Raw genomic sequence first — 57671 nt, forward strand, 5'->3', positions numbered from 1 at the left:
CGCAGGACCGTCCGGCCGCCGGCGCCGAGGATGCGCGCCGAGTCCTCCAGCTGGGAGTCGATGCGGCGCAGCGCGTTGCCGAACAGCAGCAGCACGAAGGGGTAGTAGTGCAGGCCGAGCGTCACGATGATCGGCACCGGCCCGTAGGCGAGCCAGTCGGGGGTGTGGATCCCGGCGCCCTGCAGGTAGCCGACCTGCCCGCCGGACCGCTCGTTCTTGAACAGCGACAGCCACGCCAGCGCGAACGTCCAGGACGGCAGCATGTACGGCACGACCAGGGCGCCGGCCAGGAACTTGCGGCCCGGGACGTTCGTGCGGGTCACGAGCCACGCCATCGACCCGCCGACGGCGAGCGCGAACACGATGACGCCGACCGCGACCGTGAGGGTGTGCAGGAGCGGTTCCCAGAACAGCAGCCTGCTGACCGGGGAGCGGAACACCCGCCACAGGTAGTAGCTCGTCCACGAGCCGGCCCCCTGGCCGGAGCGCGCCTCGTCGCCGTACTGGACGCGGCCGGCGTCCGAGACGACGGAGACGAGCGGGGCGATGACGAGGTAGAGCAGCGCGGCGCTCAGGACGAGGCCGAGCAGCACGGTGGGGTTGCGCAGCAGGACGCGGGACCGGTAGAGCACGCGCCGGCCGCGTGACACGGGCCGTGCGGAGGCGGCGACCGCCATGGGTTCTTCCTCCGGGGTGGAGCCCGGCGGGCCGCTCGTGCGGCCCGCCGGGGGTCGGGCAGTGCTCAGGAGTGGTTGACGCGCCAGAAGTCCTTGATGTCCTGGCGGTTGCGGAAGTCGGCGAGCAGCTTGTCGGAGGAGAACCAGTACAGCTGGGTGTTCCAGTCGGTGAGGCCGGGCGGGTTGTGCGGGCTCACCCCGACCGCGTCGTTGCCGGACACGCCGCCGGAGTGGGCCTCGATGTCGAAGCCCTCCTTCGACATCGCGAAGTGGACGAACAGCTTGGCGGCGTTGGGGTGCTTGGACTTCGCCGCGATCGTCGCGAACTTGGGGTAGGCGAAGCCCGTCCAGGGGTTCAGGCCCTCGCAGACCTTCATGTTGAAGCCCTTGCCCTCCAGATCGCGGAACTTGGCGATCGAGAACAGCCCGATGGTCGTCCGGGTCTGGTTGGGGGCGCCGACGGCGGTCGCGACGTCCTCGTCCTCGGTGGTCAGCACCGGGTCGTTCTTCGCCAGCCGCTTCACCCACTCGTGGGCGGCGTCGTCCTCCCCGGTCTTGAGCTTGCCCTTGCCGAGCTGCTCGTAGGCGGCCGCGAGCTTGTCGGAGCTCCGCTCGGAAAGCTGGGTGAACCACTGGGTGAAGACCTCCTTGCCCAGCGGGTCCTGCATCATGACCTTCCCCTTCCACTGGGGGTCGGTCAGGTCCCAGACGTTCTTCACCGGGCAGCCGCCGGGGTTGAGCTTGGGGTTGTAGGCGAACACGTACGCCTTCGAGATCATCATCAGCGGGTTCCGGTTCTTCTCGCCGATGGTCGCGGCGAGGTCCGGCGGGATCCAGGTGGTGACGATCTTCTGGGGGAGGAGCTGGCCGACGAGCATCGGGCCGTCCTCGAACAGGCTGACGTCGATGGTGACGTTGCCGGCCTGCGCCTCGCGCGTCATCTTCTCCGCGGTCGCGGCGGCCTTGGACTTCTCGCCCTCGGCCTTGATGCCGTACTTCTTCTCGAACGCGGCGGCCATGTCCTTGACGTCGCCGCTGCCGTCGTAGGCGAGGAGGCTGCCCTCCTTCTTCGCGGCGGCGATCAGTGCGTTCAGGTCGAAGGACGCCGCGTCCTCCACGGTCACGGAGGGGAGGGGCCGGTCGGCCCCGGCCTGCCCCTCGCTGGACGGCGCGCACGCGCCCAGCGCCGCCGTGGCGAGGGCGGCGGCGACGGCGGCTCCGGCCCGTGCCCGGCGCCCTCTCATCATGGTGCGGATCATGGTGGGTTCTCTCCTCGCGCTGTGCCCGCAGCCCCGACCTGCGGCTTCATGGTTCGATCAGTGACTGCGTTTGAGCATCGCGTCCGACAACGCGTCGGCCGCCTCGCCGAGCCGCCGCCCCACCGCGTCCAGGCGGTCGAGCAGCTCGCGCCTGCGCAGGACGTCGATGTCCAGCGGTCCGGCGAACAGCCGGGTCAGCGCCGCCTGCCGGGTCTCCCGGACGCGGTTGCCGGCCTTGCGCGCGCCGAGCGCCGCGACGGTGACCGCGGCGGGCTCGGCGAGGACCTTCCGGACGGCGGTGTCGAGGGAGGTCAGCCCCTCCAGCACCGCGTCCAGCGGCGGTACGGCGAAGCCGAGTCCGGGCGGCCCGAACAGGTCGGCTTCGCGGACGAAGTCGCGGAGGTTGTCCAGGACGTCGTCGACGGAGCGGGAGAGCCGGTACAGGTCCTCCCGGTCTATGGGGGTGGCGAGGACGCCGCGCAGCATCGCGGCGAGCGCCGCGCGCTCGGCGTCCCCCGCGTGCTCCAGCTCGGCCATCCGGGCGCGGGCCTCCCCGGAGGGGACCCGCCCGGCGGCCATCTCCCGGGCCAGCTCGGCGCCGTCGCGGACGGCGCGGATCTGCCGGGCGACCTGCCCGACGACCCGGTCTCCGGAGCGTCCTCGCAGGTCGTCCCAGATGAGCCGGACGCGGCGGACGGGCCGGACGGCGGCGCTCACAGGGTCCTCACCGCGACGCCGCCGAGCGTCCCCGCGGCGAACGCGAGCGGCAGCGTGAACAGCCACGCGGCGCCGATGCCGACGACGTTCTGCCAGCGCACCCGGGAGGCGCCCTCGCTGGCGGCGACGCCGACGACCCCGGCGGTGACGGACTGCGTCATGCTGACCGGCGCGCCCGCCAGCGAGCTGGCCGCGACCGACGCGGCCGCCGCCTCCGTGGACACCACGTGCAGCGGCCGGGCCAGCACGAGCCCGCGCCCCAGCCGCTCGCCCACCCGGTGGACGGCGCTCAGCGCGCCGGCGCAGAAGACGACGGCGATCGCGATGAGCACCACCGGGGTCGGCTGGACGGGGCCGACCCCGCCGAGCCGCCGCGTGGACACCACGTGCCGCGCCACGCTGACGACGGCGAGCATCTTCTGCCCGTCGTTGGCGGCGTAGGCGGCGCACTGGGCGGTGTAGGCCAGGACGTGGGCGGTCCGGACGGCTCCGGGCATCCCGGCGAAGGACGGCACGCGCCGCGACGCGAGCCCGAGCCCGAACCCGACGGACGTGCCGACCAACGGGGCGGCGGCGCCGACGGCCAGGACGAGGCCGAGCCCGCCCCAGGCCACGTCGAGGCCCATGCCGAGTCCGGCGCCGCCGATGCCGCCGACGATCGCCAGCGTCAGGCTGGTCGGCAGGCCGCGCCTGGTGAGCCCGGCGACGACGGCGAGCGCGACGGTCACGCCGAGCAGGAAGGCGAGCGCGCCGCGCCGGTCGCCGAGGTCGGTGAGGCCCTCGGTGAACGTCCGCGCGACCGTGACGGTCACCTGCGGGACCAGGACGAGGGGCACGAGCACCAGCGCGGTCAGCAGCAGCCCGGACGAGCGGGGGTAGCGCCCGCTGAGGCCGAGCAGGGCCGCGCCGTCGTTGACGCCGGTCACCCAGACGAAGGCGAGCGCGACCGCGCCGAACGCCGCCGCCCAGATCATCGGAGCTCCGCGAGCGGGACGCGGCGGCCCTCGCGCAGCGAGAGCGTGGCGGCCTCGGCGACGAGGAACGCCTCCAGCGCGTCGTCGACCGTGCAGGGGCTGTCCGCGCGGCCCCTGGCCATTTCCAGGAACGTTCCAATTTCGTTCGCGTAGGCGGGTTCGAAGCGCTCCTGGAAGTCCGTCCACGGATCGCCGGGCGGCCAGTCCACCCCGGGCTCGGCCGACCGGAGCGGGGCGCGCTCGTCGAGCCCGACCACCCAGGTGCCGGCGGTGCCCGACAGTTCCATGCGCACGTCGTATCCGGCGCCGTTGTACCGCGAGCCCTGCATCGTGGCGAGCGTCCCGTCGTCCATGACCAGGACGGCGGCGCTGGTGTCCACGTCCCCGGCGGCCGAGAAGTAGGCGTCGCCGCGGTTGGCGCCGACGGCGGTGACCGAGGCGACCTCCCGGCCGGTGACCCAGCGCAGGACGTCGAAGTCGTGGATGTGGCAGTCGCGGAAGATCCCGCCGGACGAGCGGACGTACTCGGCCGGCGGCGGCGCCGGGTCGGCCGTGATCAGGTGGACGCGGTGGAGCGTTCCCAGCCGCCCGTCGAGGACAGCCTGCCGCGCCGCCGCGTACCCGGCGTCGAACCGGCGCTGGAAGCCCACGTGCACGGGCACCCCCGTCTTGGCGGCGCGGTCGCGGACCTCCAGCGTCGTGCGCAGGTCGGGCGCGACCGGCTTCTCGCAGAAGGCGGGGACGCCCGCGTCGCAGGCACGGACGAGCAGCTCGGCGTGCGTGGACGTCGGCGTGGCGATGACGACCGCGTCGAGCCCGGCGGTGAGCACCGTCTCCGGGTCCCCGGCCGTGGCGCCGATCGGGCCGGCCAGCGCCGCGGCGCGGCGCACGTCGGCGTCTCCGATCAGCAGGGTGTCGACCTGGGGATGGCCGCCCAGGAACCGGGCGTGCGACGCCCCGATCCGCCCCGCGCCCAACAGTCCGACCCGCATGGTGCCTCCCATGGCTGTCCGATCGGATGGCGAGTTCATCTGATGGACCGGCGGCGGACACCGGTTGTTCATCTGCTCGTCATCTTCGTGTGGCTTGGGCCACATTTGTAGCCCGCACCGGAACGGCAGTCAAGACTTTGTTCTTACATCTTGACGTTCTGACTTGGACTGGAGTCTTCCCCGGGCCGGCCGTGGCCGTGCGGAGCTGCGGGAACGGCGGGACAAGGCTCGGCTCCGCCCGGCCGCGTCCGGCCAAAGGCGTGCGCGAGCCCCCCACGCACGGTGTAATCGCGTGCCTCGGGCGCGGCGGATCCACGTGCCGCGGGCATGGCTGAAGGGCGTGCCGCGGATCCGGCCGGAGCCGAGAGGGCACGCCTTCCGGGCGTCGCTTCCGGCCCGGGCTACCGGGTGGTGCCGCGCTCGTCGAGGACGGGCGGGACGGTGACGCGCCGGGTCTCCGCCTGCGCGCCGTCCCCGATCCGGTCCAGCAGGATCGCGGCGGCCGCGCGGCCCATCTCCGCGGCCGGCGAGGCGATCGTCGTCACCCCCGCGGCCCGCGCCCCCGGCGGATCTCCGTGGACGATCAGTGAGACGTCGTCCGGCACGCGCCTCCCGGCGCGCAGCAGCGCGGCGAGCGCGGCGACGCCCGTCGTGTCGCCGAGCGCGAGGACGGCCGTCGGCGGTTCGGGCAGACGCCACAGCTCGTCCGGCCGGGCAACGACGGCGCCGGCCGGGCACGCGCGGCGCAGGGGCGAAGGGCGGGGACCGAGGTCCAGGCAGGCGACGCGGTGGTGGCCGAGGTCCGCCAGGCGCCCGAGCGCCCGCTCGACGGCCGCGGCGCCGTCACCGGTCACGCAGTCGACGCGGTCGGAGCGGACGGAGCGCCCGACCACGGTCACGGCGCATCCGGCGGCGGCGCGCTCGATGTCGGCGGCGGGCAGCTTCGGCCCCGCCAGGACGACGCCGTCCGGGCGCAGGTCGAGCAGGTCGTCAAGGGCGGCCCGCTCGCGCGCCGGGCCGCCGCGCCCGGTGGCCAGCAGCAGGCGGACGCCGCGCCGGGCGGCCTCGTCGGCGAGCCCGTCGTAGACCGCGCCGTACCAGGGATCGCGGAGGTCGGAGAGGAGCACGCCGATCATGCCCGTCCGGCCGGCCGCGAGGCTCCGCGCCATCATGTTGGGCCGGTAGCCGAGTTCCCGGGCCGCCCGGAGCACCGCCTCGCGGCGCTCCCTGCCGACCTTGGGGGAGCCGCGCATCACCAGCGACACGAGCGCGCGCGACACTCCGGCTCGCGCTGCCACGTCCTCCAGGGTCGGGTGGGTCATGCGGTGTTCTCCCGGGTACGGCGAGTCGCCGCCATGAAGGGCATGGCGGCGACTCGCGTCGGTGCGGTTCGCTGCTAGCCGCGCGGGTCCCAGTCGCCGGGCGTGACGTCCAGGTCGAGCGGGTCCGCCACATCCTCCCAGTCCACCAGCTTGAAGTTGGTGTTCTCCCGGACCTCGCCGTTCCCGTCGGTGACCGTGGGGGTGTTGACGCCGTCGTGGACGACGAGGAGGCCGTTGTCGAAGCCGCCGACGGGGGCGCTGGTCACCATCGCCCCGTCGCAGACCTCCGACCCGTCGACCGTCGATCCGGCGGCGACGCGGAAGTGGCCGAGGTACTGGCGCGGGTCCTGGCGGTCGTAGACCACGAAGGTGTCGTCCCCCTGGCTGGAGGCGAGCAGGTAGCCCTCGCCGTCGTCCTGCCGGTAGATGGACAGGCCCTCGGCGTCGGCGGTGAGGTGCGTGCCTCCGACGCCGGGGTCGGGCCCGCTCGGGGCGCACTCCTCGGTCTCGGGGTCGTAGGCGGCGGGGACGCCGTACTCCCGGACCTTGTCGACGAGCTGCGGCGAGCCGCTGCCGAGCGGGATGCGCCAGATGCCGACGTCCTCCTGGGCGGCGAAGAGCACCCCGTTCTCGGGGTCGGCGACCATGCCCTCGACCTGCGGTCCCTCGCCGGGGTCCTCGCAGGGCGCCCAGGTGCCGCCGCCCGGCAGGGCGAACGAGGTGGGCAGGTCGACGTCGCGGACGTGCCGGTAGGTGACGGTGCCCGCGGCGGTGGCCTCCAGCCGGACGGTGCCGATCCGGGAGGTGTGCCGGCGGCTGAGCGCGACGTAGGAGGCGCCGCGGGAGTCCTTCCAGGACGCCAGCCCGTACGCCGTCGCCTGCTCGTTGATCTCGTCGAGGGAGGAGGAGAAGACGGGCGGGGCCGCGGGGTCGGTGACGTCGGTGAGCGGGGGCCGGTGGGCCTCGGCCTTCGCGGGGTCGATCGTGTAGGTGCGGACGGTGTCGCGGCCGCGGTCGGACACGACGGCCAGGTCGACCTTGCGGCGGCCGAGCTGGAAGCCGTAGATCAGGTCGACGTTGTTGAACCGTCCGGGCTCGTCGCCGGGCCGGGGCGGGGTGGGGGCGGCGAGCCGCTGGATCTGCCGGCCGGCGGCGTCGTACACCGCGAGGCCGCCCTGCTTCAGGGTCGCGACGATCAGGTCGCCGTCGCGGTCGTCCGGGTGGCTCCAGATCGCCGGGTCGTCGGCGTTGGCGTTGCCGCCCGCGTCGTCGTCGAGGTTCGCGGGCGTCTCCAGCGCGGCGCGGACCTGGGCGAGCTCGTCGCCGTCGGCGACCGCGGGGACCGCGGACAGGAAGGCCGCGGCGAGCGCGGCGGTCGTCGCCGCGGCCGCCAGGCGGGCGCCCTGGGGGGTGGGTCGCAACTGCATCGGGTTCCTCCTGATGCGTGGGGGGATGCCTGAACGGTAGGCATTAGAGCGCTCTAATTCAATAGAGCGCTCTAATTGATCAAGAGATTTTCACCGGCCGTTCGCCGGACGGGCCGGCTAGCGCTCGACGAGGGTGAGGGCGAAGGAGTACCGGTCGGCGCGGTAGACGTGGCAGCCGTACTCGATCGCGCCGCCCTTGTCGTCGTAGGCGGTGCGGGTCATGGTCAGCAGCGGGACGCCGCGCCGCTCGTCCAGCAGCCGGGCCTCGGCCGCCGTCGCGCCGCGGGCGCCGATCGTCTGGTTCGCGATGCGCAGGTTGATGCCGGTCGCGCGCAGCAGTTCGTACAGGCCGTGCTCGGCGAGGTCGGCCTCGCCGATCCTGAGCAGGTCGAGCGGCAGGTAGTTGGTGAGCAGGGCGAGCGGCTCGTCGCCGGTGAACCGGATGCGGCGCATCCGGGTGACCTCGGCGCCGGGCGGGACGCCGAGCTCCTTGGCCACCTGGTCCTCGGCGGGGACGGTGCCGAGCTCCAGCACCTCGGTGCGCGGCTCGCGCCCGGCCGCGGCCAGGTCGTCGTGCAGGCTGGTCAGCTCGATCGGGCGGCGGATCTCCGACTGCACCACCTGCGTGCCGACGCCGCGCTTGCGCACCAGCAGCCCGCGGTCCACCAGGTGCTGGATCGCCTGCCGGACGGTCGGGCGCGACAGCCCGCACCGGTCGGCCAGCTCGACCTCGTTCTCCAGGCGGGTGCCCGGGGACAGCTCGCCCTCCCGTATCGCCGCCTCCAGCTGCTGCGCGAGCTGGTAGTACAGCGGGACGGGGCTGCTGCGGTCCACGGTCACGCGCGGTCGGTACACCCGGCGCCTCCTCTCGTCCCCACGATCGTACCCGCCGCCGTCGGCTAGCTTATTACCTCATAATGTCATAACAAACTATTGACATACCTTCCCGGCTTTCAGCAGACTCGGCGAGGCCGATGCCGAGCACGGAACCGGGCCCGTCCCAGGGAGATGGTGAGCCAATGATCAACGACCGCGTCGCGGGAGCCCCGATCTCGTGGGGGGTGTGCGAGGTGCCCGGCTGGGGGCACCAGATGGACCCCGGGCGGGTGCTGGGGGAGATGCGCGATCTCGGGCTGGCCGCCACGGAGTTCGGGCCGGACGGCTTCCTGCCCGCCGGGGCCGGGGAGCGCGCCGCCCTGCTGGCCGAGTACGGGCTCCGCGCGGTGGGCGGCTTCGCGCCCGTCGTGCTGCACGACCCGGACCGCGACCCGCTGCCCGAGATCCGGCGGGTCCTGGCCGGCTTTGACGTGGAACGCTCCAAGTCGGAACTGACGCTGGTGCTGGCCGCCGTCCACGGGCTGGAGGGCTACGACGAGCGTCCTCCCCTCGACGCCGCCGGGTGGACGGCGCTGCTGACCAACCTCGACCGGATCGCCTCGCTGGCCGCTGAGGCGGGCGTGCGGGCCGTGCTCCACCCGCATGTCGGGACCATGGTGGAACGATCCAATGAGGTTCGGCGCGTCCTCGACGGGTCGGGCGTCCCCCTGTGCCTGGACACCGGCCACCTGCTGATCGGCGGCACCGACCCGGTGGAGCTGGCGGCGGGCGCCGCCGAGCGGATCGCGCACGTGCACCTCAAGGACGTCGACGCCGCGCTCGCCGAGAGCGTGCGGCACGGCCGCACGCCCTACACCGAGGCCGTCCGCGCCGGCCTCTACCGCCCGCTCGGCGCGGGGGACGTCGACATCGCCGCGATCGTCGGCTCTCTCGAAGGCGCCGGATACGACGGCTGGTACGTCCTGGAGCAGGACACCGTCCTGGACCGGGAACCCGCCCCCGGCGCCGGGCCGCTGGACGACGTCCGCGCCTGCGCCGAGTTCCTCGCCGGGATCGGCTCATGAGCGGCGCCGCGTCCTTCGACGTCATCACCATGGGCCGCGTCGGCGTGGACCTCTACCCGCTCACCTCCGGGGTCGGGCTGGACGAGGTCGAGACGTTCGCGCGGTTCCTCGGCGGCAGCGCCACCAACGTCGCGGTCGCCGCCGCCCGGCACGGCCGCCGCACCGCCGTGATCACCCGGACCGGCGCCGACCCGTTCGGCCGCTTCGTCCGCCGGGCGCTCGCCGAGTACGGCGTCGACGACCGGTACGTCTCCGACGTCCCCGGCCTGCCGACCCCGGTGACCTTCTGCGAGCTGTTCCCGCCCGACGACTTCCCGCTGTACTTCTACCGCTTCCCGAAGGCTCCCGACCTGGAGATCCGGGCGGACGAGCTGGACCGGTCCGCGATCGAGGGCGCCGGGGTGCTGTGGGTCACGATGACGGGGCTGTGCGCCGAACCGTCCCGGACGGCGACGCTGGCCGCGCTCGGCGCCCGCCGCCGCGACTCCCTCACCGTCCTCGACCTCGACCACCGGCCCATGTTCTGGGAGTCGCGGGACGAGGCGCGGCGCTGGGCGGGCGAGGCCCTCGAACACGCCACCGTCGCGGTCGGCAACATCGCCGAATGCGAGGTGGCCGTGGGGGAGGCCGACCCTCTCCTCGCGGCCCGCGCGCTGCTCGACCGGGGCGTCCGGCTCGCCGTCGTCAAGCGCGGTCCGGACGGCGTCCTCGCCGTCGACGCCGAGGGCCGCACCGCCGAGGCGCCGCCGGTGCCGGTCGAGGTCGTCAACGGCCTCGGCGCGGGCGACGCGTTCGGCGGGGCGCTCTGCCACGGGCTGCTGTCCGGCTGGGACCTGCCGCGCGTCCTGGGCTTCGCCAACGCGGCCGGCGCGATCGTCGCGTCCCGGCTGGCGTGCTCGGCGGCGATGCCCACGACGGACGAGGTGCTGGCACTGACCGAGCAGGTGGCCGCATGACGATCGACCTTCCGGTGCCGCCCGCCGACGCGCGGGCGGAGCGGATCGCGGGTCTGACCGAGACGCGGGTGACGCGTCCGGAGGCGGTCGCCGAGGCGGCGGAGCGCAGGACCAGGCAGGACTCGCTGGTCGGGGAGTCGGGGCGGTTGATGCTGCTGGCCGCCGATCATCCGGCGCGCGGCGCCCTGGCGGCCGGTGGCGATCCACTGGCGATGGGCGATCGGGGAGAGCTGCTGGACCGGTTGTGCGTCGCCTTGGAGCGGCCGGGTGTGGACGGCGTGATGGGCACGGCGGATGTGATCGAGGATCTGCTGCTGCTGGGCGTGCTGGAGGGCAAGGTCGTGATCGGTTCGATGAACCGGGGCGGCCTGGTGGGTTCGGCGTTCGAGATCGATGACCGCTTCACGGCCTACAGCGCGGCTGCGATCGCGGCGTCGGGGCTGGACGGCGGCAAGATGCTGGTGCGGGTGGACGATGACGACCCGGCGACCGTGCGCACGTTGGAGGCGTGTGCTCGGGCGGTGTCGGAGCTTGCCGAGCGTGGGCTGATGGCGATGGTGGAGCCGTTCATCTCCCGGCGGGTGGACGGGCGGGTCCGCAATGACCTGTCGCCGGAGGCGATGACGCGTGCGGTCGCGATCGCGTCGGGGTTGGGGACGACGTCGGCGTACACGTGGCTGAAGGTGCCGGTGGTGGCGGACATGGAGCGGGTGATGGCCGCGTCCACGCTGCCCGCGCTGCTGCTGGGCGGGGAGGTCGCCGCCGATCCCGTCGCCGCGCGGGAGGGCTGGCGCCGTGCCCTGCGTCTTCCCACGGTCCGGGGCCTGGTGGTCGGCCGTTCCCTGCTGTACCCACCGGACGGGGACGTCGCCGGAGCCGTGGACGCCGCGGTGGAACTCCTGTGAACGAGGTATCGAGGGGAGTGCCGGGTGACGGCCGGCACTCCCCGCACGCGCCGGCCGGGACGGCGCGTATCCGGAAGAGCCGGGAGGGGCAGCCGGCGGAGCCGCGGCTGCCGTCGCCCCCGGCACGCGGTGTGGAGGAGCGGTCATGAGATTGACGGTGGCGCAGGCGCTGGTGCGTTTCCTGTCGGTGCAGTTCAGCGAGCGGGATGGTGTGGAGCGGCGGTTCTTCGCGGGGTGTTTCGGGATTTTCGGGCATGGCAACGTGGCCGGGATGGGGCAGGCGCTGCTGGAGTCCGGTGGTGGGCTGCCGTATTTCATGGCGCGTAACGAGCAGGCGATGGTGCATGCGGCGGCGGGGTTCGCGCGGATGAGTGATCGGCTTTCGACGTTGGCGTGTACGACGTCGATCGGGCCGGGTGCGACGAACATGGTGACGGGTGCGGCGCTGGCGACGGTGAACCGGTTGCCGGTGTTGTTGCTGCCGGGGGACATCTTCGCCACGCGGGCGGCGAGTCCGGTGTTGCAGGAGTTGGAGGATGGGCGTTCGCTGGATGTGTCGGTGAACGACTGCTTCAAGCCGGTGTCGAGGTATTGGGATCGGATCAATCGGGCCGAGCAGTTGCCGGGGGCGTTGCTGGCGGCGATGCGGGTGCTGACCGATCCGGCCGAGACGGGTGCGGTGACGTTGGCGTTGCCGCAGGACGTGCAGGCCGAGGCTTTCGATTGGCCGGAGGAGTTGTTCGCGCGGCGGGTGTGGCGGGTCGCGCGTGCGGTGCCCGAGCCGGCGGCGTTGCGGGAGGCGGTGGGGCTGCTGCGGGGGGCGGAGCGTCCGTTGGTCGTGGCGGGCGGCGGGGTGATCTATTCCGGTGCGGTCGAGGAGTTGGGGGTGCTGGCCGAGGCGACCGGGGTCCCGGTGGCCGAGACGCAGGCGGGCAAGGGTTCGCTGGCGTGGGATCACCGGTGTTCGGTGGGGGCGGTGGGCGCGACGGGGACCACCGCGGCCAACGCTTTGGCGCGTGAGGCCGATGTGGTGGTGGGGATCGGGACGCGGTACAGCGATTTCACGACCGCTTCGCACAGCCTGTTCGCCCACCCCTCGGTGAGGTTCGTCAACATCAACGTCGCTCGCGCTGATGCGGTCAAGCTCGGGGGAGTGTCGGTCGTGGCCGACGCCCGCGAAGCGATCCGGGCGCTGGGCGAGGCGCTGGACGGCTGGTCGGTGCCCGAGTCGTATCGCGGCGAGGTGCGCGAGCGGGCGGAGCGGTGGAACGGTGTCGTCGACGCCGCGTTCGGAGGGCGGCAGGGGACGCCGCCGGCGCAGACGGAGATCATCGGGATCGTCAACGCCGAGGCCGGGCCGCGGGACGTGGTGGTGTGCGCGGCCGGGTCGATGCCCGGCGACCTGCACAAGCTGTGGCGGGCGCGCGACCCCAAGGGCTACCACGTCGAGTACGGCTACTCCTGCATGGGCTACGAGATCGCCGGGGGTCTGGGGGTGAAGATGGCCGCGCCCGACCGGGAGGTGTTCGTCCTGGTCGGTGACGGCTCCTACCTGATGATGGCCCAGGAGCTCACCACCGCCGTCGCCGAGGGGATCAAACTGGTCGTGGTCCTGGTCCAGAACCACGGCTACGCCTCCATCGGCAACCTGTCCGAGAGCGTCGGCGCCCAGCGCTTCGGCACCCGCCACCGCCTGCGCACCCCCACCGGCCTGGACGGCGACCCCATCCCCGTCGACCTCGCCGCCAACGCCGCCAGCCTCGGCGCCGACGTCATCCGCGCGGAAGGCGCCGACGGCTTCAGGAAGGCGCTCCGCCAGGCGATCGCGTCGCCCCGCACGACGGTCGTGCACGTCGAGACCGACCCCCTCGCCGCGGGCCCCAGCAGCGAGGCGTGGTGGGACGTCCCCGTCGCCGAGGTCTCCGAACTGGACGACACGCGGCAGGCGCGCGCCCACTACGACGACAGCAAGAAGACCCAGCGACGTTACCTCTGAAAGGAACCCGATGCGTTCTATCCAGCACTGGATCGGTGGTGTCCCGGTCGGCGGGAGCACCACGGCCGCCGTCCACGACCCGGCGACGGGTCTGCGGTCGGGCGAGGTCGTGCTCGGGCGGCGCGCCGAGGTGGACCTAGCGGTGGGGACCGCCGCGCGGGCGTTCGAGTCGTGGTCGGAGGTATCGCTGAGCCGGCGGGCGCGGATCATGTTCGCGCTGCGCGACCTGCTGGAGCGGCACGAGGACGAGCTGGCCCGCCTGGTCACCGCCGAGCACGGCAAGGTCCTGGACGACGCGCGCGGGGAGGTCGTGCGCGGCCGGGAGGTCGTCGAGTTCGCGTGCGGGATCGCGCAGGTGCTCAAGGGCGAGTACTCCGACCAGGTGTCGTCCGGGGTGGACGCGTTCTCGTTCCGGCAGCCGCTCGGCGTGTGCGCGGGGGTCGTCCCGTTCAACTTCCCTGTGATGGTCCCGCTCTGGATGCACCCGATCGCCATCGCCTGCGGCAACACGTTCGTGCTGAAGCCGAGCGAGCGCGTGCCCTCCGCGTCCAACCTGGTCGCCGAGCTGTACGCGCAGGCGGGGCTGCCGGACGGGGTGTTCAACGTGCTGCACGGCGACCGCGAGACCGCCGACGCGCTGATCACCCACCCGGACGTGGCGGCGGTGTCGTTCGTCGGGTCCACGCCCGTCGCGCGGCACGTCCACGAGGCGGCGGGCTCCGCCGGGAAGCGGGTCCAGGCGCTCGGCGGCGCGAAGAACCACGCGGTGGTCCTGCCCGACGCCGACCTCGACCTGGCCGCCGACCAGATCACGGCGGCGGCGTACGGATCGGCGGGCCAGCGCTGCATGGCGGTCTCCGTCGCGGTCGCCGTGGGGGCCGCCGCGGACCCGCTGATCGAGCGGCTCGCGGTCCGGGCCCGCGCGATCCGGGTCGGTCCTGGCGACGACCCGGCGAGCGAGATGGGGCCGCTGATCAGCGAGGCGGCGCGGCAGCGCGTCACCGGCCACGTCGAGGACGCCGAGCGGGCGGGCGCGAAGCTCGTCGTGGACGGCCGCGGCGCGGCCGGCCCCGGGTTCTTCGTCGGTCCCTGCCTGCTCGACGGCGTCGCCACCGGCATGGCGGCCTACCAGGAGGAGATCTTCGGACCGGTCCTGCTGGTGCTGCGCGCCGAGACCCTCGACGAGGCGATCGAGCTGATCAACGCCAACCCCTACGGCAACGGGACGGCGATCTTCACCTCGTCCGGGGAGGCGGCGCGGCGGTTCCAGCGCGCCGTGCACGTCGGGATGATCGGCGTGAACGTCCCCATCCCGGTGCCGATGGCGTTCTACTCCTTCGGCGGCTGGAAGGCGTCCCTGTTCGGTGACACCCACGTCCACGGGGCCGAGGGGGTGCGCTTCTACACCCGCGCCAAGGCCGTCACGTCCCGCTGGCCCGTCCCCGCCGTGGCCGACGGGGCCTCCTCAATGGCCTTCCCCACGGCGCGCTGAGGAGCCGCGCACGGTGGTGAGCGCCTCGCCGAGGGACAGGACGTCGGCGTACTTGGCGCCGAGGTCCAGCAGGTTCGCCTCGTGCAGGCGGGGATCCCGGTCGCCGCAGGCCTCGTCCACCACCAGCGGGCGGAACCCGTGCTGCAGCGCGTCGGTCGCGGTGGCGCGGATGCAGCCGCTGGTGGTGAGCCCGCAGATCAGCACGGTGTCGATGCCGGACGCGGTCAGGGTGGCCGCCAGGGACGTGCCGTGGAACGCGCTGGCGTACTGCTTGGTCACCACGGTCTCCCCGGGGCGGGGGGCCGCCCCCTCGGCGAAGTCGCCGAGGGGGCTGCCCTCCTCGAACACGCGGAGCGCGGGGATCTTGCGGCGGAACAGGCCGCCGTCCGCGCCTCCCGGCTGGTAGCTCACCCGGGTGAACAGCACGGGCAGCCCGGCCGCCCGGCCCGCCTCGATCAGGTTCGCGGCGGCGGCCACCGCGCCCTCGACCGGGGCGCGCAGCGGCGACCCGTCCACCAGGTAGGCGCGGACGAGGTCCACCGCCAGCACCGCCGGCGACCGGCCGCAGCCGAGGCCGCGGCCGAATCCCGACGCGCGGTAGCCGGCGGCGAGGTCGTCGCTCACCGGCGGTCCCGGAGCGCGGCGGCGGACCGCACGTCGACCGGCGGGCGCGGCGCGGGAAGGCCCGTCTCCTCCTCGCAGCGGGCGAGGATCTCCTCCAGCGGCGGGCCCATGTCGAACACCGGGATCTCCGTCCGCTCCGCGGCCATCCTCGCCCGCAGCAGGCCGGTGGCCTCCTCGTCGAGGACGCCTCCGGCGGTACAGACGACGCCGTAGCCGTCGCGCGCGCCGTCCGCGGTGACCAGGCCGCGCAGCACCTCCAGCGCGACCAGCTCGGCGGGACGGGCGAGCGGGTCGCCCCACCCGCCGCCGCCCCAGGTCACGAAGTGCAGGACGTCCCCGGGCCCGACCGCGACATCGTGGATCTTGCTGGGCAGCACCTCCCGGGTGCCGTCCGCCCGCTCGATCCACTTGCGGCCCCGCTCGCCCGGGCGCCCGCCGTTCACGCCCCACGGGTAGGTGAGCCAGCGGTCGTCGTGGATCGCGATCGTGCCGGGCTCCTCGAAGCGGTACGCGACGTCGACCCCGTTGCCGCCCCGGTGCAGGCCCGCGCCGCCGGAGTCGGCGATCGTCTCCCACCGCTCGACGCGCAGCGGGTAGTACGACTCCAGGTACTCGCAGGGGATGTTGACGAACGACGGCCACAGCGAGTGCCCGTCCGGGCCGTCCCCGACGGGGCGCCCCGGCACGCCGCCGAACCCGATCGAGTACAGCTGGAACCACTCGCCCTCGCGCGGCCCCGAGCCGTAGTGGCCCGAGTACATGAAGTGCGGCGAGGACGAGAAGCCGGCCGCGTTGAGGATCTCCGGGTTGGTCTGGCCGAGCAGCCCGCCGAACAGGTCGAACACCCGGCCGATGCCGTGGTTGCGGGCGTTCAGCGCCGCCGGGTGGCGCGGCTTCCAGAACGAGTCCTCGGGGATCGTCACGTCGATCAGCGGGTAGAAGCCGTCGTTCCAGAGGATCTGCGGGTCCGCGACGGTGATCACGTAGATGCCGAAGAACATCCGGACGAGGTTCTCGTTGATGAAGTAGTTCACCGGCCCGACGGCCTGCGGAGCGGCGTGCGAGAAGTCCAGATGGATCTTCTCTCCGGTCCGGGTGAGCGAGATCTTCAGCTCGTACGGGCCGTACCCGCAGCCGTCGTCGCAGATGTAGTCGGCGAACTCCAGCGTCCGGCCGTCCTCGAAGAGGGTGGCCAGCAGCACCTTCATGGCCTGGTAGTTGCGGTCGAGCAGGGCGTCCAGCGCCGACAGGTACGTCTCGACGCCGAACCGGGCGCACAGCTCGGAGACCCGCCGCGCGGCCGTGGTGCACGCGGCGACCAGGCCGTTCAGATCGGCGCGGTTCCAGTCGGGCATGCGCACCTGGTTGAGGATGATGCGCAGCGCCGGCTCGTTCAGCACGCCGCCCTCGTACAGCTTGAACGGCGGGACGACCACGCCCTCCTCGTAGATGGTGCGGGCGTCGGCGGGCATCGAGCTGGGCGTCTTGCCGCCCACGTCCGACATGTGCCCGAACATCGAGGACCAGCCGACCAGCCGGCCCTCGTGGAAGATCGGCACCACCAGCAGCCAGTCGTTGGCGTGGCTGATCGCGGCCCCGCACGCGTACGGGTCGGACGTCATGAGGATGTCGCCCTCGCCGATCGTCCCGTCGAAGTTCTCCAGGAAGTCGGGGACCGAGAGCCCGAACTGGCCGACGACCATCTTCCCCGACGGGTCGGCGATCAGCGGGAACTCGTCGTGCTGCTCGCGGATGCCCGGGGACAGCGCGGTGCGGAAGAGCACCTCGTCCATCTCCTGGCGGGCGTTGCGCAGCGCGTTCTCGATGATGTCCAGGGTCACCGGGTCGACGTCGACGCGGCCGGCCGGCGCGGTCGCGGTCTGCAGGATCTCGGCCATCAGCCCTCCTCGTTCAGCGGACGGATCAGCAGGCTGCCGCTGGGGTGCACGGTCGCGGCGTGCCCGGCCAGCACGAGGGTGGTGGAGTCCATCTCCACCACCACGGCCGGCCCGGCCACGACGTCACCGGAGAGCAGCTTGGAACGGTCGTAGATGCGGGCGGGCGTCGTGGCGCCGTCCATCCACACCTCGGTCTCGCGGACGAGCGCGGCGGACGGGTCGCCCGACCCCTCCGGCAGGACGCGCCAGGCGACCCGCGGGCGCGGACCGCTCACCGTGACCCGCAGGTTGATCACCTCGCGCTCGTTGCCGAGCAGGAAGGAGAACAGCCGCTCGTGCTCGGCGTCGAACGCGGCGCCCAGCCCGGCCAGCAGCTCGCCGTCGACGGTGGCACGGTCCACCTCGACCGGGATCTCGAAGCCCTGCCCGTGGTAGCGCAGGTCGATCTGGTACGTCGCGGTCTGGCTCGCGCGCGGCACGCCCTCCGCCTCCAGCCGCGCGGCGGCGGCGTCGGCCAGTTCGGCGAGCGCGGTGCGCAGCTCGTCGTCGTCGAGGGTGGAGAAGCGGCGCACCATCGTCCGGGCGCTCTCGTCGCGCGGGCAGGTGGTCGCGTCGCCGTAGGCGCACAGGACCCCCGGCGACGGCGGAACGATCACCGGCCAGGAGCCGGTCAGCCGGCCGAGGGCGTTGGCGTGCAGGGGGCCCGCGCCGCCGAACGACATCAGCGCGAAGTCGCGGGGGTCGTAGCCCTGCCGGACGCTGATCAGGCGGAGCGCGCCGAGCATGTTCTCGTTGACGATGTCGATCACGCCGGCCGCCGCGGCCTCGACGCTCGGCAGGCCCATCGCGTCGGCGATGGAGCGCATCGCCTTGCGGGCCGCCTCGGCGTCCAGCGCGATCTCGCCGCCGGCCAGCCGCGTCGGGAGGTAGCCGAGCACGACGTTGGCGTCGGTCACGGTCGGGTCGGTGCCGCCCGCCCCGTAGGCGGCGGGGCCCGGGTCGGCGCCCGCCGACTGCGGGCCGACCCGCAGCGCCCGGGTCAGCTCCGGGACGTGCGCGATCGAGCCGCCGCCCGCGCCGACCGTGCGGACGTCCACGCTGGTGGCGCGGACGGTGAGGTCGCCGACGGTGGTCTCCCGGCCGATCCGGGGGCGCCCGCCGAGCACCAGCGCGACGTCGGTGGACGTGCCGCCCATGTCGAAGGTGAGGAAGTCGGGGAACCCGGCCTGCTCGGCGAACCAGACCGCGCCCGTCACCCCGCCGGCCGGGCCGGACAGCAGCAGCGAGACCGGGTCCTCGGCCGCCTTGGCGGCCTTGGTGAGCCCGCCGTCGCTGCGCAGCACCGACAGCGGCGCGTCGATCCCGCTCGCGCTCAGCGACCGGTCCAGGTTGCCCACGTACCGGGCCACCTCGGGCTGGACGTAGCTGTTCGCCACGGTGGTGACGGTGCGCTCGTACTCCCGCATCTCCGGCAGGACGTGGCTGGACAGCGAGACCGGCACCCCGGGCAGCTCCTCGGCGGCGAGCTCCGCCACCCGCAGCTCGTGCGCGTCGTTCGCGTAGGAGTTGATCAGCGAGACGGTCAGGGCCTCGATGCCGGCGCCGCCGAGCCGCCGCAGCTCCGCCCGCGCGCGGTCCTCGTCCAGCGGGGCGACGACCGAGCCGTCGGCGGCGATCCGTCCCGGGATCTCCACGGTGTGCTCCAGCCGGGCCAGCGGCTCCGGCTTCGGCCAGATGATCCAGCCGGCGAGGCCGCCGGGGACGAACGACCGGCCGATCTGCAGGACCTGCCGGAACCCCTCGGTGGTCACCAGTCCGACCCGGGCGCCCCGGCCCTGGAGGATCGCGTTGGTCGCCACGGTGGTGCCGTGCAGGACGTGCGCCACCTCGCGCATCTCGATCCCGGCGTCCCGGCACACCTTGCGGATGCCGTTCAGCACGCCCTCCGACTGGTCCGCCGGAGTGGACGCCGTCTTGGCGCGGTGGCTGACGCCGGTCCGCTCGTCGACCAGCAGCACGTCGGTGAACGTGCCGCCCACGTCGACGCCCAGTCGATAACCCATCTGCTCTCCCGGTGCTGTGCTCAGATGACGCCGCGCTGCGACAGCGCGGCGATCTCGTCTTCTGGTAGGTCGAGGAGGCCGCCGTAGACCTCCCGGTTGTGCTCGCCGAGCCCGGGTCCGGGCCGGCGGACCGACCCCGGGGTCTCGCTGAGCCTGGGGAACGCGTTGTGCATCGGGAGCTCGCCGAAGTCCGGGTGGACGAGGCGCACGATGGCCTCCCGGGCGGCGAAGTGGGGATCGTCGAACATGTCCTTGGCGGTGTAGATGCGGCCGGCCGGGACGCCGCCGGCGTGCAGCCGCTCCAGCAGCTCCCCGGTCCCGATCCCGGCCGACCAGGCCGAGATGATCTCGTCCAGCTCGGCCATGTTCCGGCCCCGGTCGGCGTGCCCGGCGAACCGGGGATCGGCGCTCAGCTCGGGCCGCCCCATCGTCGCGGCGAGTCGTCCGAACACGGTGTCCTGGTTGGCGGCGATGAGGATCATCTCGCCCGACGCGGTCGGGTAGACGTTGCTGGGCGAGACGTTGGGCAGCACGGACCCGGTCCGCTCGCGCTGGTACCCGGCGACCGCCCACTCGGGCAGCAGCGACTCCATCATCGCCAGCACCGCCTCGTAGATCGCCGAGTCGACGACCTGGCCGCGTCCGGTGGCGTGCCTGCGGTGGACGGCGACGAGCGCGCCGATGGTGGCGAACACCGCCGCCAGCGAGTCGCCCAGCGAGATACCGGCGCGGGCGGGCGCGCCGCCGGGGTCGCCGGTGACGTAGCGGATCCCGCCCATCGCCTCGCCGATCGACCCGTATCCGGCCCGGGGCGCGTAGGGGCCGGTCTGCCCGAACCCGGACACGCGCACCAGGATCAGTCCGGGGTTCGTTTCGCGGAGCCGGTCGAAGTCCATCCCCCAGCGCTCCAGCGTGCCGGGGCGGAAGTTCTCGACCACGATGTCGGCGCGCCCGATGATCCGCCGGGCGAGGTCCTGCCCCTCGGGGGTGCGCAGGTCGCAGGTCACCGACTTCTTGTTGCGGGCGACCACCGGCCACCACAGGGACTTGCCGTGCGGCTTCTCGCGGCCCCACTGGCGCATCGGATCGCCGGCGCCGGGCGACTCCAGCTTGATCACCTCCGCGCCGAAGTCGCCGAGCAGCTGGCCGCAGAACGGTCCGGCGAGCAGCTGCCCCATCTCCACGACGCGCAGGTCGGCGAGCGGGCCCCTGGCGTCCGGCGCGGCGCCGTCGTGCGTTGACATCTACCCGGTCCTCGTTTCCGTGTGGTCGTTCCGGTCGTTCCGGTCGTTCCGGTCGTCCGGGGCAGGGGCGGCGCGCAGCAGCACCGCCTTGGCGGCGAGCACGTGCGCCCGCATCACCGACTCGGCCCACGTCCCGTCCCGGGCGCGCAGCGCGGCGGCCAGCTCGCGGTGGTGGGCGGAACTGCGGGCCAGGTCGGCGGGGGAGTAGCGGTGGAAGGTCCGCATCACGAGCGGGAGCTGCACCACCGCGTTGAGCATGGACACGAGCCGGCCGCTGGCGGCGGCGGCGCGGACGATGTCGTGGAACTCGGCGTTGAGCTCGGCGACCCGGTCCAGGTCCTGGCCGGCGCCCGGCTCGACGGCGGCCTCCATCAGGCGGCACAGCTCGTCCATCCGGTCCACGTCGGCGTCGGTGACGCGGGCGGCGGCGCGCCGCGCGGCGGCGCTCTCCAGCAGCATCCGCAGGTCGTAGATCTCCTCCAGGTCTTCGGCCGTCCAGTCCGGGACCCGCGCGCCGCGGTGCGGCAGCACCTCCACCAGGCCCTCGACCTCCAGCCGCCGCAGCGCCTCCCGGACGGGCGTCCTGCTGGAGCCGGTGGCCTCGGCCAGCTCGGCCTCGCCGAGGCGCGCCCCGGGTGGGTGGACGCCGTCGAGGATGTCGGCGCGCAGCCGTGTGTAGACACGGTCCACGGCACGGACCATCCGAACCTCCTCCGGTCGATTGCATGCAAGATAGACAGAACGTGAGCCTTGACACAAGAGACTTCCCAGGACAATCCTGCAGATGGCTCTGGATTGCATACAAAGGATGCTCATGGTCGAGATCATCGAGGTGGCGCCCCGGGACGGGCTGCAGAACGAGTCGGCGATCCTCGCGACCGCCGACAAGGTGCGGCTCATCGAGCGCAGCGTCGCGGCGGGCCTGCGGCGGATCGAGGCCGTGAGCTTCGTGAACCCGAAGCGGGTCCCGCAGATGGCCGACGCCGAGGCGGTGATGGAGCGGCTCCCCAGGCCGGACGGCGTCAGCTACGCGGGGCTCGTCCTCAACCGGCGCGGGCTCGACCGCGCGCTCGCCGCCGGAGTGGACGAGATCAACGTCGTCGTGGTGGCCACCGACGAGTTCAGCCGGCGCAACCAGGGCTGCACGGTCGAGGAGGGTGTCGCCGCCTGGGCCGCCATCGCCGCGGACGCCGGCGCCGCCGGCGTCCGCCGCACCGTCACGATCGCCGCGGCCTTCGGCTGCCCCTTCGAGGGCGAGGTCCCCGCGGACCGCGTGCTCGACCTGGTCCGGCGGGTCGCCGAGAGCGGGCCCGACGAGATCGCCGTGGCCGACACGATCGGTGTCGGCGTCCCCGCCCAGGTCCGTGCGCTGCTGACGGGCGCCGCGGAGATCGCCCCCGGCGTGCCGCTGCGCTGCCACTTCCACAACACCCGCAACACCGGCTACGCCAACGCCCTCACCGCGCTCGACTGCGGGGCGAGCGCCCTGGACGCCAGCGCCGGCGGCTTCGGAGGCTGCCCGTTCGCGCCCGCCGCCACCGGCAACATCGCCACCGAGGACCTGCTGTACGCCCTGGACCGCTCGGGCGTCGACACCGGCGTCTCGATGTCCGCGGTCGCCGGGACGGCGGCCTGGCTCGGCGACCGCCTCGGCAGGCCGGTCCCGGCCCTGCTCGGCCGCGCGGGTCCGTTCCCCGCCGGAGCGGCGGTGCGGGACGGCTAGGGGGCGAGCAGGCCGTCGTCGCGGATCGTGCGGAGGACGTCGCGGGCCGCTTCGAGCGTGCGGTCGATGTCCTCCGCCGTGTGGGCGGCGGAGATGTGGTTGCGCTTGAGCGACAGGGGGAGCATCAGGAAGCCGCGGTCGGTCATGCGGCGGTGGAACGCCACGTAGGCGGCGTCGTTGTTGCGCATGAGGTCGCGGTAGCCGCGGATCGGGCCCTCGGTGAAGTAGAGGGCGAACACGCCGCCGAAGCCCGCCGCGGTCCCCGCGATGCCCAGTTCCGCGCAGATGTCGGTGAGCCCGGCGCGCACACGGTCGCCGAGGGCGTGGGTGCGCTGGTAGAAGTCCGGGTGGTCGCGCAGGTAGGTGATGGTGGCGATGGCCGCCGCGGAGGAGACCGGGTTGCCGTTGAAGGTCCCGGCCAGCAGCACGTCGCCGCCCGCGGAGCTGAAGCGCTCCATCAGCCGCCGGGGTCCGGCGAGGCCGGCGATCGGGTACCCGTTGCCCATCGCCTTGCCGAAGGTGGTCAGGTCCGGCAGCACGCCGCAGACCTCCTGGTAGCCGCCCGGCGCGTGGCGGAAGCCGGTGATCACCTCGTCGAAGACCAGCAGGGAGCCCCGCTCGGCGGTCAGGGCGCGCAGCCCCTCCACGAACTCCCGGTCGGGCACCAGGGCGCCGACGTTGTGCGGGATCGGCTCCATGATCACTGCCGCGATCCGGTCCGGATGCCGCTCGTAGAGGGCGCGCACGGACTCCAGGTCGTTGAACTCGGCGATGAGCGTGGAGTCCAGCGCCTCCGGCAGGATGCCGCGCGACAGGGGGTCCTCGCCGTAGGCGCGGTCCGGCGCGGAGATCACGTTGCGGGCGACGGCGTCGTGCCAGCCGTGGAAGCCGCCCTGGAACTTGACGATCAGCGGGCGGCCGGTGACGGCCCGGGACAGCCGGACCGCCTGCGCCGTGGCCTCGCTGCCCGACATCGCCGAGATCATCTGCTCGGCGGACGGGATCGTCTCGACGACCAGCCGGGCGAGCTCGATCTCGGTCTCGGTGACGCCCCAGCCGACCAGGTCGAGCCCGCCGACGGCGGCGCGCACCGCGTCGTCCACCTCGGGCGCGGCGTGGCCCAGCAGGATCGCGCCGAACGCCGCGTGGTAGTCGAGGTAGCGGCGGCCGTCGGCGTCGGTGACATGCGCCCCGGACGCCGCGGTGAGCGCGTGCGGCGCGCCGACCAGGCGGGTCGCGGAGTTGACGCCGCCGGGGATCACGGTCCGCGCGGCGGCGAGCAGTTCCACGCCGCGCGATCTCTGCCCGGCCAGCTCGGCGGTGGTCATTCTGGGAGCCCCCAAGTGGTTGACGAAGATAGTCGGAGCCGTTCGGTCGAATAGTTCATGGAAAGGTGTTCCATGTCAACAGTCCAGAAATCAGGCTCGTTCTGACCAGGGTGAGTTCAAGGTTTTTTCCGGCCGACCCTTGACATGGGAATGGTCTGACGATCAGGATCCGTCGGCATGGAATCCCATTCCGTGCCGCTTCCGGTGCTGGTCGTCGGCACCGGTTTCATCGCCGCGCAGCACGCCGCGGCGATCCATGCCGAACCCCGGCTGGAGCTCGTCGGCGTGGTCGACGTCGACCCGGCGCGGGCCGCCGCGGCGTCCCGCGCCAACGGCGGCGTCCCGGCCTTCACCGACCTCGCCGCGGCGCTGGCCGGGACCGGCGCGGGCGGCTGCGTCGTGTGCACTCCGAACGACACGCACGCGGACATCGCCGTCCAGGTCGCCGAGGCGGGCGCCCATCTGCTGATCGAGAAGCCGCTCGCGACCGAGGTGGCCGGGGCCCGGCGCGCCGTGGAGGCGTTCGCCGCGGCCGGGCGGGTGCTGATGCCCGCGCACAGCCACCGCTACTACGACTACGCGCGGACGGTCCGGGACGTCCTGCGCTCCGGCGAGCTCGGCACGGTCGACCTCGTCCGGCTGTCCATCCTCGGCGGCTGGATCTGGCCGGACTGGCGCGGCTGGATGCTCGACCCCGTCCGGTCCGGCGGCCATGCCCTGCACAACGGCGTCCACCTGCTGGACCTCGTCACCTGGTGGACGGGCGACACCCCGGAGACCGTGTACGCGCGCGGCCGCCGCCAGACCGCCGCCGAACTCGGCGTCCACGACTACCTGGAGATGACGGTCGCGTTCAGCGGCGGCGCGACCGCCGTGTGCGAGATGAGCCGCGGGCACCGCCCGACCTCGCTCGCCCGCCGCGACGTGGTGGTCGCCGGCACCGGCGGGATCCTCACGCTCCCCTGGGACGGCGAGGCCGGGACCGTCACCGACGAGACGGGAACCTCCCTGCTCCCGCCCGGCGGCGCCGACGGTTTCGCCGCCCAGATCGGCGCCTGGGCCGACGCCGTCACCGGAGGCCCGCAGGCCGTGACCGGCGCGGACGGGCTGCTGGCCGTGGCCATGGGCGTCGCCGCCGAACGATCGATCGCGACCGGTGCGCCCGTCCGGGTCGCCGACGTCCTGAAGGAGGCGCCCTGATGCGCGCGCTGAGGGTGCTGCCCTGGGGGTCCGGCGGGTTCGGGACCCAGGACCACCAGCACGACATGTACCTTCCCGCGTTCCACGAGCACGCCGGGTTCACGGTCGTGCGGAGCGGGCTCACCGACCTCGCGGCGGCCGTCCGGGAGTCGGGCGCCGAGGTCGTGTCCGTGTGCGCGCCGCCCGCCGAGCGCGCCGCCACCGTCATCGAGGCCCTGCGCGCCGGCTGCCACGTCCTCGCCGACAAGCCGCTCGCCCTGGACGTCGCCGGGGTCGAGGCGATCGCCGCGGTGGCGGCGGAGACGGGCCTGGTCTGCATGCCCGCGCACCACCACCGGTTCGGCGCGGCCGTCCAGGCCGCCGGAAGGGCGCTCGCCTCGGGACGCGTCGGGCTGCCCTGGAACGTGCAGGCCGACTTCCTCGTCGACGGCGGCGACCCCTGCCCGGACGGGGAGCTCGCCAACTTCGGCCTCTACCCCGTGGACGTGGTGCGGGCCCTCACGGGTCAGGCCGTCCGCCGCGTGCACGCCCTGCCGGCCGGCGGGCGCGGCACGATCACCGTCCTCCTGCTCGACCACGAGCACGGCCTGACCAGCACGATCACCGTCGGCCGGCTGCGCGGCACCGCGGACGCCCCGGGCATGGCGCTGCACCGCTACCGCGTCAGCGGGTCCGGCGGGGTCATGGACGTCGACGCCGCCCGCCCGGGCGCGTCCCTGCGGACGGTGACGGGCAACCGCACCGCCTGGCACGGCCCCGGCACCGTCGGCCGGATGCTCACCGCCCTGCACACCGCCGTCGTCACCGGGCGCCCGCCGGAGGCCGGCCCGGCCGACGCCCTCGCCGCGCTGCGCGTCACCCGCGCCGCGGCCCGCTCGCTCGCCCTCGGCACGCCCGTGCCGATCGACTCCCCGGAGGTCTGAACCATGAAGTTCGCGACGTACCGCCTGCCGGACGGCACGGTCCGCCACGGCGAGGTCGTCGACGGCGGCCGCGTCACCGACCTCGGGCCCGGGGACCTCTCACCCGTGGTCGCCGCGCTGGCCGGCGGCGGACCCGGCTCGGTGCCGTCCGGCGAGCGGGCCCGCGCCCTGGAGGAGGTGACCCTCCTCGCGCCGCTGCTGCGTCCCGGCAAGGTCCTCGCGGTCGCCGCCAACTACCAGGAGCACGTGACCGAGACGGGCGGGGAGCCGATCGACAAGGCGCGGATCTCGCCGCGGCTGTTCCTCAAGCCCGCCACCTCCGTCAGCGGCCCCGGCGAGGAGATCGCGCTGCCGTCCGTCAGCCCCAGCGTCGACTGGGAGGCGGAACTGGTCGCGGTCATCGGGAGCGGCGGCAGGGACATCCCCGTCGAGGACGCCCTCGCCCACGTCGCCGGCTACACGGTCGGCAACGACGTGTCGGCGCGGCGGATGGACTACGGCCACGAGCGCGACACCGCCGACCCGGCGGTCGCGTTCTTCGACTGGCTGAACGGCAAGTGGCTCGACGGGTTCGCCGCGCTCGGCCCCTACCTCGTCACCGCCGACGAGGTGCCCGACCCGCAGAAGCTCGAGGTGACCCTGGAGGTCAACGGGCGGGTCCGGCAGCACGGCGACACCGGTCAAATGATCTTCAGCGTCGCGGAGCTGGTGGCGTTCGCGTCCCGGCTGATGACGCTGGAGCCCGGCGACGTGCTCTACACGGGCACGCCGTCCGGGGTGGGACTGGCATCGGGGGAGTTCCTGTCCGCAGGCGACGAGATGACCGTGCGCGTGAGCGGGCTCGGAAGCCTGGTGAACCGCGTCCGCTGAGCGGACCAGTGGCCGGGCGCGCTCCCGGCCACCGCCGAGAAGAGGCAAGTCAATGACCATTCGTTCCGGCAGACCGACGGCCGGCGCGACCCGGCGGGCCGTCGCGGCCGTGCTGGGCGGCGCCCTCGCGGCAGCCGCGCTCGCCGCCTGCAGCTCCGACCCGACGCAGAAGTCCTCCGGCGGCGATGCCGGCGTGCTGAACATGTACCTCTACCAGAAGCCGAAGACGTTCAGCCCCCTCGCGCCGAACAACGGCCCCGACCAGCTCGTCATGTCGTTCGTCTTCGACTCGCTGTACGGCGCGGACGCGTCCTACGGGCTGAAGCCGCACCTGGCCGCCGCGGCGCCGGAGGTGTCCGGCGACGCCAAAACGATCACTTTCAAGCTGAAGCCCGGCCTGAAGTGGAGCGACGGCAAGCCGCTCACCTCCAAGGACGTGGTCTTCACCTACACCGCCCTCGCCGACCCGGCGACGGGCAGCGCCCAGGCGGGCAAGTTCGCCGCGGTGACCGGCGCGAAGGCCCTGGCGGACGGCAAGGCCGACTCGCTGGCGGGGGTGACCGCGCCCGACGCCGCCACCGTGAAGATCACCACGACGCGGCCGGCGGCGGGCCTGCCCGGGCTGATCGGCGGCACCCCGATCCTGCCGGAGCACGTCCTCGGCGGCGTCCCGGCGAAGGGGCTCGGCGACAACGGGTTCTTCACCAAGCCGGCCGTGGGCTCGGGGGCGTTCACCTTCGTCGACTACAAGACCGACCAGTACGTGGAGCTGAAGGCCAACCCCCACTTCCGGGAACCGGTGTCGATCAAGAAGGTGTACCTGAAGCCGGTGACCTCGGACGTGGCCACCGCGCAGCTGCGCACCGGCGAGATGGACCTCACCCAGGTCTCGCCGACCGACCTTCCGACCGTCAGGAAGATGGACGGCGTCAAGGTGGTCTCGGCCAAGAGCCCCGGCTACACCCGGATCGCGCTCAACCAGACCCAGGGCCGGTTCAAGGACGCGCGCGTCCGGCAGGCCCTCCTCACCGCGATCGACCGCGAGGGCCTGGTCGGCAAGGTGCTCGGCGGGGCGGGCACGGTCGTGAACTCCAGCTTCTACGGGGACGCCGGCGCGTCGGCGAAGGAGGCCTACGCCTACGACCCCGGGAAGGCCAAGAGCCTGCTCGCCGCCGCCGGCTGGGACGGCTCCAAGCCCGTCACGCTGTCGTGGATCCCCGGGCAGCGCGACCGCGACACCGCCGTGACGGTGATCCAGAGCCAGCTCAAGGCCGTCGGCGTGAACGTGGAGCTCAAGCAGGTGCAGGCGGACGAGCTGCTCTCCTCCTACGAGAAGAAGTCGTTCGACATGGCGTTGTTCGGCGGCGGCAACTACGCGACCGAGCCGTCCACCGTCGCGACCATCGACGCCTGCGACCAGGGCTACCCCGCGGGCGGCAACATCGGCCGCTTCTGCGACCCGAAGCTGGACGGCCTGCTGTCCCGGGCCGACGCGGTCGCCGACCCGGCGCAGCGCACGAGCCTGTTCCAGCAGGCCGCCGGGGTCGAGAACGCGCAGGTCCCGTACCTGTGGCTCTACAACCCGGACGCGGTCTGGGCCTACCGGACGCGCCTGTCGGGCTTCGAGCCGTGCGGCCTGCCGACCAACGAGGTCGGGACCTGGGACTTCGCGAACTGGAAGCTGAGCTGACCGGCCCGGGGCCGGGGCCGCTCGCCCCGGCCCCGGCCGGCACCGACGAGAGGGGGTGAGGCGTGGCGGCCTATGTCGTCCGGCGCCTGCTGGTGAACGCGCTCGTGTTCCTGCTGATCAGCGTCGGGATCTTCGTACTGGTGCGGGTCGCGCCGGGCGACCCGGTCCGCATGATGGTCGACCCCGAGCAGATGCGCGGGGGCGGCGCCGCCTTCATCGAGGCCAAACGGCACGAGCTGGGCCTGGACCGGTCCGTCGTCGTCCAGTACGGCCACTGGCTCTCGGGCGCGCTGCACGGCGACTTCGGCTACTCCTACGTCGGGCACCGCCCCGTCTCGGCGGTGCTCGGCGAGCGGGTCGGGCCGACACTGCAGCTCATGAGCGCCGCCCTGGTGGTCGCGCTCGCGGTGTCGATCGCGCTCGGCGTCGCCGCCGCGGTGCGCCGCAACACCGCGGTCGACTACGGCGCCACCGTCCTCGGCCTGGCCGCGGTGTCGGTGCCGCCGTTCTTCCTCGGCATCGTCGGGATCTACCTGTTCTCCCTGAAGTGGGGCGTGCTGCCGTCCGCCGGGATGACCACTCCGGGCGGCGGCGGCCCCGCCGACCAGCTCCGGCACCTGATCCTTCCGGGGCTGATCCTGGCGTTCGTCACCGCCGGGCCGTTCACCCGCTACGTGCGGGGCGGCCTGGTGGACGAGCTGGGCGCCGACTACGTCCGCACGGCCGAGGCCAAGGGCGCGTCCCGGGCCCGCGTCGTGCTGCGGCACGCGCTGCGCAACGCGCTGATCCCGCTGATCACCGTGGTGATGTACCAGATCCCGCAGATGCTGGCGGGCGCGGTGGTGATCGAGCAGGTCTTCGCCTGGCCCGGCATGGGGCAGCTCGCGGTCAGCTCGATCGGCCAGCACGACTACCCGGTGATCGTCGGGTTCGCGCTGTACGTGGCGGTGCTGGTGCTGCTCTGCAACCTGATCGCGGACGTGCTGTACGCCGTCGTCGACCCGAGAGTGAGCCTGCGATGACCGCGACGCCCGCCGGCGCGCCGGCCGAGAAGCTGAGAAGGCCCCGTCAGGGGAAGGCCGCGCCGCCCGGGAAGGGGCGGGGCGGCGAGGGCCGCGCCGGCTCCGCCTCGCCCCGGGCGCGCGCCGTGCGCCGGTTCCGCCGCAACCGCCTCGCCGTCGCCGGGAGCGCCGTGCTCGGCGCGGTCGTCCTGGCGTCGCTGCTGGCGCCGCTGATCGCCGCGCATCCGAACGCGGTGGACCTGGACGCGGTCCGCGAGGCCCCGTCCGGCGCGCACTGGTTCGGCACCGACACCTCCGGCCGCGACGTGTTCGCCCGCACCCTGCACGCCGGACGGGTGTCGCTGCTGGTCGGCCTGGCCGCCGCGCTCGGCGCGGTCGTGGTCGGCACGCTGTTCGGCTCGGTGTCCGGGCTGTTCGGCGGCGTGGTCGACAACGTGATCATGCGGATCGCCGACATCGTCATGTCGTTCCCGACCGTCGTGGTGATCCTGGTGCTCGCCGGGATCGTCGGGCCGAGCGTGACCGTGCTGATCGTCGCCATCGGGCTGACGCAGTGGCCGGTCGCGGGCCGAGTGGTGCGGGGCGTGACGCTGTCGCTGCGCGACCGCGAGTACATCCAGGCGGCCGAGGCGAGCGGGGCGGACGCGTGGTGGCTGATCCGCAAGCACATCGTCCCCGCGGCGCTGGCGCCGGTCACCGTGACCGGCACCCTGGCCGTCGCGCAGGCGATCATGCTGGAGACCACCGCGTCCTTCCTCGGGCTCGGCGTGCGGCCGCCGCAGGCGAGCTGGGGGAACATGCTGAACGACGCGCAGAACCTGACGCTGATCCAGACGATGCCGTGGCTGTGGATACCGCCGGGCGTGGCGATCGCCGTGACGGTTCTCGCCGTCAACTTCGTCGGGGACGGGCTCCGCGACGCCGTCACGCCGGGGGGACGGACATGAGCGCGCTCGCTGGGAAGGCGACCCCGCGGGAGACCCCGGGGCGCGCGGACGGACGCCCGCTGCTGGAGATCGAGGACCTGGTCGTCGAGTTCGCCGGCGACGAGGGGACCGTCCGGGCCGTGGACGGCGCCGGGTACACCGTCGCGCCGGGCGAGACGCTCGGCGTGGTCGGCGAGTCGGGATCGGGCAAGAGCGTCACGGCGATGTCCGCGCTCGGGCTGGTCAGGCCGCCGGGCCGGGTCGTCTCGGGACGCGTCGTGTTCGACGGGGCCGACCTGCGCGCGATGCCCCCGCGCGAGCTGCGCCGGCTGCGCGGCGGCCGGATCGCGATGATCTTCCAGGATCCGATGACCGCGCTGAACCCCGTCCTGTCGGTCGGCGCGCAGATCCGCGAGGCGCTGCGGCTGCACCGGCCGGGCATGTCCCGCTCGCAGGCGCGCGAGCGCGCCGCCGAGCTGCTGACCCTGGTCGGGGTGCCGGGCGCGGAGCGGCGGCTGAAGCAGTACCCGCACGAGTTCTCCGGCGGGATGCGGCAGCGCGCGATGATCGCGATGGCCATCGCCAACGACCCCGACCTGCTGATCGCGGACGAGCCGACGACCGCGCTGGACGTGACCGTCCAGGCCCAGGTCCTGGACCTGCTGCGGCTGACCCGGCGGGAGACGGGCGCCGCCACCGTGCTGATCACCCATGATCTCGGCGTGGTCGCCGAGCTCGCCGACCGGGTCGCGGTGATGTACGCGGGGCGGGTCGTCGAGCACGGCCCCGTCGAGGCGATCTTCGACTCGCCCCGGCACCCCTACACGCGGGGGCTGCTGGAGAGCCTGCCCGCGCTGGACGGCGACGCCGGCGAGCTGACACCGATCCCCGGTGCGCCGCCGGCGCCGGGCGAGATCGCGCGGGGGTGCGCGTTCGCGCCGCGCTGTCCGATGGCGCGGGACCGCTGCCGGGTGGAGCGCCCCGAACCGGCCCAGTCCGGTCCCGGGCGCGCGAGCGCCTGCCATTTCCACCACGAGATGGCCCCGCCCGGCGGGGAGAAGGGAGGCGACCGATGACCGGACCGGACGAGGTGCTCGGCGTCACCGGCCTCACCAGGCACTTCCCGGTGCGGTCGGGGCCGCTGCGCAGGCGGACCGGCAGCGTCCACGCCGTCGACGGCGTCGACTTCTCCCTGCGCGCCGGGCGGACGCTCGGCCTCGTCGGCGAGTCGGGCTGCGGCAAGACGACCACGGGGCGGATGGCGGTGCGGCTGCTGGAGCCCACCGCCGGCCGGATCGTCGTGGCCGGGCGGGACGTCACCCGCGCGCGCGGCGCCGAGCTCCGCGCCCTGCGCCGCGACCTGCAACTGGTGTTCCAGGACCCGTACGCGTCGCTGTCGCCGCGGATGACCGTGCACGACATCGTCGCCGAGCCGCTGCGCGTCCAGGGCCGCTACGGGGACGGGGGACCCGAGCGGGTCGCCGAGCTGCTCGACATGGTGCGGCTCGCGCCCTCGCACGCCCGCCGGTACGCCCACGAGTTCTCCGGCGGGCAGCGCCAGCGCATCGGGATCGCCCGCGCGCTCGCCCTCGGCCCGAAGGTCCTCGTGCTGGACGAGCCGGTCAGCGCCCTGGACGTCTCGATCCAGGCGCAGGTCGTCAACACGCTGCGGGAGCTCCAGCGCGAGCTGGGCGTGGCGTACCTGTTCATCTCGCACGACCTGTCGGTGGTGCGGCACGTCTCGCACGAGATCGCCGTGATGTACCTCGGGACGATCGTGGAGCGCGGCACCCGCGAGGAGATCTTCGGCGGTCCCGCGCACCCCTACACGCAGGCGCTCCTGTCGGCCGTGCCGCGCCCGCGTCCCGGCGCCCGCGGCGGACGCGAGCGGATCATGCTGACCGGGGACGTGCCGAGCCCGATCGACCCGCCCTCCGGCTGCCGGTTCCGCACCCGGTGCTGGAAGGCGCGCGACATCTGCGCGACCGAGACGCCGCCGCTCGTCGCCCACGCCGGCGCCGGCCATCCGACCGCCTGCCACTTCGCCGAACCGGCCACCGCCTGACCCCGCCACCGTCCGACCCGCCATCGAAGGAGTCACCATGCACGACGCCGACCAGCGCCTGGCCGCCGCCTCCACGGACCCGGGGCCCGCGGGGGAGCGCCCGGCCGTCGCCGCGGCGCGTCGCTCGGGGGAGATCCTGATCGCCTCCGGCCAGGTCGCCGTCCGCGACGGAAGGCTGCTCGCCGAGGGCCGCGTGGGAGACGAGGTCGCGCTCGACACCGCCCGCGCCTGCGCGCGGCAGTGCGCCCGCAACGTCCTGACCGCCGTCCGGGACGAGCTGTCCGGTGACGGCGGGCTCGGCGCGGTCGCGCATGTCGAGGCGGTCTCGGTGTGGGTCGCGTCCGCGCCCGGGTTCACCGACCAGCATCTGGTGGCCGACGCCGCGACGGCCCTGTTCACCGAGGTGCTCGGTGACGGCGCCGGGCGGCACGCGCGGGTCGCGCTCGGCGTCGCCGCCCTGCCCACGGGCAGCCCGGTCGAGGTGGGGGCCACGTTCCGGCTGCGCCCGGAGCCGGCCGCGCCATGATCGATCTGCTCATCGCCGGCGGGACCCTCGCCGACGGCACCGGGGCCGCGCCGGTCCGCGCGGACGTCGCCGTCACCGGCGGGCGGGTCACGGGGATCGGCGACCTGGCCGGGCGCCCCGCGGCCCGGACGATCGACGCGTCCGGTCACGTCGTCGCGCCGGGTTTCGTGGACGTGCACACCCATTCCGACCTGACCCTCCTGTCGTCCCCCGAGGCGCACAGCGCCGTCCGGCAGGGGATCACGACCGTCGTGGTCGGCAACTGCGGCCTCGGCGTCGCGCCCGTCGCCGCCGGAGACGACCGGGAGGCGCTGCGCGCCGCCGCCGGCTACCTCGACCTGGACCCGTCCGTCCGCTGGGACTGGGCCGACCTGCCCGGCTACCTGGCCGCGCTCGACGCCGCGCGCCCCGCCGTGAACGTGGCCGCGCTCGTCGCGCACACGCCGCTGCGCGCGGCCGCCGTCGGGTTCGGCGACCGCCCGGCGGACGCCGCCGCGCTCGACCGGATGCGGGGGCTGCTCGGCGACGCGCTCGCGGCGGGCGCCGCCGGCGTCTCCACCGGCCTGGTCTACGCGCCCGCCTGCTACGCGCGCGAAGACGAGCTTGAGGCGCTCGGCCGCACGGCCGCCGCGCACGGCCGGCTGTTCGCCTGGCATGTGCGTGACTACGCCGACGGGCTGCTCGACTCCGTGCGGCAGGCGCTGCGGGTCGCGGCGGCCACCGGCTGCCGCACCCAGATCTCGCACCTGGTCGCGGTCGGGCGGCGCAACCACGGCTCCGTCGCGCGGGCGCTGGAGCTCATCGACGCCGCGCGGGCCGCAGGGCTGGACGTCGGCTTCGACATCTACCCCTACCTCGCCGGGAACGCGCCGCTGTCGCAGCTGCTGCCCGCGTGGGCGCAGGAGGGCGGCGAGCGGGCGATGCGGGCCCGGCTCGACGGCCGTGCCGTCCGCGCCCGCGTCCGGGACGGGTGGCGGGACATGCCGAACTCCTGGGACGACATCGCCGTCGGGGGGCGCCCCGTCACCGCCCTGGCCGCCGAGGCCGGGACGGAACCGCCGGACCTCGTGCTCGACCTCGTCGCCGAGCACGGCAACGCCGTCCAGATGGTGGCGGGAGGCCGCAGCGAACGCGACCTCGCCGACGCGCTCACCCATCCCGCCGGGGTCATCGGCTCCGACGGCCAGGCCCTCGACCCCGCCGGGCCGACCGGGCGCGGCACGCCGCATCCCCGCTCCTACGGCTGCTACCCGCGGCTGTTCGCCGCGTACGTCCGGCCGGGCCTGCTCGGGCTCGCCGAGGCCGTCCGCAGGTGCACGTCCGCGCCGGCCGAACGGGCGGGGCTCGCGGGGCGCGGCGTCCTGCGGCCGGGGGCGCACGGGGACATCGTCGTTTTCGACCCCGCGCGCATCGCCGATCGGGCTACGTTCGCAGCACCCCAGCGGTATCCGGACGGGATCCGCGCGGTCGTCGTCGGCGGCCGCGCCGTCGTCGAGGACGGCGCGCACGGCGGCGCGCGGCCCGGCGAGATCCTGCGCGTCCCCTGAACCGCGCATCCCCAGAACAGAGACGAGGCACCATGGACAGAGCCAGAGGGACGAGAGCCGCCGGCACGCGGCCCGCGGCCCGCCGCGCCAACGTGGACGACGACCGCCCGGCGGCGGCGAACTACCACGCCAACGCCCTGGCACGGGGCCTGGCGCTGCTCGAACGCCTCGCCGCGCAGGGCGGCGCCCTCACCCTGAACGACTTCTCGGCCGGCACCGGCCTGCCGAAGAGCACGCTCGTGCGGCTCCTCGGCGTGCTGGAGGAGATGGGCTACGTGGTCCGCGCCGACGAGCGGCCCGCCTACCGGCTCGGCCACAAGACCCTGACGCTGTCCACCGCGTACCTGACCGGGCTGGACCTGTCCCAGGTGGCGGGAGGCCACCTGGCGAAGGTCGCCGAGGCCACCGGCCAGACCGCGAACCTCGGCGTGCTGGACGGCCGGGAGGTGCTGCACGTGTGCGTCCGCGAGCCCGACCGGCCGATCCGGTTCCACACCATGCCGGGCACCCGCGACGCCGCCCACTGCACCGGGCTCGGCAAGATGCTGCTCGCCCGGCTCGACCCGTCCAAGGTCGCCGCGCACCTGCCGCCCGAGCCGTTCCCGGCCCGCACCGAGCACACCCTCACGACGGCGAGCGCCCTGGCCGAGGACCTGCGGGCCACGGCCGAGCGCGGCCACGCCCTCGACGACAACGAGGGCAGCGTCGGGCTCCGCTGCGTCGCCGTGCCCGTCGAGGTGGGCGGCGACTGCGTGGCCGCCCTCAGCGTGTCGGGGCCGTCCGCCGAGTTCGACGGCGACCGCCGCGCCGACTACCTGGAGGGCCTGCGGGCCGCGGCGGCGGACCTCGCGGCCGACGCCGACGTCGTCGCGGCCCTGGAGTACCTGCGCTCGTCCCTGCGCTCCGGCGCGCCCAGCACCCGGGAGGATGCTTGATCGACTTCCATACCCACTGCCAGCGGCCCGAGCACTGGGGCCACGAGTGGGAGCACCACTGGAGACCCGTCTACGGGCGGGGAGCCCACGAGTTCACTGCCGCCGACTACGACCGCGCCATGGCGGACGTGACCGCGGCGTGCGTGTTCGGCATCCGCGCCACGGCCGCCGGGGTCCTCACCCCGAACGAGTACACCGAGCGGTTCTGCGCGGAGACCGCCACGGACACGATCGGGTTCATGGCGCTCGACCCCACCGACCCCGACGTGCTCGACCAGCTCGCCGACGGCGTCGCGCGCGGGCTGCGCGGCATCAAGCTGTATCCGGTGCTGGCCCTGTTCGACCCGCGCGACACCGCCTACGACCCGTTCTACCGGGCCGCGGCCGACGCCGGGCTCGTCGTCCTGTGGCACATGGGCGCCACGCCGAGCCCGGCGGGCGACCTGTCGGTCAGCAACCCCCTGGTCGTGGACGACGTCGCGCGCCGCCACCCCGGCCTCGTCCAGATCATCGCGCACCTCGGGCACCCCTGGCAGCGCGAGACGATCGTGACCCTGCGCAAGAACCGCCGGGTCTTCTCCGACGTGTCGGCGTGCTGGGCCCGTCCCATGGACGGCTATCTGGCGCTGGCCCGCGCCCAGGAGTGGGACGTGGTCGACAGGCTCGTCTTCGGCTCCGACTTCCCGCTGTGGACGCCCGCCGAGGCCGTCGCGGGGCTGCGCGAGATGGCCGGGCAGCGCCCCTCCGGCTTCCCCGAGATCAAGAAGGAGACCGTCGAGTGGCTGCTGGACGGGGACCCGCGGCCCCGGATGGGACTGGCATGAACCCGGACCTCCCGCCCGGCGGGCTGCCCCTGGACGCCCTTCCGACACCCGCGCTGCTCGTCGACCGGGCCCGCATGGAGGCCAACCTGGCCGCCATGGCGAGCTCGATCGGGGCCGCCGGGATCGCGCTGCGGCCCCATTTCAAGACGTCGAAATGCCTCGCGGTCGCGCGCCGCCAGCTCGCCCACGGCGCGACAGGGTTCACCTGCGCCACGCCCGCCGAGGTCGGGCTCCTGCAGGACGCGGGCGTCGAGGACGTCCTGTGGGCGCACCAACCGGTGGGGCCCGCCAAGGTGGCCTTCGCCGTCCAGGCCCTGGCCCGGGGCGGGCTGACCATCGCGCTCGACTCGCAGGAGGCCGCCGGGCCGCTGTCGGACGCGGCCTCCTCCAGCGGGGTCACCGTCCCGTTCGTCCTGGAGGTCGACACGGGCCTGCACCGGGCGGGCGTCGATCCCGGCAAGGCCGTCGAGACCGCGGGCGCGCTCTCCGCGCTGCCCGCTCTGGAGATGCGGGGCGTCCTCACCCATGAGGGGCACCTCGCCGCGCACGGTCCCGACCGCCCGGGGCTGGAGGCGGCGGGCGACCTCGCCGGACGCACGCTGGCGCAGGTCGCCGAGGCGTTGCGCACCGCCGGGCACGAGTGCCCCCTGGTCTCGGTCGGCTCGACCCCCGGCGCCACGTCCGCGCCGTTCGCCGCGGGGGTCACCGAGGCGCGCCCCGGCACCTACGTCTACTACGACGCCAACCAGGTCGGCCTGGGCAGCGCCGGGATCGACCAGTGCGCGCAGACCGTGCTGACCCGCGTCACCAGCGCCCAGCGCCCCGGGACCGTCATCATCGACGCGGGGATCAAGGCGATGAGCTCCGACTCCGTCGCGACCGCCGGAACGCTGGGCGTCGTCTGCGACGCCGCGGGCGCCCCGCTGGACGGAGTGGAGTTCACCGGCGGCAACGAGGAGCACGGCTACCTCACCGGGCCCGGAACAGCCGGCCTGCGCGTGGGCGACCTGCTGCGCGTCGTCCCCAACCACGCCTGCGGCACGACCAACATGTGGAGCGCGCTGTACTTCGTGGACGGCGACCGCGCCGCCGAACGCCAGCCGATCCGGGCGCGCCATTAACGGAATTCGAACATTGACATGGAATGATATTCCGTGTTCTATCCGGGAGCCATGCGAATGCATCGAGGTATCTCCATCGCCATGGGCGCCCTGCTCGCGCTGGGGCTTCCGGGCGCCGTGGCGCACGCGAGCCCGTCCACCCCCTCGGCTCCGGACCGTCCCGACGTGATCGTCGCCCAGGCGGCGCCGGGCAAGAAGCTGCATTTCCCGAACATGGAGCGGCTCGGCGACGGGTCCCTCGTCGCGGTGGCGCGGGAGGGGGCCGGGCACACCGGGCAGGACGGCCGGCTGGTGATGCTCGACAGCCGGGACGGCGGCCGCACCTGGTCGCCGCCCGAGGCCGTCCACGACTCCCCGTACGACGACCGCGACCCGATGATCACCCAGCTCCGCTCGGGCAGGCTCCTGCTGAGCTGGTTCCAGATCGACTACTCGGTCGCGCCCCCCGAGCCGATGGGCGTGTTCGTCCGGCACAGCGACGACGGCGGGGCCAGCTGGTCCGAGCCCGCGGCGGTGCGGACCTCGATGAGCGGCGAGTCCGACATCGTCGACACCTACGAGCTGGGATGGGCGGCGAGCCACGGCCAGATCAAGGAGCTGCCCTCCGGCGAGCTGATCCTCCCCCTCTACGGCACGGTCCCCGACGACCGCTGGCAGCGCGCCACCGTCGTGCGCAGCCTGGACGGCGGCGCGTCCTGGCACGCGGGCACCGAGTCGCTGATCGCGTCCGCGCAGGGTACGCACTACCAGGAGCCCGTGCTCACCGTCCTGCGCGACGGGACCGTCCACGCCCTGCTGCGCATCGGCACGGGAGCCTCCACGATGGGCGCGGTCCATTCCCAGGAGTCCTGGTCGCGCGACGGCGGCCGCACCTGGACGCCCCCGGCCGAGATCGACCTGGTGACCTCCTCGGCCCACACCGAGGTCCTGCGGAACGGCGACGTCTTCCTCGCCTACGGCGACCTGTCGGGGCACTTCACCAACCGCCGAGGAACCGTCGGCGCCGTCCTGCGGCACCCCGACCGGCCGTGGACGGGTGCGCCGCGCGAGCTGGTGTACGACTCCGGGACCGGTGACCAGGCCAACCCCGCCGTCGCGGAGGTCTCTCCCGGCCGGGTCCTCGTGCTCGGCTTCGACTCCGACCGGAGCCAGCTGGTCGGTGACTTCGTCGATGTGGCGGGCATCCGGTCCGAGCCGGCGGACCCGCGCCGCGTGGACCTGGCCGCGCTGCACGCCGCGGGCCGGCTCGGGATCGACACCGACCTCGTGTACACGGCCCCGAGCCAGCCGAAGGTGGGGCGCACCGGGCCGATCGACGGCGTGGTCGGCTACTACGACGCCGCCTGGAAGGCCACGGCGGCCCCGGCCCAGTACACGATCACGTTCGACGAGCCGACCCGGGTCGCCGAGGCCGGCATGGCGCTCAAGCCGGGCCACGCCGAAGCGGCGCAGATCAAGGTCCGGACCGCCTCGGACGGCGCGTGGCACGCGGTCGGCGACCTCGACTACCGCGTGCGCTGGGGAGACGACCTCACCTGGTTCCGCGTCGACGCCGGCGCCCCGGTCGACAGGGTCCAGGTCGAGATCACCCGGTCCAGCGGCGCGGCCGTCCTGGCCGAGCTGGGCGTCCGCGCCCCCGCCGCTCCCTGACCCGCACGTCCCGACGGGACGAAGGCGGGGAGCCAGGTCGGCACGTCACCACCGGTGGCGTGCCGACGTCCGTCACAGCGATTCGATGAGGCGCAGGGACGCCTTGATCTCCTCGTCGGTGGGAGCGACGTCGACGGTCTGTCCGGAGAGGTGGCTCTCGTAGGCGCCGAGGTCCAGCAGTCCATGGCCGCTGAGTCCGACCAGGACGACCCGCTCCTCGCCCTCGTCGCGCGCCCGCACCGCCTCGTCGATCGCGGCGGCGACGGCGTGGGCCGACTCGGGGGCGGGAACGAGCCCTTCGGCCTTCGCGAACGCGGCGCCGCTCTCGAAGACGCGGGTCTGGGAGTAGGAGGTCGCCTCCACCATGCCGTTGTCGTACATGGCGCTGACGATCGGAGCGGCGCCGTGGTATCGCAGGCCCCCGGCGTGGATGTGGTAGGCCGTGAACGTGTGCCCCAGGGTGTACATCTTGACCGCGGGGGTCACACCGGAGTAGTCGGTGTAGTCCAGCATGTAGCTGCCCCTGGTCATCTTGGGGCACGCGTCGGGCTCCACCGCCAGGAACCGCGTCCCGCTGTTCTCCGCCAGCGCCGCCCGGTAGAAGGGGAAGGTCAGCCCGGCGAAATTGCTGCCCGCCCCCATCGCGCCGATCACGACGTCGGGGAACTCGCCGGCCAGCTCCATCTGCAGCAGGGCCTCCTCGCCGATGACCGTCTGGTGCATGAGGACGTGGTTCTCTCCGCTGCCGATCGAGAACCGCGCCTCCTTCCGGCCGTTGGCGTACTCGATCGCCTCGGCGTTGGCGATCCCGAGGGTGCCCGGCGAATCCGGGTCGGCGCGCAGGGCGGCCCTGCCCACCTCCGTCCTCGTGCTGGGGCTCGGGACGACCTCGGCGCCGTTCAACCGCATCAGCGTGCCCCGGTACGGCTTCTGCTCGTAGCTGGACCGCACCATGAACACGGTGCAGGCCATCCCGTACGGGTGGCAGGCCATCGCGAGCGCGGTGCCCCACTGGCCGGCGCCGGTCCCCGTCACCATCTCCCTGACGCCGGACCTGCCGTAGTAATAGGCCTGTGCCAGCGCGGTGTTTATCTTGTGGCTGCCGGACGGACTGGTGCCTTCGTACTTGAAATAGATGTGCGCCGGGGTGTCGAGGGCCTTCTCCAGCCTGGACGCCCGGAAAAGGGGTGTCGGGCGCCAGCGCTGGTACTCCGATCGAACGGGGCCGGGTATCTCGACGTAGCGCTCACGGCCGATGCTCTGGCGGTACATCGACAACGGCAGTTGCGGCTGCAGCGGCGCCGAACCGCCGTTCCTCGGCGGCGCCGGCCGTGCCGGGGGCACCTCGATCGGAAGGTCGGCGAGGATGTTGTACCAGTGCGTGGGAACGCGGTCACGGTCCAGTTCGAAAACATCGCGCATGTTACGCTTTTCCGCCCTCCGCGCCGATGATTCCGCTGATCATGTCGACAAGGCTTCCCACGTTCCTCAGTTCGGCGAGCATCACGTCCTCGTCGTCGATCTCGATGCCGAACTCTTTCTCGATCTCCACGAGGGTGTGCAGCAGGCTCAGGGAGTCCATGCCCACGACCGGCGAGTAGAGCGAGACCGTGTCGTCCAGGCGTTCGGGGGCGACGTCCAGATCGAGAACGCGGATCATGATGCTCTTGATCTGCGCCGACAGATCCGCGTTGCTGGCACGATCCATGGCATGCACCTCGTCTGCGGCGTCGGCCCGGGAATGGCGGGGGTGAGTCGGCAGGAGTGAGTCGGCAGGACGGGAATCGATACCCGCGGAGGGAGGGCGCCCGTTTCGGGGAACGGCGCATCGCTTACCGGCCACCTGGCCGTCCGAGCCCCGGTTCTTGCCGACGAACCGGTGGCAGGCCGTCCACGGCCGGAACGTTTTCCGCTTCGATTGGCTGACGGTCCGTACCGTACGACAGGCGTCCGGGGGGCGCAAGAGGCCGTACGGAGCTCTCCGCCGGCGGCCATTTGGCAGAAGTTGGGCTTCTCAAGATCGCTTCACGGATGCACAATGACAGCGATCGGTGCGGCGCGGCCGGGTTTCCCGTGGCCGCCTGGCGGACCGGAGGGGCGACGCTTGCGATTCCGCGCGGTGGTGGCGACCGTCCCGCCGCCGGCGATTCTCGATATGGCATGACATCCCGCTCGGGGGATTGGAGAGCCATGCGGTTCGAATGGGACGGCGACCAGGACGGGCTGTACCGCGTTTTCCGCGCGTTCGGCGAAGAGGCGCTGAGCAAGGACGTGACCGAGCGGGACAGGATCGGGCTGTTCAGCCGCGACGATTGGTCGCGGTGCGCCGAGCAGGGTGTGCTCGGCCTGATCCTGCCGTCCGAATACGGGGGATCCGGGTGCGGTCCCGTCGACTATGCGCACGCGATGGAGGGTCTCGGGCACGGCTGCCTCGACAACGGCCTCATGATGGCGATCGGCGCCCACGTCCTGGCCGTCGAGGTGCCGGTCTGGAAGTTCGGCGACGAGGAGCAGCGGCGCGCGTACCTGCCCGGGCTCGCCGCCGGCCGGCTCGTCGGGGCCAACGCGATGACCGAGCCGGGAAGCGGGTCGGACGCGCTGTCGCTCGCCACCACGGCCGAGCGCGACGGCGACTCCTACGTCCTGACCGGACGCAAGCGCTATGTGACGAACGCGCCCGTCGCCGACGTGTTCGTCGTCTACGCGACCGTCGACCCGGAGCTCGGATTCACCGGAGTCACCGCCTTCCTGGTCGAGCGCGGCGATCCCGGCGTCTCGGTGCACGAGCAGGCCGAGAAGATGGGTCTTCGCACCGCCCGCTGGGGCGAGGTCGAGCTGGACGGGTGCCGCGTTCCCGCCTCCCGGCGACTCGGTGCCGAAAGGCAGGGATCCGCCGTGTTCGCGCAGACGATGGCGTGGGAACGGGCGCTTCTGCTGGCGCCGTGGCTCGGCGTCATGGGGCGGGAGATCGAGGAGTGCACGCGCTTCTGCCGGCGGCGCCGCCAGTTCGGCAGGCACATCGGGCGCTACCAGTCGGTCTCCAACAGGATCGTCGACATGCGGATCCGCTGGGAGATCTCCCGCATGCTCCTGCACCGCGCCGCGGCGGAACTCGACGGCGCGGAGGCGAGCATCTTCCCCGAGGTCGGCAAGCTGTACGTGAGCGAAGCGGCGGCGGAGATCTTCACCAGCGCGATGCAGGTGTACGGGGCGCTCGGCTATTCCTCCGACGGGCGCGCCGAGCGCAATCTCCGGGACGCCCTCGGCATGACGATCTCCTCGGGCACCTCGGACATGCAGCGAGTGATCATCTCCGGGAAGCTCGGCCTCGCCTGGCCGGAATCCGAGGGAGGCGGGGAGGGAAGGTGAACGGTCTGAGCGACTGCCTGCGCCACTGGGCCGGAACGCGTCCGGAGGCCCCGGCGGTCGAGTTCCGAGGCGAGGCGCTGACCTACGGCGAACTGGACCGGCGCAGTTCGGCCCTCGCCCGCACGCTGGCCGAAGGCGGCGTCGTCCCCGGTGACAGGGTCGTCCTGTGGCTGCACAAGTCGATCGAGGCGGTCATCGCCGTCTACGGGGTGCTGAAGGCCGGCGCGGCCTACGTGCCCGTCGACCCGAGCGCGCCCTTCAAACGGGCCGGCCACATCATCGCCCACTGCGAGGCCGCCTGCGTGATCGCCCAGGAAGACCGGGTCGAATGGCTGCGGAAGAACTCCTCCTGCCGGATCGTGTCCACCGGTCCGGCCGCGGACGCGTCCGTCACCGGCTGGGAGGAGGCGCTCGCCGCCGCTCCGGCGGAGGGCGAAGCCGGACCCGACCTCGACCTCCACAGTCCGGCCTTCATCCTCCATACATCGGGATCGAAGGGCGTCCCCAAGGGCGTCGTGCTCTCCCACGGCAATGCCGGCGCGTTCGTGGAATGGGCGGTCGACGCATTCGGTCTGGGCCCCGCCGACCGGGTCTCCAGCCACGCGCCCTTTCACTTCGACCTGTCCGTGCTCGACCTGTTCGCGACGTGCAGGGCGGGCGGCTGCGTGGTGCTCGTCCCGGAGAGCCAGGTCGGGCTCGGGGGCGCCCTCAACAAGTTCGTCGCCGAGCAGCGCATCACCGTCTGGTACTCGGTTCCCGGAGCGCTGACCCGCATGCTGGCCGCGAAGAACAGCGGACTGCTGGCCGGGTCGCGGCTGCGGGTTGTCCTGTTCGCCGGTGAGACGTTCCCGATCGCCCGGCTCCGGCACCTGCACTCGCTCGTCCCGGAGGTCGGTTTCTACAACCTCTACGGCCCGACGGAGACCAACGTCTGCGTCTTCCACCGCGTCCGCGAGCCGGACGTCGCGGAGCACCGCCGGCAGCCCGTGCCGATCGGCCGCGCCTGCCCGTACGCGGCGACGTTCATCGTCGACGGGGCCGGGCGTCCGGTGGAGCACGAGCCGGGCGCGTCCGGGGAGCTGTGCGTCGCCGGAGACTCGGTGATGCTCGGCTACTGGCGCGACGACGACCTCACGGCGGAGAGGACCCTGTCGATCGCCCAGGCCGGCCTGGAGACGGTGCGCGCGTACCGGACCGGAGACCTGGTCCGGCTCGACGACGAGCTGAACTACGTCTTCTGCGGACGTGAGGACGACATGGTGAAGATACGGGGCCACCGCGTCGAGATCGGCGAGATCGAGGCGGTCCTGTCGGCCGCGGACAACGTCCGGGAGGCCGCGTGCGTGGCGGTCGACGACGGCACCGGGGAACGGGTCGTCGAGGCGTACGTGGTCCCCGAGACGCACCCGCTCGACGTCTCGGCCGTGCGCCGGCACTGCCTGGCCGAGATCCCGCGCTACATGGTCCCGGAGCGGTTCCACGTCAGGACCGCGTTCCCGGTCACCGGCACCGGGAAGATCGACAGGAAGCGGCTGGGAGAGACCCGGGCGGATCCGCGATGAAAGTCCTGACCGAGACGTGGCGGAGCGCGTCGATCGGCCGGGAGAAGTCGGTGAACGTCCTCCTGCCGTCCCGGTACTCGTCGACCGGCCGCGCGTTTCCGGTGCTGTACCTCCTGCACGGCTTCGGCGGCAACCGGAACACATGGCTCCAGTGCGGCGACCTCTCGACCGTCGTGGATTCGGCCGGGCTGGTCGTGGTCCTCCCCGAATCCGGACGCTCGTGGTTCATCAACGACGCCCGGGGGCGGCGCTACGAGGACTACCTCGTGCACGAGGTCGTCGGCCATGTCGATGACGCCTTCAACACCGTGGCGTCCCGGGACGGGCGAGGCGTCGGCGGGTTCTCCATGGGCGGGGCCGCCGCCCTCTACCAGGCGTTGCGGCACGGTGAGGTGTTCTCGGTGGTGTGCAGCAACGCGGGCGCCTTCGAGGCCCCCCTGCGCGAAGGCGACCCCTACGACCACCTGCGGGACGGGCAGAGGCTGGCCATGCCGACCACGAGGGACCACGAGCGCGTCTGGGGGCCGGTCGGCAGCGAGGTCCGGCGCGAGTACGACCCGTACCGCGCGCTCCGGGACCGGGACGCGAAGCACCCGATCGAAGTGCATCTCGACGTCGGCCTGGACGACTATCCCCGCATGATCGGCATGAACCGGAGAATGCGCGCGGCCCTCGCGGCCGGCTCCGTTCCCCACCGCTACCGGGAACGGCCCGGCGGGCACGACTGGGAGTTCGTCAACGCCGGCCTTCCCGACCTCTTCGCGTTCGCGCGGAGCCGCCTCCTTTCCGCCTGACCCGCGCAGCCAAGAGGACAACGGAAGGAGCGCACATGTGCGGCATAACCGGATGGGCCGACTGGACGCGGGACCTCTCCGCGCAGGGCCCCGTCGTGACCGCCATGACGCGGACCCAGGCGCCACGCGGCCCCGACGACGAGGGGACGTGGCTGTCCCGCCACGCCGCACTGGGCCACCGGCGGCTCGCCGTCATCGACATCGAGGGCGGGCGGCAGCCCATGCGGCGGGACGGGCGCGACGGCGAGCCGGTCGTCATCACGTTCAGCGGCGAGATCTACAACTTCCACGAGCTCCGTGCGGAGCTGCGCTCCGCCGGCTGGGCGTTCAGCACCCGGTCGGACACCGAAGTGCTGCTGACGGCCTACCTCCAATGGGGCGCGGATCTCGTCACGCGCCTCAACGGAATGTACGCCTTCGCCATCTGGGACGAACACGCGCGACGGCTGCTTTTGGTGAGGGACCGGCTCGGCATAAAACCGCTCTACTACGCCCGGCTGGGCGACGGGATCATCTTCGGGTCGGAGCCCAAGGCGCTGCTGGCCCATCCCGAGATGAAGGCCGAGGTGGATCTGGAGGGCCTCGCCGAGCTGACGGCCGTCCCGCGCGCGAGGACGCCCGGCCACGCCGTCTACCGCGGGATGCGGGAGCTCAAGCCGGGGTGCCTGGTCGTCGCCGACGCCTCCGGATGCCGCGAGAGCCGGTACTGGCGGCTGGAGGCCCGCCCCCACACCGAGGACTTCCGCGCGACGACGGACGAGGTACGCTCCCTGCTCACCGACATCGTCAGGCGCCAGATCGTGGCGGACGTGCCGGTCGGCACGCTGCTGTCCGGAGGGATCGACTCCAGCGCGATCACGGCCCTGGCGGCGCGGGAGTTCGCGGGGGAGCTGACCAGCTACTCGGTGAGCGTCCCGGCGCCGGCGCGCCCGGGCAGCGACCTGTGGCGGCCCAGCCCGGACGAGCCGTACGCGCGCCTGGTCGCCGAACGGCTCGGCCTCAAGCACTCCGTGGTCCGGGTCGGCACCGGCGCTCTCGTCGAGGGGCTCGACCGCGGGCTGCGGGCGCGCGACCTCCCCGGCTGGGGCGATCTCGACATCTCGATGTACCACCTGTTCAGCGGGGTCCGGGAAGACTGCACGGTCGCGCTGTCGGGGGAGTCGGCCGACGAGATGTTCGGCGGCTACGCCTGGCAGGTCGACGACCGGTACGTCCGGCACACCTCGTTCCCCTGGATGTACGCGCGGCGCCAGCCGCAGTTCCTGCTCCGCGAGGAGGTGAGGCGCGCGATCCGGCCGGAGGAGTACGAGGCCGACCGCTACCGGGAGGCGCTGGCGGAGGTCCCGCACGTGGACGGGGAGGACCGCACCGGACGCAGGCAGCGGGAGGTCTTCCACCTCGGCCTGACCCGCTGGCTGGGCGCGCTGCTGGACCGCAAGGACCGGATGAGCATGGCCGTCGGCCTCGAGGTACGGGTCCCCTTCGCCGACCACCGGCTCGCCGAGTACCTGTTCAACGTGCCCGCGGACATGAAGGCCGACGGGGGGACGGAGAAGGCGCTGCTGCGCCGGGCGTGCGCGGACCTGCTCCCGGAGGAGATCGTGAACAGGCCCAAGAGCGCCTACCCGGCCAGCCGGGACCCCGGCTACGTCGAGACGCTGAAGAACCTGGTCATCGAGATGATCGACGAGCCGGGCGCGCCGCTGTTCGACCTCATGGACCGGGCGAGGGTCCACCGGGCGGTCACCTCCGAACTGGACGCGCTGCCCGGCCCGATCACCGCCCGGACCTCGGCGATCGGCCTGTCCTACCTGCTCGAACTGAACCGGTGGCTCACCCGGGTCCGCGTCGTGGCGTGACCCGGCGCGGCCGTCACCCCCGCGTCCCCTCCGGCCGCGCGTAGCGCCGGCGCAGCTCCTCCTTCCGGATCTTCCCCGTCGCGGTCGTGGGCAGGACCTCCAGGAGTTCGAGCCGCCGCGGCCAGTACGCCTTGGTCATCCCGGCCTCGTCCAGGGAGCTCTGCAACTCCTCCAGGGTGACCGGGGAGGCCGCGGAGACCGGCGTCACCACCGCGCAGATCGTCTCGTCCTCGTGCTCGTCGGGGATGCCGATGACCGCGACGTCGCGCACGCCCGGATGCCGTCCGATGATCGACTCCAGGTCGGTGACCGGCGCGATGTTCGCGTTGCGCAGGATCATGTCCTTGGCCCGGCCGGTGATCCGGATGCCGCCCCGGCCGTCCGGCCGGGCCAGGTCTCCGGTGTTGAACCATCCGTCCTCGTCGAGGTCGGCGGCGTACAGCTCGTCCCGCCGGTAGTAGCCGAGGCACTGCGTCGGCCCCCGCACCCACAGCACGCCCTCGCCCCCGGTCCGGTCCGACACGGGGTCGATCCGCAGCTCCATGTCGGAGATGGGACTCCCGTCGCTGTGGGCGGCCCAGTCCTCCGGATCGTCCGGGCGGGTGATCGTCACCGGGCCGTTCTCGGTCATGCCCCACAGCGAGTGCAACCGCAGCCCGAAGACGCTCGCGGTCTCGGCGATGAAATACGGGGGGATCGGTGCCGAGCCGCTGACCAGCCACGCCAGTGCGGGCAGCGCGCGCGGCGCGGACCGCTGCTCCTTGATCAGGCTCAGCAGGTAGAAGGGGGCGCAGTAGAAGAACGTGACCCCGTGCCGGGCCATGAGGTCGAGGGCGTCGCCGGGGTCCTTGGCGTCCTGGAACGCCATGGTGCCGCCCAGCGTCAGCGGCATCAGCATGCCCTGCACGACACCGGTGTAATGCGTGTAGAGCGCGGTGGTGTACATGACGAGCGTCTCGTCGAGGCCGAAGGTCTCCGCCTCGCCGCGAACGGCGGCGTACAAGGTGTTCTGGCTGTGCAGGACCCCTTTGGGATCGCTCGTCGTGCCCGAGGTGAACAGGACCAGGTACGGGTCGTCGGGCCCGAGCTCCCGCTCGTCGAGCAGGTGGCCGTGCCGCTCCTCCCAGGCGGTCCCGAAGAAGAACGACTCGAAGTCCTCGGTGCCGTCCGGCCCCTGCCCGTCCGCGACGAACACGCGCTCCAGGGACGGCAGCTCCGCGGCCAGCTCGGCGCCGAGCTCGCCCAGCCGGTCGCCGTTGTCCTCCTCCATGGTGACGAGGACCCGCGCCTCGGTGACGCGCAGCATGACGTCGAGCTCGCGGCGCCGGTAGGTCTTCATGAGGGGGCAGTACACGACCCCGGCCCGGATGCAGCCGAGCGTGATCGCGGCGAGTTCCCACCGGTCGGTGAGCTGGGCCGCGAACACGTCCCCGGGCCGCAGGCCGAGCTCGACCAGAGCGCCGGCGCACCGGTCGGCGGCGGCGGCGAGCCGCGCGTAGTCGAGCCGGTGCGTCCGCCCGTCGGACTGGCGCCTGGTGACGGCCGCCGCCTTTTCCGGCCTTTCGCGCACGTGCCGCCGGAGGTCGTCGAGAAAGGTCTCGTCCCGCCACCAGCCGCGGTCACGGTAACTCGCAGAGGTCGGGGTCATGCCTGCACCACCATCACATCTTCGGGAAGGGTGGACGGTCCGCGCGGAATTGGAGATCAACATAACCCGGATTCCCGCCCGGTCACCACCCTTGGAACCGCGCCCGAATTCCGGTCAGGCGCGGTCGCGGACCAGCGAGTACCGGTGCTCGACGGACCCGTCGGGGAAGGTGCGGGAGCCGGTGAGCTGGAGGGGGGCGGCGCCGCTCTTCTCCATGGTGAGCCGGAGGCCGTCGCCGAGGAGGATGGGCATGACGACCACGCCGAGTTCGTCCAGCGCGTCGATGTCGCGGAACGCCTGGATGGTCTGCCGGCCGCCGACCAGGTGGACGTCGCCGGTGAAGTCCGCCTCCCGCATGAGACGGAGCAGTTCGGCCGGGTCCGAGGCGGACACGACGCCGTCGGGGGTCCCCTCCGGGAGGGGACCGCCGGTGAGCACGAAGACCCGGAGGTTCGGCCACGGCCAGTGCGACGACCCCACCGCGGGCGCGAAGGTGTTGCGGCCCATGACCACCGCGCCGCAGTCGGCGATGAACTCCGGATGGCCGTGCGAGACGCCGGACTCGAAGTCCGGTGCGGTGAGGATGGTGGGCAGCCCGTCCGGTGAGGCGATGAAACCGTCGACGCTGACGGCCATGTGTGTGCGGATGCGCATGGGGGATCCCTTTCGGTCTGGTGTCCCTCCAGAATCTCGGGCACGGGGGGCGAGCACATTGGGCTGATGCCCAAGGCGGACCGTCATCGCCTCTTCAGATTTCGGGCGCGGGCTATTCTGTGGCGATGGCGAGCCGTTTGGTGAGCCCGGTGCTGGTGGGCAGAGGGCCGGAGCGTGCGGCACTTCTGGCCGCGTACGGCGAGGCCCGGCACGCGGCGACCGTGGTGCTCGTCGGCGGCGAGGCCGGCATGGGCAAGACCAGGCTGGTGCGGGACTTCACGTCCGGGCTGGGGTCCTCCGCGCGAACGGTGGTGGGCGGCTGCACCGATCTGGGCATGGACGGGCCGCCGTTCGGCCCCTTCGTGACGGCCCTGCGCCGGCTGGTGCGGGCGATGGGCGTCCCCGCGGCGACGAGGCTGCTCCCGGGCGGCGGCAGGCGGGGGCTGGCCCGGCTGCTGCCGGAGCTGGGCGAGGACGACGGTGACCCGGACCGCGCCCTCGGCCGTGCCCGGCTCTTCGAGGAGATCCTCCTGCTGCTGGAGGGCGGCGCGGCCGACCGGCCGCTGGTCGTGGTCCTGGAGGATCTGCACTGGGCCGACCGCTCGACCGGCGAGCTCCTGGCCTTCCTCGCGCAGAACGTCGGCGGACCGGGCCTGCTGCTCGTCGGGACGTACCGGCCCGACGAGATCACCGCCGCGCATCCGCTGCGGCCGCTGGTCTCGCGCGTGGAGGGCGTCCACCGGATCGCGCTGGCGGGGCTGACCCGTGACGCGGTGGCGCAGCAGGTCGGCGCGCTGCTCGACCACGAACCCGACGAGCCGCGGGTGGAGCGGATCTTCCGCCGCAGCGGCGGGAACCCGCTGTTCGTCGAGGCGCTGGTGGACGCCGGCGACGCCCCGGTCCGGTCGTTGCGGGAACTGCTGCGGACGGACGTCGAGCGCCGAGCCGAGCCGAGCCGGCGGGTCGTGCACGCGGCCGCGGTGGCGGCCGGGCCCGTGGAGCACGCCCTGCTGGCCGCGCTCACCGGGATGGGCGACCTGGAGTTCGAGGACGCGCTCCGGCCGCTCGTGCGCCGCAGGCTCCTGGACGTGGTCGAGGGCGGGTACGCCTTCCGCCGCGACCTGATCCGCGAGGCGGTCTACGACGGACTGCTGCCCGGCGAGCGCGTGCGGCTCCACCGGCGCTGCGCCGAGGCGATCAGCGCCGACCCGCGGCTGGTCCCCGCCGATCGCGCGCTGATCGAGATCGCCGTGCACTGGTACGCGGCCGGCGAGGACGCCCGCGCCGCCGAGGCCGCCTGGCGGGCCGCCGAGTCGGCCCGCAGGGCGTACGCGTACGCGGAGCGCCACCGCATGCTCGACCGCGTCCTGCGGCTGTGGGACCGGTTGCCGGACCTGCCGGACCGGATCGGCGCCGACCGGGCCGCGGTCCTGGAGATGGCCGCCGAGGCCTGCCTGAACGCGGGCGAACTGGAGGCCGGGATCGCCGTGGCGACCGCCGCGCTGGACGAGTCGCCCGGCCCCGAGCGCGCCGCCGCGCTGCTGGAGATCCGGGCGGCGCTGCGCGACCGCAACGGCGAGGATCCGCTGCCCGACCTGGTGAGGGCCGTCCGGTCGCTGCCGCCGGCCCCGCTCTCGGCGGTGCGCGGCCGGCTGCTGGCCGAGCTGGCCACCGCCCAGCGCAACCACCGCCGGTTCGCGCCGGCCCGGGCGGCGGCCGAGGAGGCGCTGGAGATCGGGCGGCGGACCCGTGACCGCGCCGTCCAGGCGAGGGCGCTCGTCACGCTCGGCGCGCTGGCCGCGGCCGGGGCGGACCCGGCGACCGCGAGCGACCTGTTCGGCCAGGCCGGCGCGGCCGCCGCCGACGCCGGGGCGCACGACACCCGGCTCCTGGTGGCGGCCACCGAGTCGGACGCCCTGGAGGCCGCCGGCGAGCATGCCCGGGCGGCGCGGGTCGCGCGCGAGGGGATGGCCCTCGCGGACGGCCTCGGGCTGGCCCGTACCCGCGGCACGCTCCTGGCGCCGAACCTGTCGGAGTCGCTGCTCTCGCTCGGTCGCTGGGCCGAGGCGAGCGAGGTCAACCGGAACGCCCTGAGCCTGGCGCCGCCGCCGCTCTACCAGGCGTACCTGCGGGTGATCCAGGCGACCGTCGACCTCAGGCGGGGAGACCTGGACCGGGCCGGGGCGGCGGCCGGGCAGGCCAGGGCCGCCATGCGCGGCAACAGCCGCGGAGAGGAGTCGTGCCTGGAACCCGATCTGCTGGACTGCCGGCTGGCCCGCGTCAGGCAGGACGCCGGGGCGCTGACCGCGGTCGTCGGCCACGTCCTCGACGACCACGACCTGCTGGCCAGCCCCCGGTACGGCTGGCCCCTGCTGCTCGCCGCCGCGCAGGGCCTGAACGACCACCGGCGGGCCGGGGGCTCGATGGAGCGGCTGATCACCTGGGCCGGGAAGCTCACGGTCGGCGGCCGGCTCCAGCGGGCGTACCAGGTGACGTTCGAGGCCGAGGCGGGAGAGCCCGGCCTCGGCGCATGGCACCGGGCGATTGCGGCGTGGCGCGACCTGGAGCAGCCGTACGCCCTGGCCGAGACCCTGGTGCGCGCCGCACGCGCGGCCCTGTCGGCCCAGGACAGGAAGCAGGCCGCCGTCCTACTGGCCGAAGCGACGTCGATCGCGACCGGCCTGGGGGCGGCTCCTCTGCGCGCCGAGGCCGAGAAGCTGGCCAGGCGGTCCCGGCTGACCTCCGGCGCGGCCGCCCCGCCCGCCCGGCGGGAGGCCCCGGCCGGGCTCACCGGCCGCGAGCTCGAAGTACTGGAGCTCGTGGCCGCCGGGCTGAGCAACCGCCAGATCGGCGAGCGGCTGTTCATCTCCGCCAAGACCGCCGGCGTCCATGTGTCGAACATCCTGGCCAAGCTGGGTGTCACGACCCGTCTCGAAGCCGCCGCATGGGCCCACCGAACCCGCCTTTTCGACGCGAGGTGACCGCCGGCGGGAGTGATGTTCGGGGTTTTCCTGGACCGCGCGGCACCATCCGGCCACTGGAAAGAGTGGTTTCCACGATGTAGTGCGGCGACTACTCAGCGCACTCTGCGGTGAGCCGAGTCTCACAGCCGTCCACCAGAGCGGCGGCCGGGAAGACCGTGGAGGAACCTCGATGGCGAGTGAAGGCATATTCCGGTTCATGACCGTGCGCCCGGCGCGCAGGCAGGCGACCCTGGCCGGGATGCCGGTCATGGTCGAGACGTCCGACCTCTACCGGCGGCTGGCCGAGGCCGCGGCGGAGGGCGCCGACCGGGAGAGGCTCCGCGAGATGGCGAGCGGTCCCGCCCGGCCGGACGCGGCCGCGCGCACCGCCGGCCTGGACCTCGCCCCCCTGCGGGCCTGGTTCTACGCGAACGAGAAGAGCACGCTGGGCGAGGCCGACCTGGACGGCTGCGTCTCGCGGGCCTACGGGCGGTCCCTGGCCGAGCTGGTCGACGCGCCGGAGTTCGCCGCGGCCCGGGCCGAGCTGAGCGACCGGCTGCTGGCGGCGGCGCTCCGCGGCGACGTCGAGGGGACCGCCGAGCGGGATCTGCTCGACGCCAAGCTTCTCTCGCTGGCCGCCTCGGCCGGGGCGGCCGGGCAGGAGCGATCACTCGGCGACGTCATGAGCACGCCGGCGACGCTGCCCTCGTTCCTGGGGCGACTCGCGCCGGCTCCGCCGTCCGCGCCGGCGCCGCCCGTCCCGGCAGAGCGCGACGACGGGGAGAGGGCCTGGCTGGACGACCTGGGCCGCGCGCACCGCGAGCTGCTCAGGCTGGTCCACGACGGCAGGCACCTGGTGTTCTCGTCGGTGACCGCCGCGGCGGCCCCGGGCGCCGCCGCCGAGGCCCCGGAGGCGGCGAGCGCCGAGCCGATGCTCTCCGCCGACGCCGTGGCGGGGCTCAGCGAGGAGACGCGGGGAGTGCTGGACCGGCTGGGGCTGCTCGCCGGCGACCTGCGGCCGTTCCGGGCGATCCCCGCGGTCGAGGCCGAGCTGCACCACGCCGCCGGGCAGGCCGCGGCGGACGTCCGGCCGACCGGGACCCTGGCCTTCGACGGGGGCGAGATCGACCTGGACCGGTTCCACCGGGCCATGAGCGCCCGGGGCGAGGGGCTCGCCGCCGGGCCGCCGCCGCCCGCGCCGCAGCACTCCGCCGCCGGGGTGGCCGACCTGCTGGTGGTGCGGCAGAAGATCAAGGCTTACGAGCTGGGGGAGTTCGCCCACGTCGAGAACATCATGGCGGGGGAGACGCGGGAGCGTTCGACCCGCCGGCTCACCCAGGTGGAGGTGACCACGGAGGACGAGACGGAGACCGAGACCGAGAAGGAGCGGGACCTGCAGTCCACCGAGCGGGACGAGCTGCAGAACGAGGCGGAGAAGCACGTCAAGAGCCAGCTCGACATCGAGGCCGGGCTCCAGGTGAGCGGCAGCTACGGCCCGGCCGCGTCGTTCTCCTCCAGCGTCAAGGCCGGAAGCTCGACCTCCACCGAGGAGTCCCAGCGCAAGGCGTCCTCGTTCTCGCAGGAGGTCACGCAGCGCACGGCGGAGAAGGTGCGCGAGCGCGTCCGCAGCCTCGTCCGGCGGCGGACGCTGGAGGAGTTCGAGGAGACCAACCGGCACGCGTTCAGCAACAGCTTCGCCAAGCACGTCCGCGGCATCTACCGGTGGCTGAACAAGGTCTACGACGCGCAGGTCTTCAACTACGGCCAGCGGTTCATGTTCGACTTCGTGGTGCCCGAGCCGGCGGCGTACTACCTCTACGGCCTGGTGGAGAACCCGCCGCAGGACAGCGAGCTGGTGAAGCCGCAGGCGCCGGCCATGTCCGACGGGCAGCCCCTGCGGCCGTCCTACCTGACCCGCGGCAACTACACCGAGTTCGTCGCCCGCTACCGCGTCGTCAACGCGCCCGCTCCGCCGCCGTCGACCCGCACGGTCACGTTCTTCGACAAGCAGGACGGCACCACCACGACCAACTTCGGCCGCGCCGGGAAGATCGACATACCGGAGGGGTACGCCGCCAAGAGCGTGACCGTGCAGGCGACCCATCTGTTCGAGGCCGGCAGTGTGCACAACTTCCACATCGTGATCGGCGGCCAGCTGTACATCTACACCGACATCTTCGGCGCCAAGAGCGGGACGGCCTCCGGGGAGAAGGAGCTCTCCGTCTCGATCGCCGTGACGGCCCTGTGCTGGTCGGTCGGCGTGGACGTGGAGTGCGTCGTCACCGCGGAGGCGGAGGCCCGATGGCAGCAGTCGGTCTACGACGCCGTCATCGCCGCCTACCAGCAGCAGCTCGCGGAGTACAACGAGAGGGCCGCGCAGCGGGAGCTCCAGCGCAGCACCAACCAGCAGTTCGGCCGCAACCCGCTGGTCAACCGGCGGGTGGAGCGCGACGAGCTGAAGAAGTGGGTCATCATGATGCTGGCCAAGAAGCCCGACCTGAACCTCGACTCCTTCCAGCCGCCGGTGCCCAAGACCCCGCCCGAGCCGGTTCTCGACCTCGACAAGGCCAACGCCAACGGCAAGTACATCCGGTTCCTGGAGAACGCCTTCGAGTGGCAGAACATGCTCTACGTCTGCTACCCCCACATGTGGGGCCGGCGGGCCCGGTGGATCTCCGCGCTGAACATCACCGACCCGGACGCCGACTTCGCCGCCTTCCTGCGCGCCGGCGCGGCGCGCGTGCAGGTGCCGGTGCGGCCCGGCTTCGAGAGCGCCGTCGCCTACTTCGTGTACACCGGCAACATCTGGGACGGCAACGACGTTCCGCGGATCGACGATGAGCTGTACGTGCCGATCATCGATGAGATCACCACCAACCTCGGCAAGCTCGACAACGGCGTGCCGTACCCGGCGAACTCCAAGCCCTGGGAGGTGGTCATCCCCACCGACCTGGTGCTGGTCCAGGACGTCTCGGACGTGCCCCCGCTGCGGGACGCGCTGAAGCCCTCCGCCCCGGTGGCGCTGGCGGACGGGGAGACCGGCCGGGGCGAGGGGGCCGCGGACGCTCCCGCCGGGTCCGGCGCCGGGCACGAGGCCGCGAGCGGTCGATGACCGCCTACCGGCTGCACGCCGACTTCGACCGCGACGGCAGGCTCTCCGCGCGGCCGGGCGAATGGGCGCGGCGGCAGGCGCCGCCGGGGGCCCTGGTCCGTGCCAACCTGGACGACGACGCCCGGCGGCTGCCCACGACGGTCACCCGCGGCGACCCCGTCCGGCTGGACCGCGAGCTGCCGGTGAAGACGGCCGGGGACGACGAGCCGGCCGGGCTGCTCGTGGAGGAGGTCACCGCGGCCCCCGGCCCGCTGTTCGTCGTGCTGCGGGTCGCGGACGCCGCGCGATGCGCGGTGGTCGACGCCACCGGCAGGCGGCTCGCCGGGGCCGCCGGGGCGGGGAACCGGGTCCGTTTCCGGCTGCCGGTCGCGCCGTTTCCCCGCAGGCTGGCGCTGGAGGCGGTGGACCTTCCGGCCGCTCCGCCGGCCGCCGCGGCGCTCAGCGGACCGGCTCCGGGGCTCCCGGACGGCCGGGTCACGGTGTGGCTGGAGCGCGACGACCCGGCCGGCACCGTCGTCGAGGACGAGGTGCTGTTCACCGTGTCCCCGCTCGTCCTCATCGGGAACGCGGGCGCGCTGGAACGGCTCTACATGTGCCAGGTCACCGCGGACGACCCGGCCAGGCCCCTGGACGACAACGGTCCCGCCGTCGCGGAGGTGCAGGCGGCGCTCCAGCCGCTCGGCGTGCCGCTGACCCTCGTCCCGATGGAGGTGCACGGCGGCGACAGCTGGATCCAGGACCAGTACCAGCTCGGCTTCACCGAGACGCCGGACGGGCCGACGCGCGTGCTCCTCCACACGCCGCGCACCCGTTCGGACGCCGCGCAGGGGGTCGTCGCGCCCAACCTGAGCTCGATGGTGACCGCCCACTTCCCGAGCCGGGACCTCGGGATCTGCCAGTCGTTCTGGGACCGGGAGCTGACCATCGCCTCCCCGGACGGCACGACCGGGCGGCTCGGCTTCGTCGGCAGCGACCGCGCCCTGGTGATCATGATCCGGGTCAAGATGCTGCGCCGGCAGCTGTTCGAGTCCATCGCGCGGATCGGCACCGACGTCGAGCTGAACACGACCGTGGCGGTGTTCGGCGACGCGACCGTCGAGTTCTTCCGCGCCCGCAACGAGCTGCCCGCGCTGGTCGGCCGGCTGAAGCAGGTCGCCAGGGCGGCGGCCGAACGTCCGGACTCGCCCTTCTACAAGCAGCACGACAAGCTCGGCCGGCTCGTCCAGAACGCGGAGAAGCAGGTCGAGGACGTCCGGCGGGAGATCCCGGTCCCGCAGGGCGCGCCCCAGCTCCGGCTGCGGCTGCCGGCCGTGGGGAAGCTGCCTCAGCAGGACTTCCTGATGTCCGAGGCGGAGGTGGGCCGCCTGGAGAAGCGCCTCCAGCAGTGGCACTCCAGCCACAACTTCGGCGGCAACATCGAGGTGGGGCCGCCGCACGCCAAGGCCCCGGCGGGCGTGGTGGTCGTCGGCAACCAGACCACGCCGCAGCCGGACGGCTCCACCGCGACCGACATGGACCCCGAGCTCCTGGCCTTCCTGCGCGGGCAGGCGCAGGGCCGCCAGCGAGTGCTGGAGGTCGACACCAGCTGGCTCGACGTCGGCCACGTGGACGAGGTGCTGGCGTTCGTCCCCGACCTGCGCGACCCGCAGAGCCCGAAGGGCGCCGTGCTGCGCTCCTCGCCGCTCGTCGCGCTGAAGCTCGTCGAGGCCGCACGGCAGGAGTTCATGGCGGGCCTCTCGCCGGGCGAGCTGACCCGGTACAAGAACTGGATCCCCACCCGCACCGGGCGGCTCACCTACGAGGGCGCGAACCCGGTCACCCATCTGCTCCGCGGCATGCAGTGGCTGCACCAGCACGAGAGGGGGCAGCTTCTGCCGATCGAACCGCCGGAGATCTACCTGTCGATGGCGAAGCGGTACCGGGACTTCGCCGGCCCGATCCCGAACTCCCCGCTCCCGCTGCCCGACTCGCCCTGGCAGCCGACCACCCCTCCGCTGCCGGCCGGCATCTCGATCTTCGAGCTGGACTTCTTCCGCGACGGGACGAACGAGGACCTGGAGGACCCCGAGCCGGCCGCTCAGCGGACGGGGCCGGACGGCGCGTCCATCCCGGCGAAGGGGCAGCTGACCGAGACCGAGGAGAAGCTCACCACCGAGTACGGCGCGCTCCCCATCCTCAAGCTCCCGGTCGTCTTCGACGACCGGTCGGCGCTCGCCGAGCAGACCGCCGCCTTCACCCCGAACCTGGCGAACCTCCAGGTCGCCGCCCCCTGGCTGCTGGTCCCGCGGCCGCACGGGCCGCGGATGGACGTCGAGGCGGCCGCCCGGGTGCTGCGCGCCGTGGCCGAGCAGGTCGGGGACGTGAAGGCGGCGCGCTTCACGCCGCAGTGGCTGCGCGCCCGCGGGCTCGACCGCACGGTCTACTGGGCGCGGCCCGGCTCGATACCGGGCGACCTCGCCGGGGACGACGCGCAGAAGCTGACCTCCGCCTTCCGCGACGGCTGGCCCAAGGAGGCCGACCGCGGGGAGATCCGGCAGCAGATCGTCCGGGCCAACCCCGGCGCGTTCGACTCGCGCGGCTTCCTCAGAGGGAGCGCCTGGCGGAAGCTGCAGATCCCCGAGCGGAAGGTCGACCTCTTCGAGGCCTGGACCGAGGCCGTCGCCGACCGGATCGGCTACCGGGTGACCTGGGTGGAGGCGTGGTACTACCACGTGCGCCTAGGCTCCATCCACTGCGGGACCAACGTGCTGCGCACCGCCCCAACCGGCCTGCGATGGTGGCGCTGAGGCCCGCCGGGGGCGGCGTCAGCGGCCGAGGTCGCGGCGGCCGAACCGCCAGGCTCCGAGGGCGACGAGCGTCGCCGCGACGACGGCCAGGACGGCCGCGTCGGCGAGCCGGAAGCCGTTCTTCAGC

At 73.4% G+C, this 57671-nt stretch carries 46 protein-coding genes (2 of these 46 cut by a window edge); 27 read left to right on the top strand and 19 right to left on the bottom strand.

The window, feature by feature from the left end; translation table 11 throughout:
* From AB0C87_RS15645 to AB0C87_RS15680, 8 genes are all read right to left on the bottom strand, one after another.
* A protein-coding gene (locus tag AB0C87_RS15645) for an iron ABC transporter permease (protein WP_360578060.1) crosses the window boundary here: on the bottom strand, nt 1–677 show its start. 1147 nt of this gene lie to the left of the window's left edge; 677 of the gene's 1824 nt are visible here — the first part of the coding sequence; it begins with the start codon at nt 675–677; its stop codon lies beyond the left edge, outside the window.
* A 65-nt stretch (nt 678–742) separates the two neighbouring features.
* Nucleotides 743–1924: an ABC transporter substrate-binding protein gene (locus AB0C87_RS15650; protein WP_360578062.1), complete on the bottom strand. Its 1182-nt coding sequence runs from the start codon at nt 1922–1924 to the stop codon at nt 743–745.
* Between the two features lie 69 nt (nt 1925–1993).
* Nucleotides 1994–2653, bottom strand: coding sequence for a DUF47 family protein (locus AB0C87_RS15655; protein ID WP_345173653.1), 660 nt, complete (start codon nt 2651–2653; stop codon nt 1994–1996).
* Nucleotides 2650–3627 (bottom strand): inorganic phosphate transporter, encoded by a 978-nt coding sequence (locus AB0C87_RS15660; protein WP_360578064.1) that lies wholly within the window; start codon nt 3625–3627, stop codon nt 2650–2652. The genes AB0C87_RS15655 and AB0C87_RS15660 overlap by 4 nt, the downstream gene beginning before the upstream one ends.
* Entirely contained in the window at nt 3624–4619 is a 996-nt protein-coding gene (locus AB0C87_RS15665) for a Gfo/Idh/MocA family oxidoreductase (RefSeq protein ID WP_345173649.1), read from the bottom strand. Before AB0C87_RS15665 ends, AB0C87_RS15660 begins: the two co-directional genes overlap by 4 nt.
* Nucleotides 4620–5020: 401 nt before the next feature.
* The gene (locus AB0C87_RS15670; protein WP_360578067.1) at nt 5021–5941 is read right to left on the bottom strand and encodes a LacI family DNA-binding transcriptional regulator; all 921 of its coding nucleotides are present in this window, start codon (nt 5939–5941) and stop codon (nt 5021–5023) included.
* Nucleotides 5942–6015: 74 nt separating this feature from the next.
* Complete coding sequence (locus tag AB0C87_RS15675) at nt 6016–7368, bottom strand: phytase (RefSeq protein WP_360578069.1); 1353 nt, start codon at nt 7366–7368, stop codon at nt 6016–6018.
* 117 nt (nt 7369–7485) lie between these two features.
* A complete protein-coding gene (locus AB0C87_RS15680) occupies nt 7486–8223 on the bottom strand; it encodes a GntR family transcriptional regulator (protein ID WP_345173643.1) in 738 nt (245 codons plus the stop codon).
* Between the two features lie 164 nt (nt 8224–8387).
* On the opposite strand from AB0C87_RS15680, the gene AB0C87_RS15685 reads away from it, so the two are divergent.
* From AB0C87_RS15685 to AB0C87_RS15705, 5 genes are all read left to right on the top strand, one after another.
* Nucleotides 8388–9269, top strand: a complete 882-nt coding sequence (locus AB0C87_RS15685) for a TIM barrel protein (RefSeq protein WP_345173641.1) — start codon at nt 8388–8390, stop codon at nt 9267–9269.
* Nucleotides 9266–10225: a 5-dehydro-2-deoxygluconokinase gene (gene iolC, locus AB0C87_RS15690; RefSeq protein WP_360578071.1), complete on the top strand. Its 960-nt coding sequence runs from the start codon at nt 9266–9268 to the stop codon at nt 10223–10225. The genes AB0C87_RS15685 and iolC overlap by 4 nt, the downstream gene beginning before the upstream one ends.
* On the top strand, nt 10222–11130 hold the full coding sequence (locus AB0C87_RS15695; protein WP_353835342.1) for an aldolase: 909 nt from the start codon (nt 10222–10224) through the stop codon (nt 11128–11130). The genes iolC and AB0C87_RS15695 overlap by 4 nt, the downstream gene beginning before the upstream one ends.
* Nucleotides 11131–11275: 145 nt before the next feature.
* Nucleotides 11276–13126: a 3D-(3,5/4)-trihydroxycyclohexane-1,2-dione acylhydrolase (decyclizing) gene (gene iolD / locus AB0C87_RS15700; RefSeq protein WP_360578073.1), complete on the top strand. Its 1851-nt coding sequence runs from the start codon at nt 11276–11278 to the stop codon at nt 13124–13126.
* Nucleotides 13127–13136: 10 nt separating this feature from the next.
* Complete coding sequence (locus AB0C87_RS15705; protein ID WP_353835484.1) at nt 13137–14618, top strand: CoA-acylating methylmalonate-semialdehyde dehydrogenase; 1482 nt, start codon at nt 13137–13139, stop codon at nt 14616–14618.
* Here AB0C87_RS15705 and AB0C87_RS15710 read toward each other — a convergent pair.
* From AB0C87_RS15710 to AB0C87_RS15730, 5 genes are read right to left on the bottom strand one after another with little or no spacing between them, the layout of a single operon-like run.
* The gene (locus AB0C87_RS15710) at nt 14592–15242 is read right to left on the bottom strand and encodes an isochorismatase family protein (RefSeq protein WP_353835485.1); all 651 of its coding nucleotides are present in this window, start codon (nt 15240–15242) and stop codon (nt 14592–14594) included. The two genes, AB0C87_RS15705 and AB0C87_RS15710, sit on opposite strands and share 27 nt — an antisense overlap.
* A complete protein-coding gene (locus AB0C87_RS15715) occupies nt 15239–17140 on the bottom strand; it encodes a hydantoinase B/oxoprolinase family protein (RefSeq protein WP_353835486.1) in 1902 nt (633 codons plus the stop codon). The genes AB0C87_RS15710 and AB0C87_RS15715 overlap by 4 nt, the downstream gene beginning before the upstream one ends.
* The gene (locus AB0C87_RS15720; protein WP_360578076.1) at nt 17140–19203 is read right to left on the bottom strand and encodes a hydantoinase/oxoprolinase family protein; all 2064 of its coding nucleotides are present in this window, start codon (nt 19201–19203) and stop codon (nt 17140–17142) included. The genes AB0C87_RS15715 and AB0C87_RS15720 overlap by 1 nt, the downstream gene beginning before the upstream one ends.
* A 20-nt stretch (nt 19204–19223) precedes the next feature.
* Nucleotides 19224–20447, bottom strand: a complete 1224-nt coding sequence (locus tag AB0C87_RS15725; protein WP_353835487.1) for a CoA transferase — start codon at nt 20445–20447, stop codon at nt 19224–19226.
* The gene (locus AB0C87_RS15730) at nt 20448–21149 is read right to left on the bottom strand and encodes a GntR family transcriptional regulator (RefSeq protein ID WP_360578078.1); all 702 of its coding nucleotides are present in this window, start codon (nt 21147–21149) and stop codon (nt 20448–20450) included.
* A gap of 112 nt (nt 21150–21261) precedes the next feature.
* On the opposite strand from AB0C87_RS15730, the gene AB0C87_RS15735 reads away from it, so the two are divergent.
* Nucleotides 21262–22170 carry a hydroxymethylglutaryl-CoA lyase gene (locus AB0C87_RS15735; RefSeq protein ID WP_345181483.1) on the top strand — a complete coding sequence of 303 codons (909 nt, stop codon included), beginning with the start codon at nt 21262–21264 and terminating at the stop codon, nt 22168–22170.
* On the opposite strand, the gene AB0C87_RS15740 is transcribed toward AB0C87_RS15735, so the two are convergent.
* Nucleotides 22167–23498, bottom strand: coding sequence for an aminotransferase class III-fold pyridoxal phosphate-dependent enzyme (locus AB0C87_RS15740; protein WP_353835489.1), 1332 nt, complete (start codon nt 23496–23498; stop codon nt 22167–22169). The two genes, AB0C87_RS15735 and AB0C87_RS15740, sit on opposite strands and share 4 nt — an antisense overlap.
* A gap of 177 nt (nt 23499–23675) precedes the next feature.
* Here AB0C87_RS15740 and AB0C87_RS15745 point away from each other — a divergent pair, with 177 nt between their 5' ends.
* The 14 genes from AB0C87_RS15745 (at nt 23676) to AB0C87_RS15810 (ending at nt 38797) form a co-directional block, all read left to right on the top strand.
* Nucleotides 23676–24698, top strand: coding sequence for a Gfo/Idh/MocA family oxidoreductase (locus AB0C87_RS15745; protein ID WP_360578080.1), 1023 nt, complete (start codon nt 23676–23678; stop codon nt 24696–24698).
* Nucleotides 24698–25621 (top strand): Gfo/Idh/MocA family oxidoreductase, encoded by a 924-nt coding sequence (locus tag AB0C87_RS15750; RefSeq protein WP_360578082.1) that lies wholly within the window; start codon nt 24698–24700, stop codon nt 25619–25621. The genes AB0C87_RS15745 and AB0C87_RS15750 overlap by 1 nt, the downstream gene beginning before the upstream one ends.
* Before the next feature lie 3 nt (nt 25622–25624).
* Nucleotides 25625–26491: a fumarylacetoacetate hydrolase family protein gene (locus AB0C87_RS15755; RefSeq protein WP_360578083.1), complete on the top strand. Its 867-nt coding sequence runs from the start codon at nt 25625–25627 to the stop codon at nt 26489–26491.
* Nucleotides 26492–26543: 52 nt separating this feature from the next.
* Entirely contained in the window at nt 26544–28181 is a 1638-nt protein-coding gene (locus AB0C87_RS15760) for an ABC transporter substrate-binding protein (RefSeq protein WP_353835765.1), read from the top strand.
* Nucleotides 28182–28243: 62 nt separating this feature from the next.
* Nucleotides 28244–29203 (top strand): ABC transporter permease, encoded by a 960-nt coding sequence (locus AB0C87_RS15765; protein WP_345181465.1) that lies wholly within the window; start codon nt 28244–28246, stop codon nt 29201–29203.
* Nucleotides 29200–30150, top strand: coding sequence for an ABC transporter permease (locus AB0C87_RS15770; RefSeq protein WP_360578086.1), 951 nt, complete (start codon nt 29200–29202; stop codon nt 30148–30150). The genes AB0C87_RS15765 and AB0C87_RS15770 overlap by 4 nt, the downstream gene beginning before the upstream one ends.
* Nucleotides 30147–31205, top strand: coding sequence for an ABC transporter ATP-binding protein (locus tag AB0C87_RS15775; protein ID WP_360578087.1), 1059 nt, complete (start codon nt 30147–30149; stop codon nt 31203–31205). The genes AB0C87_RS15770 and AB0C87_RS15775 overlap by 4 nt, the downstream gene beginning before the upstream one ends.
* Entirely contained in the window at nt 31202–32194 is a 993-nt protein-coding gene (locus tag AB0C87_RS15780) for an oligopeptide/dipeptide ABC transporter ATP-binding protein (protein ID WP_360578089.1), read from the top strand. The genes AB0C87_RS15775 and AB0C87_RS15780 overlap by 4 nt, the downstream gene beginning before the upstream one ends.
* A gap of 37 nt (nt 32195–32231) precedes the next feature.
* Nucleotides 32232–32720 (top strand): RidA family protein, encoded by a 489-nt coding sequence (locus tag AB0C87_RS15785; protein ID WP_345181454.1) that lies wholly within the window; start codon nt 32232–32234, stop codon nt 32718–32720.
* Nucleotides 32717–34267 (top strand): D-aminoacylase, encoded by a 1551-nt coding sequence (locus AB0C87_RS15790; RefSeq protein ID WP_360578091.1) that lies wholly within the window; start codon nt 32717–32719, stop codon nt 34265–34267. The genes AB0C87_RS15785 and AB0C87_RS15790 overlap by 4 nt, the downstream gene beginning before the upstream one ends.
* 32 nt (nt 34268–34299) lie before the next feature.
* Nucleotides 34300–35202 carry an IclR family transcriptional regulator gene (locus AB0C87_RS15795; RefSeq protein ID WP_345181449.1) on the top strand — a complete coding sequence of 301 codons (903 nt, stop codon included), beginning with the start codon at nt 34300–34302 and terminating at the stop codon, nt 35200–35202.
* Entirely contained in the window at nt 35199–36026 is an 828-nt protein-coding gene (locus tag AB0C87_RS15800) for an amidohydrolase family protein (RefSeq protein ID WP_353833230.1), read from the top strand. The genes AB0C87_RS15795 and AB0C87_RS15800 overlap by 4 nt, the downstream gene beginning before the upstream one ends.
* A complete protein-coding gene (locus AB0C87_RS15805) occupies nt 36023–37147 on the top strand; it encodes an alanine racemase (protein ID WP_353833231.1) in 1125 nt (374 codons plus the stop codon). Before AB0C87_RS15800 ends, AB0C87_RS15805 begins: the two co-directional genes overlap by 4 nt.
* Nucleotides 37148–37204: 57 nt before the next feature.
* Entirely contained in the window at nt 37205–38797 is a 1593-nt protein-coding gene (locus AB0C87_RS15810) for a sialidase family protein (RefSeq protein ID WP_360578095.1), read from the top strand.
* Between the two features lie 72 nt (nt 38798–38869).
* Here AB0C87_RS15810 and AB0C87_RS15815 read toward each other — a convergent pair whose 3' ends face one another.
* A complete protein-coding gene (locus AB0C87_RS15815) occupies nt 38870–40219 on the bottom strand; it encodes a TrpB-like pyridoxal phosphate-dependent enzyme (RefSeq protein ID WP_353833233.1) in 1350 nt (449 codons plus the stop codon).
* A gap of 1 nt (nt 40220) precedes the next feature.
* Complete coding sequence (locus AB0C87_RS15820; RefSeq protein ID WP_353833234.1) at nt 40221–40505, bottom strand: phosphopantetheine-binding protein; 285 nt, start codon at nt 40503–40505, stop codon at nt 40221–40223.
* Between the two features lie 482 nt (nt 40506–40987).
* Between AB0C87_RS15820 and AB0C87_RS15825 the strand changes: the two genes are divergently transcribed.
* From AB0C87_RS15825 to asnB, 4 genes are read left to right on the top strand one after another with little or no spacing between them, the layout of a single operon-like run.
* Entirely contained in the window at nt 40988–42166 is a 1179-nt protein-coding gene (locus AB0C87_RS15825; RefSeq protein WP_345181433.1) for an acyl-CoA dehydrogenase family protein, read from the top strand.
* Nucleotides 42163–43728: an amino acid adenylation domain-containing protein gene (locus AB0C87_RS15830; protein ID WP_353833235.1), complete on the top strand. Its 1566-nt coding sequence runs from the start codon at nt 42163–42165 to the stop codon at nt 43726–43728. Before AB0C87_RS15825 ends, AB0C87_RS15830 begins: the two co-directional genes overlap by 4 nt.
* A complete protein-coding gene (locus tag AB0C87_RS15835; RefSeq protein ID WP_345181430.1) occupies nt 43725–44522 on the top strand; it encodes an alpha/beta hydrolase family protein in 798 nt (265 codons plus the stop codon). Before AB0C87_RS15830 ends, AB0C87_RS15835 begins: the two co-directional genes overlap by 4 nt.
* Nucleotides 44523–44557: 35 nt before the next feature.
* Nucleotides 44558–46381, top strand: a complete 1824-nt coding sequence (asnB, locus tag AB0C87_RS15840; RefSeq protein ID WP_360578098.1) for an asparagine synthase (glutamine-hydrolyzing) — start codon at nt 44558–44560, stop codon at nt 46379–46381.
* A 13-nt stretch (nt 46382–46394) separates the two neighbouring features.
* Here the strand turns inward: asnB and AB0C87_RS15845 are convergent, their stop codons facing one another.
* Nucleotides 46395–48029, bottom strand: a complete 1635-nt coding sequence (locus AB0C87_RS15845) for an AMP-binding protein (protein WP_360578100.1) — start codon at nt 48027–48029, stop codon at nt 46395–46397.
* A 114-nt stretch (nt 48030–48143) separates the two neighbouring features.
* On the bottom strand, nt 48144–48683 hold the full coding sequence (locus AB0C87_RS15850; RefSeq protein ID WP_345181422.1) for a dihydrofolate reductase family protein: 540 nt from the start codon (nt 48681–48683) through the stop codon (nt 48144–48146).
* 125 nt (nt 48684–48808) lie between these two features.
* Here AB0C87_RS15850 and AB0C87_RS15855 point away from each other — a divergent pair, with 125 nt between their 5' ends.
* The 3 genes from AB0C87_RS15855 (at nt 48809) to AB0C87_RS15865 (ending at nt 57544) form a co-directional block, all read left to right on the top strand.
* A complete protein-coding gene (locus AB0C87_RS15855) occupies nt 48809–51664 on the top strand; it encodes an AAA family ATPase (protein WP_360578102.1) in 2856 nt (951 codons plus the stop codon).
* A gap of 199 nt (nt 51665–51863) precedes the next feature.
* Nucleotides 51864–54758, top strand: a complete 2895-nt coding sequence (locus tag AB0C87_RS15860) for a hypothetical protein (RefSeq protein WP_360578104.1) — start codon at nt 51864–51866, stop codon at nt 54756–54758.
* Nucleotides 54755–57544 (top strand): protein-arginine deiminase family protein, encoded by a 2790-nt coding sequence (locus tag AB0C87_RS15865; RefSeq protein WP_360578106.1) that lies wholly within the window; start codon nt 54755–54757, stop codon nt 57542–57544. Before AB0C87_RS15860 ends, AB0C87_RS15865 begins: the two co-directional genes overlap by 4 nt.
* Before the next feature lie 18 nt (nt 57545–57562).
* Here the strand turns inward: AB0C87_RS15865 and AB0C87_RS15870 are convergent, their stop codons facing one another.
* Nucleotides 57563–57671 carry the final stretch of an ABC transporter permease subunit gene (locus tag AB0C87_RS15870; protein ID WP_360578108.1) on the bottom strand. It continues 728 nt past the right edge of the window, so 109 of the gene's 837 nt are visible here — the last part of the coding sequence; the start codon falls outside the window, past its right edge — the gene reads right to left on this strand; its stop codon occupies nt 57563–57565.

Source organism: Actinomadura sp. NPDC048021 (genome assembly GCF_040653135.1).
In the GTDB taxonomy this organism is placed as follows: domain Bacteria; phylum Actinomycetota; class Actinomycetes; order Streptosporangiales; family Streptosporangiaceae; genus Spirillospora; species Spirillospora verrucosospora.

Bases quoted from the DNA above. Each gene is read 5' to 3' on its own strand.
- AB0C87_RS15650 (WP_360578062.1), bottom strand. From the start codon at position 1,924: ATGATGAGAGGGCGCCGGGCACGGGCCGGAGCCGCCGTCGCCGCCGCC.
- AB0C87_RS15660 (WP_360578064.1), bottom strand. From the start codon at position 3,627: ATGATCTGGGCGGCGGCGTTCGGCGCGGTCGCGCTCGCCTTCGTCTGG.
- AB0C87_RS15665 (WP_345173649.1), bottom strand. From the start codon at position 4,619: ATGCGGGTCGGACTGTTGGGCGCGGGGCGGATCGGGGCGTCGCACGCC.
- AB0C87_RS15670 (WP_360578067.1), bottom strand. From the start codon at position 5,941: ATGACCCACCCGACCCTGGAGGACGTGGCAGCGCGAGCCGGAGTGTCG.
- AB0C87_RS15675 (WP_360578069.1), bottom strand. From the start codon at position 7,368: ATGCAGTTGCGACCCACCCCCCAGGGCGCCCGCCTGGCGGCCGCGGCG.
- AB0C87_RS15685 (WP_345173641.1), top strand. From the start codon at position 8,388: ATGATCAACGACCGCGTCGCGGGAGCCCCGATCTCGTGGGGGGTGTGC.
- iolC (WP_360578071.1), top strand. From the start codon at position 9,266: ATGAGCGGCGCCGCGTCCTTCGACGTCATCACCATGGGCCGCGTCGGC.
- AB0C87_RS15695 (WP_353835342.1), top strand. From the start codon at position 10,222: ATGACGATCGACCTTCCGGTGCCGCCCGCCGACGCGCGGGCGGAGCGG.
- iolD (WP_360578073.1), top strand. From the start codon at position 11,276: ATGAGATTGACGGTGGCGCAGGCGCTGGTGCGTTTCCTGTCGGTGCAG.
- AB0C87_RS15705 (WP_353835484.1), top strand. From the start codon at position 13,137: ATGCGTTCTATCCAGCACTGGATCGGTGGTGTCCCGGTCGGCGGGAGC.
- AB0C87_RS15715 (WP_353835486.1), bottom strand. From the start codon at position 17,140: ATGGCCGAGATCCTGCAGACCGCGACCGCGCCGGCCGGCCGCGTCGAC.
- AB0C87_RS15720 (WP_360578076.1), bottom strand. From the start codon at position 19,203: ATGGGTTATCGACTGGGCGTCGACGTGGGCGGCACGTTCACCGACGTG.
- AB0C87_RS15725 (WP_353835487.1), bottom strand. From the start codon at position 20,447: ATGTCAACGCACGACGGCGCCGCGCCGGACGCCAGGGGCCCGCTCGCC.
- AB0C87_RS15730 (WP_360578078.1), bottom strand. From the start codon at position 21,149: ATGGTCCGTGCCGTGGACCGTGTCTACACACGGCTGCGCGCCGACATC.
- AB0C87_RS15735 (WP_345181483.1), top strand. From the start codon at position 21,262: ATGGTCGAGATCATCGAGGTGGCGCCCCGGGACGGGCTGCAGAACGAG.
- AB0C87_RS15740 (WP_353835489.1), bottom strand. From the start codon at position 23,498: ATGACCACCGCCGAGCTGGCCGGGCAGAGATCGCGCGGCGTGGAACTG.
- AB0C87_RS15745 (WP_360578080.1), top strand. From the start codon at position 23,676: ATGGAATCCCATTCCGTGCCGCTTCCGGTGCTGGTCGTCGGCACCGGT.
- AB0C87_RS15750 (WP_360578082.1), top strand. From the start codon at position 24,698: ATGCGCGCGCTGAGGGTGCTGCCCTGGGGGTCCGGCGGGTTCGGGACC.
- AB0C87_RS15755 (WP_360578083.1), top strand. From the start codon at position 25,625: ATGAAGTTCGCGACGTACCGCCTGCCGGACGGCACGGTCCGCCACGGC.
- AB0C87_RS15760 (WP_353835765.1), top strand. From the start codon at position 26,544: ATGACCATTCGTTCCGGCAGACCGACGGCCGGCGCGACCCGGCGGGCC.
- AB0C87_RS15770 (WP_360578086.1), top strand. From the start codon at position 29,200: ATGACCGCGACGCCCGCCGGCGCGCCGGCCGAGAAGCTGAGAAGGCCC.
- AB0C87_RS15775 (WP_360578087.1), top strand. From the start codon at position 30,147: ATGAGCGCGCTCGCTGGGAAGGCGACCCCGCGGGAGACCCCGGGGCGC.
- AB0C87_RS15780 (WP_360578089.1), top strand. From the start codon at position 31,202: ATGACCGGACCGGACGAGGTGCTCGGCGTCACCGGCCTCACCAGGCAC.
- AB0C87_RS15785 (WP_345181454.1), top strand. From the start codon at position 32,232: ATGCACGACGCCGACCAGCGCCTGGCCGCCGCCTCCACGGACCCGGGG.
- AB0C87_RS15790 (WP_360578091.1), top strand. From the start codon at position 32,717: ATGATCGATCTGCTCATCGCCGGCGGGACCCTCGCCGACGGCACCGGG.
- AB0C87_RS15795 (WP_345181449.1), top strand. From the start codon at position 34,300: ATGGACAGAGCCAGAGGGACGAGAGCCGCCGGCACGCGGCCCGCGGCC.
- AB0C87_RS15805 (WP_353833231.1), top strand. From the start codon at position 36,023: ATGAACCCGGACCTCCCGCCCGGCGGGCTGCCCCTGGACGCCCTTCCG.
- AB0C87_RS15810 (WP_360578095.1), top strand. From the start codon at position 37,205: ATGCATCGAGGTATCTCCATCGCCATGGGCGCCCTGCTCGCGCTGGGG.
- AB0C87_RS15815 (WP_353833233.1), bottom strand. From the start codon at position 40,219: ATGCGCGATGTTTTCGAACTGGACCGTGACCGCGTTCCCACGCACTGG.
- AB0C87_RS15820 (WP_353833234.1), bottom strand. From the start codon at position 40,505: ATGGATCGTGCCAGCAACGCGGATCTGTCGGCGCAGATCAAGAGCATC.
- AB0C87_RS15825 (WP_345181433.1), top strand. From the start codon at position 40,988: ATGCGGTTCGAATGGGACGGCGACCAGGACGGGCTGTACCGCGTTTTC.
- AB0C87_RS15835 (WP_345181430.1), top strand. From the start codon at position 43,725: ATGAAAGTCCTGACCGAGACGTGGCGGAGCGCGTCGATCGGCCGGGAG.
- asnB (WP_360578098.1), top strand. From the start codon at position 44,558: ATGTGCGGCATAACCGGATGGGCCGACTGGACGCGGGACCTCTCCGCG.
- AB0C87_RS15845 (WP_360578100.1), bottom strand. From the start codon at position 48,029: ATGACCCCGACCTCTGCGAGTTACCGTGACCGCGGCTGGTGGCGGGAC.
- AB0C87_RS15850 (WP_345181422.1), bottom strand. From the start codon at position 48,683: ATGCGCATCCGCACACACATGGCCGTCAGCGTCGACGGTTTCATCGCC.
- AB0C87_RS15855 (WP_360578102.1), top strand. From the start codon at position 48,809: ATGGCGAGCCGTTTGGTGAGCCCGGTGCTGGTGGGCAGAGGGCCGGAG.
- AB0C87_RS15860 (WP_360578104.1), top strand. From the start codon at position 51,864: ATGACCGTGCGCCCGGCGCGCAGGCAGGCGACCCTGGCCGGGATGCCG.
- AB0C87_RS15865 (WP_360578106.1), top strand. From the start codon at position 54,755: ATGACCGCCTACCGGCTGCACGCCGACTTCGACCGCGACGGCAGGCTC.